The 55,277-nt window shown below is 68.8% G+C and carries 58 protein-coding genes and 1 tRNA gene (1 of these 59 running past the window's edge); 20 read left to right on the plus strand and 39 right to left on the minus strand.

Going from position 1 to position 55,277, the window contains the following annotated elements; genetic code table 11:
* Positions 1-851, plus strand: an 851-nt coding sequence (locus ABDK56_RS12465; RefSeq protein WP_349808611.1) for an N-formylglutamate amidohydrolase, incomplete at its 5' end; no start/stop codon positions are given.
* Positions 852-1,013: 162 nt separating this feature from the next.
* On the opposite strand, the gene ABDK56_RS12470 is transcribed toward ABDK56_RS12465, so the two are convergent.
* Positions 1,014-1,814: a SapC family protein gene (locus ABDK56_RS12470; protein ID WP_349808612.1), complete on the minus strand. Its 801-nt coding sequence runs from the start codon at positions 1,812-1,814 to the stop codon at positions 1,014-1,016.
* A 178-nt stretch (positions 1,815-1,992) separates the two neighbouring features.
* Between ABDK56_RS12470 and ABDK56_RS12475 the strand changes: the two genes are divergently transcribed.
* Both ABDK56_RS12475 and ABDK56_RS12480 read left to right on the plus strand, forming a co-directional pair.
* Positions 1,993-2,427: a hypothetical protein gene (locus ABDK56_RS12475; protein ID WP_349808613.1), complete on the plus strand. Its 435-nt coding sequence runs from the start codon at positions 1,993-1,995 to the stop codon at positions 2,425-2,427.
* A 90-nt stretch (positions 2,428-2,517) separates the two neighbouring features.
* Positions 2,518-3,921: a DEAD/DEAH box helicase gene (locus ABDK56_RS12480; protein WP_349808614.1), complete on the plus strand. Its 1,404-nt coding sequence runs from the start codon at positions 2,518-2,520 to the stop codon at positions 3,919-3,921.
* A 9-nt stretch (positions 3,922-3,930) separates the two neighbouring features.
* On the opposite strand, the gene ABDK56_RS12485 is transcribed toward ABDK56_RS12480, so the two are convergent.
* Positions 3,931-5,352: an ArnT family glycosyltransferase gene (locus ABDK56_RS12485; RefSeq protein ID WP_349808615.1), complete on the minus strand. Its 1,422-nt coding sequence runs from the start codon at positions 5,350-5,352 to the stop codon at positions 3,931-3,933.
* Positions 5,353-5,447: 95 nt separating this feature from the next.
* On the minus strand, positions 5,448-6,578 hold the full coding sequence (gene tgt / locus ABDK56_RS12490; RefSeq protein WP_349808616.1) for a tRNA guanosine(34) transglycosylase Tgt: 1,131 nt from the start codon (positions 6,576-6,578) through the stop codon (positions 5,448-5,450).
* A gap of 47 nt (positions 6,579-6,625) precedes the next feature.
* On the opposite strand from tgt, the gene ABDK56_RS12495 reads away from it, so the two are divergent.
* Positions 6,626-7,384, plus strand: coding sequence for a TSUP family transporter (locus ABDK56_RS12495; RefSeq protein WP_349808617.1), 759 nt, complete (start codon positions 6,626-6,628; stop codon positions 7,382-7,384).
* Positions 7,385-7,394: 10 nt separating this feature from the next.
* Here the strand turns inward: ABDK56_RS12495 and ABDK56_RS12500 are convergent, their stop codons facing one another.
* The 9 genes from ABDK56_RS12500 to ABDK56_RS12540 form a co-directional block, all read right to left on the minus strand.
* Positions 7,395-7,778, minus strand: coding sequence for a hypothetical protein (locus ABDK56_RS12500; RefSeq protein ID WP_349808618.1), 384 nt, complete (start codon positions 7,776-7,778; stop codon positions 7,395-7,397).
* Between the two features lies 1 nt (position 7,779).
* Positions 7,780-8,820, minus strand: coding sequence for a tRNA preQ1(34) S-adenosylmethionine ribosyltransferase-isomerase QueA (gene queA, locus ABDK56_RS12505; RefSeq protein WP_349808619.1), 1,041 nt, complete (start codon positions 8,818-8,820; stop codon positions 7,780-7,782).
* Between the two features lie 5 nt (positions 8,821-8,825).
* Positions 8,826-9,389, minus strand: coding sequence for a peptidylprolyl isomerase (locus ABDK56_RS12510; RefSeq protein WP_502959310.1), 564 nt, complete (start codon positions 9,387-9,389; stop codon positions 8,826-8,828).
* A 71-nt stretch (positions 9,390-9,460) separates the two neighbouring features.
* A complete protein-coding gene (gene coaD, locus ABDK56_RS12515) occupies positions 9,461-9,949 on the minus strand; it encodes a pantetheine-phosphate adenylyltransferase (RefSeq protein ID WP_349808620.1) in 489 nt (162 codons plus the stop codon).
* Positions 9,946-10,854 carry a polyprenyl synthetase family protein gene (locus tag ABDK56_RS12520; RefSeq protein ID WP_349808621.1) on the minus strand — a complete coding sequence of 303 codons (909 nt, stop codon included), beginning with the start codon at positions 10,852-10,854 and terminating at the stop codon, positions 9,946-9,948. Before ABDK56_RS12520 ends, coaD begins: the two co-directional genes overlap by 4 nt.
* A complete protein-coding gene (locus ABDK56_RS12525) occupies positions 10,844-11,086 on the minus strand; it encodes an exodeoxyribonuclease VII small subunit (RefSeq protein WP_349808622.1) in 243 nt (80 codons plus the stop codon). Before ABDK56_RS12525 ends, ABDK56_RS12520 begins: the two co-directional genes overlap by 11 nt.
* A gap of 31 nt (positions 11,087-11,117) precedes the next feature.
* Positions 11,118-11,810: a DUF1013 domain-containing protein gene (locus ABDK56_RS12530; protein WP_349808623.1), complete on the minus strand. Its 693-nt coding sequence runs from the start codon at positions 11,808-11,810 to the stop codon at positions 11,118-11,120.
* A 94-nt stretch (positions 11,811-11,904) separates the two neighbouring features.
* Positions 11,905-12,525 (minus strand): glutathione S-transferase family protein, encoded by a 621-nt coding sequence (locus ABDK56_RS12535; RefSeq protein ID WP_349808624.1) that lies wholly within the window; start codon positions 12,523-12,525, stop codon positions 11,905-11,907.
* Positions 12,522-13,526, minus strand: coding sequence for an NAD(P)H-quinone oxidoreductase (locus ABDK56_RS12540; protein WP_349808625.1), 1,005 nt, complete (start codon positions 13,524-13,526; stop codon positions 12,522-12,524). The genes ABDK56_RS12535 and ABDK56_RS12540 overlap by 4 nt, the downstream gene beginning before the upstream one ends.
* Before the next feature lie 73 nt (positions 13,527-13,599).
* Between ABDK56_RS12540 and ABDK56_RS12545 the strand changes: the two genes are divergently transcribed.
* The 5 genes from ABDK56_RS12545 to ABDK56_RS12565 all read left to right on the plus strand — a co-directional run bounded on the left by ABDK56_RS12545 (position 13,600) and on the right by ABDK56_RS12565 (position 19,248).
* On the plus strand, positions 13,600-14,142 hold the full coding sequence (locus tag ABDK56_RS12545; protein ID WP_349808626.1) for a hypothetical protein: 543 nt from the start codon (positions 13,600-13,602) through the stop codon (positions 14,140-14,142).
* A 31-nt stretch (positions 14,143-14,173) separates the two neighbouring features.
* Positions 14,174-14,371, plus strand: coding sequence for a DUF1192 domain-containing protein (locus ABDK56_RS12550; RefSeq protein WP_349808627.1), 198 nt, complete (start codon positions 14,174-14,176; stop codon positions 14,369-14,371).
* Positions 14,372-14,448: 77 nt separating this feature from the next.
* A complete protein-coding gene (clpA, locus tag ABDK56_RS12555; protein ID WP_349808628.1) occupies positions 14,449-16,785 on the plus strand; it encodes an ATP-dependent Clp protease ATP-binding subunit ClpA in 2,337 nt (778 codons plus the stop codon).
* A 56-nt stretch (positions 16,786-16,841) separates the two neighbouring features.
* Positions 16,842-18,584, plus strand: a complete 1,743-nt coding sequence (locus ABDK56_RS12560; protein ID WP_349808629.1) for a M1 family metallopeptidase — start codon at positions 16,842-16,844, stop codon at positions 18,582-18,584.
* A gap of 16 nt (positions 18,585-18,600) precedes the next feature.
* Positions 18,601-19,248 (plus strand): glutathione S-transferase family protein, encoded by a 648-nt coding sequence (locus ABDK56_RS12565; RefSeq protein ID WP_349808630.1) that lies wholly within the window; start codon positions 18,601-18,603, stop codon positions 19,246-19,248.
* Here ABDK56_RS12565 and ABDK56_RS12570 read toward each other — a convergent pair.
* Both ABDK56_RS12570 and ABDK56_RS12575 read right to left on the minus strand, forming a co-directional pair.
* Positions 19,245-20,105 (minus strand): dienelactone hydrolase family protein, encoded by an 861-nt coding sequence (locus ABDK56_RS12570; protein ID WP_349808631.1) that lies wholly within the window; start codon positions 20,103-20,105, stop codon positions 19,245-19,247. The two genes, ABDK56_RS12565 and ABDK56_RS12570, sit on opposite strands and share 4 nt — an antisense overlap.
* A 97-nt stretch (positions 20,106-20,202) precedes the next feature.
* Positions 20,203-20,955 (minus strand): Bax inhibitor-1/YccA family protein, encoded by a 753-nt coding sequence (locus ABDK56_RS12575; protein WP_349808632.1) that lies wholly within the window; start codon positions 20,953-20,955, stop codon positions 20,203-20,205.
* 124 nt (positions 20,956-21,079) lie between these two features.
* Here ABDK56_RS12575 and thpR point away from each other — a divergent pair, with 124 nt between their 5' ends.
* Positions 21,080-21,616, plus strand: a complete 537-nt coding sequence (gene thpR, locus ABDK56_RS12580; protein WP_349808633.1) for an RNA 2',3'-cyclic phosphodiesterase — start codon at positions 21,080-21,082, stop codon at positions 21,614-21,616.
* A 92-nt stretch (positions 21,617-21,708) separates the two neighbouring features.
* Entirely contained in the window at positions 21,709-24,642 is a 2,934-nt protein-coding gene (gene uvrA, locus ABDK56_RS12585; protein WP_349808634.1) for an excinuclease ABC subunit UvrA, read from the plus strand.
* On the opposite strand, the gene ABDK56_RS12590 is transcribed toward uvrA, so the two are convergent.
* The 3 genes from ABDK56_RS12590 to ABDK56_RS12600 all read right to left on the minus strand — a co-directional run bounded on the left by ABDK56_RS12590 (position 24,634) and on the right by ABDK56_RS12600 (position 25,896).
* Positions 24,634-25,059, minus strand: a complete 426-nt coding sequence (locus ABDK56_RS12590) for an OmpA family protein (RefSeq protein WP_349808635.1) — start codon at positions 25,057-25,059, stop codon at positions 24,634-24,636. The two genes, uvrA and ABDK56_RS12590, sit on opposite strands and share 9 nt — an antisense overlap.
* Before the next feature lie 38 nt (positions 25,060-25,097).
* Entirely contained in the window at positions 25,098-25,670 is a 573-nt protein-coding gene (locus ABDK56_RS12595; RefSeq protein ID WP_349808636.1) for a DUF2793 domain-containing protein, read from the minus strand.
* A gap of 82 nt (positions 25,671-25,752) precedes the next feature.
* The gene (locus ABDK56_RS12600; protein WP_349808637.1) at positions 25,753-25,896 is read right to left on the minus strand and encodes a hypothetical protein; all 144 of its coding nucleotides are present in this window, start codon (positions 25,894-25,896) and stop codon (positions 25,753-25,755) included.
* A 5-nt stretch (positions 25,897-25,901) separates the two neighbouring features.
* Between ABDK56_RS12600 and ABDK56_RS12605 the strand changes: the two genes are divergently transcribed.
* Entirely contained in the window at positions 25,902-26,666 is a 765-nt protein-coding gene (locus tag ABDK56_RS12605; protein ID WP_349808638.1) for a DUF3800 domain-containing protein, read from the plus strand.
* A 104-nt stretch (positions 26,667-26,770) separates the two neighbouring features.
* On the opposite strand, the gene ABDK56_RS12610 is transcribed toward ABDK56_RS12605, so the two are convergent.
* The 9 genes from ABDK56_RS12610 to ABDK56_RS12650 form a co-directional block, all read right to left on the minus strand.
* Complete coding sequence (locus ABDK56_RS12610; protein WP_349808639.1) at positions 26,771-27,727, minus strand: IS1595 family transposase; 957 nt, start codon at positions 27,725-27,727, stop codon at positions 26,771-26,773.
* 139 nt (positions 27,728-27,866) lie between these two features.
* Positions 27,867-29,357: a PAS domain-containing protein gene (locus ABDK56_RS12615; protein ID WP_349808640.1), complete on the minus strand. Its 1,491-nt coding sequence runs from the start codon at positions 29,355-29,357 to the stop codon at positions 27,867-27,869.
* A gap of 108 nt (positions 29,358-29,465) precedes the next feature.
* Positions 29,466-30,737, minus strand: a complete 1,272-nt coding sequence (locus ABDK56_RS12620) for an FAD/NAD(P)-binding protein (RefSeq protein ID WP_349808641.1) — start codon at positions 30,735-30,737, stop codon at positions 29,466-29,468.
* 84 nt (positions 30,738-30,821) lie between these two features.
* A complete protein-coding gene (gene folE, locus ABDK56_RS12625; RefSeq protein ID WP_349808642.1) occupies positions 30,822-31,433 on the minus strand; it encodes a GTP cyclohydrolase I FolE in 612 nt (203 codons plus the stop codon).
* A gap of 20 nt (positions 31,434-31,453) precedes the next feature.
* A tRNA-Arg gene (locus tag ABDK56_RS12630) sits at positions 31,454-31,530 on the minus strand.
* 35 nt (positions 31,531-31,565) lie between these two features.
* On the minus strand, positions 31,566-32,672 hold the full coding sequence (locus ABDK56_RS12635) for an acyltransferase family protein (RefSeq protein ID WP_349808643.1): 1,107 nt from the start codon (positions 32,670-32,672) through the stop codon (positions 31,566-31,568).
* 9 nt (positions 32,673-32,681) lie between these two features.
* Complete coding sequence (locus ABDK56_RS12640) at positions 32,682-33,536, minus strand: carbon-nitrogen hydrolase family protein (protein WP_349808716.1); 855 nt, start codon at positions 33,534-33,536, stop codon at positions 32,682-32,684.
* Between the two features lie 19 nt (positions 33,537-33,555).
* Positions 33,556-33,816 (minus strand): glutaredoxin 3, encoded by a 261-nt coding sequence (grxC, locus tag ABDK56_RS12645; protein ID WP_349808644.1) that lies wholly within the window; start codon positions 33,814-33,816, stop codon positions 33,556-33,558.
* Between the two features lie 56 nt (positions 33,817-33,872).
* On the minus strand, positions 33,873-34,643 hold the full coding sequence (locus tag ABDK56_RS12650; protein ID WP_349808645.1) for a ComF family protein: 771 nt from the start codon (positions 34,641-34,643) through the stop codon (positions 33,873-33,875).
* Between ABDK56_RS12650 and ABDK56_RS12655 the strand changes: the two genes are divergently transcribed.
* Complete coding sequence (locus ABDK56_RS12655) at positions 34,642-35,319, plus strand: hypothetical protein (RefSeq protein ID WP_349808646.1); 678 nt, start codon at positions 34,642-34,644, stop codon at positions 35,317-35,319. The genes ABDK56_RS12650 and ABDK56_RS12655 overlap by 2 nt on opposite strands.
* Before the next feature lie 99 nt (positions 35,320-35,418).
* On the plus strand, positions 35,419-35,601 hold the full coding sequence (locus ABDK56_RS12660; RefSeq protein ID WP_349808647.1) for a Flp family type IVb pilin: 183 nt from the start codon (positions 35,419-35,421) through the stop codon (positions 35,599-35,601).
* A gap of 21 nt (positions 35,602-35,622) precedes the next feature.
* On the opposite strand, the gene ABDK56_RS12665 is transcribed toward ABDK56_RS12660, so the two are convergent.
* The 5 genes from ABDK56_RS12665 to ABDK56_RS12685 all read right to left on the minus strand — a co-directional run bounded on the left by ABDK56_RS12665 (position 35,623) and on the right by ABDK56_RS12685 (position 40,961).
* Entirely contained in the window at positions 35,623-37,083 is a 1,461-nt protein-coding gene (locus tag ABDK56_RS12665) for a M48 family metalloprotease (RefSeq protein WP_349808648.1), read from the minus strand.
* 85 nt (positions 37,084-37,168) lie between these two features.
* A complete protein-coding gene (locus ABDK56_RS12670; RefSeq protein ID WP_349808717.1) occupies positions 37,169-38,110 on the minus strand; it encodes an acetyl-CoA carboxylase carboxyltransferase subunit alpha in 942 nt (313 codons plus the stop codon).
* Positions 38,111-38,145: 35 nt separating this feature from the next.
* Entirely contained in the window at positions 38,146-39,021 is an 876-nt protein-coding gene (locus ABDK56_RS12675; protein WP_349808718.1) for a tyrosine-type recombinase/integrase, read from the minus strand.
* A gap of 7 nt (positions 39,022-39,028) precedes the next feature.
* Entirely contained in the window at positions 39,029-40,837 is a 1,809-nt protein-coding gene (locus ABDK56_RS12680) for a hypothetical protein (RefSeq protein WP_349808649.1), read from the minus strand.
* Positions 40,827-40,961: a hypothetical protein gene (locus tag ABDK56_RS12685; RefSeq protein ID WP_349808650.1), complete on the minus strand. Its 135-nt coding sequence runs from the start codon at positions 40,959-40,961 to the stop codon at positions 40,827-40,829. Before ABDK56_RS12685 ends, ABDK56_RS12680 begins: the two co-directional genes overlap by 11 nt.
* 65 nt (positions 40,962-41,026) lie before the next feature.
* Here ABDK56_RS12685 and ABDK56_RS12690 point away from each other — a divergent pair, with 65 nt between their 5' ends.
* Together ABDK56_RS12690 and aroB are read left to right on the plus strand one after the other, a co-directional pair.
* Positions 41,027-41,569, plus strand: coding sequence for a shikimate kinase (locus ABDK56_RS12690; RefSeq protein ID WP_349808651.1), 543 nt, complete (start codon positions 41,027-41,029; stop codon positions 41,567-41,569).
* A complete protein-coding gene (aroB, locus tag ABDK56_RS12695) occupies positions 41,566-42,624 on the plus strand; it encodes a 3-dehydroquinate synthase (protein ID WP_349808652.1) in 1,059 nt (352 codons plus the stop codon). The genes ABDK56_RS12690 and aroB overlap by 4 nt, the downstream gene beginning before the upstream one ends.
* A gap of 19 nt (positions 42,625-42,643) precedes the next feature.
* Here aroB and ABDK56_RS12700 read toward each other — a convergent pair whose 3' ends face one another.
* The 7 genes from ABDK56_RS12700 to radA all read right to left on the minus strand — a co-directional run bounded on the left by ABDK56_RS12700 (position 42,644) and on the right by radA (position 49,828).
* Positions 42,644-44,434 (minus strand): cation:proton antiporter domain-containing protein, encoded by a 1,791-nt coding sequence (locus ABDK56_RS12700; RefSeq protein WP_349808653.1) that lies wholly within the window; start codon positions 44,432-44,434, stop codon positions 42,644-42,646.
* On the minus strand, positions 44,431-44,850 hold the full coding sequence (locus ABDK56_RS12705; RefSeq protein ID WP_349808654.1) for an iron-sulfur cluster assembly scaffold protein: 420 nt from the start codon (positions 44,848-44,850) through the stop codon (positions 44,431-44,433). The genes ABDK56_RS12700 and ABDK56_RS12705 overlap by 4 nt, the downstream gene beginning before the upstream one ends.
* Complete coding sequence (gene cysS / locus ABDK56_RS12710; RefSeq protein ID WP_349808655.1) at positions 44,847-46,151, minus strand: cysteine--tRNA ligase; 1,305 nt, start codon at positions 46,149-46,151, stop codon at positions 44,847-44,849. The genes ABDK56_RS12705 and cysS overlap by 4 nt, the downstream gene beginning before the upstream one ends.
* Positions 46,148-46,660 carry a CvpA family protein gene (locus ABDK56_RS12715; protein WP_349808656.1) on the minus strand — a complete coding sequence of 171 codons (513 nt, stop codon included), beginning with the start codon at positions 46,658-46,660 and terminating at the stop codon, positions 46,148-46,150. Before ABDK56_RS12715 ends, cysS begins: the two co-directional genes overlap by 4 nt.
* Positions 46,661-46,688: 28 nt before the next feature.
* Positions 46,689-48,089, minus strand: a complete 1,401-nt coding sequence (locus ABDK56_RS12720) for an MFS transporter (protein ID WP_349808657.1) — start codon at positions 48,087-48,089, stop codon at positions 46,689-46,691.
* Positions 48,090-48,144: 55 nt separating this feature from the next.
* Positions 48,145-48,327, minus strand: coding sequence for a hypothetical protein (locus ABDK56_RS12725; RefSeq protein ID WP_349808658.1), 183 nt, complete (start codon positions 48,325-48,327; stop codon positions 48,145-48,147).
* 136 nt (positions 48,328-48,463) lie between these two features.
* Complete coding sequence (radA, locus tag ABDK56_RS12730; protein ID WP_349808659.1) at positions 48,464-49,828, minus strand: DNA repair protein RadA; 1,365 nt, start codon at positions 49,826-49,828, stop codon at positions 48,464-48,466.
* A 91-nt stretch (positions 49,829-49,919) separates the two neighbouring features.
* On the opposite strand from radA, the gene ABDK56_RS12735 reads away from it, so the two are divergent.
* The 4 genes from ABDK56_RS12735 to ABDK56_RS12750 all read left to right on the plus strand — a co-directional run bounded on the left by ABDK56_RS12735 (position 49,920) and on the right by ABDK56_RS12750 (position 53,863).
* The gene (locus tag ABDK56_RS12735) at positions 49,920-51,278 is read left to right on the plus strand and encodes an HD-GYP domain-containing protein (protein WP_349808660.1); all 1,359 of its coding nucleotides are present in this window, start codon (positions 49,920-49,922) and stop codon (positions 51,276-51,278) included.
* A gap of 75 nt (positions 51,279-51,353) precedes the next feature.
* Positions 51,354-52,232: an alpha/beta fold hydrolase gene (locus ABDK56_RS12740; protein ID WP_349808661.1), complete on the plus strand. Its 879-nt coding sequence runs from the start codon at positions 51,354-51,356 to the stop codon at positions 52,230-52,232.
* Between the two features lie 63 nt (positions 52,233-52,295).
* Positions 52,296-52,997: a hypothetical protein gene (locus ABDK56_RS12745; RefSeq protein ID WP_349808662.1), complete on the plus strand. Its 702-nt coding sequence runs from the start codon at positions 52,296-52,298 to the stop codon at positions 52,995-52,997.
* Between the two features lie 59 nt (positions 52,998-53,056).
* Positions 53,057-53,863, plus strand: coding sequence for a methyltransferase domain-containing protein (locus tag ABDK56_RS12750; protein ID WP_349808663.1), 807 nt, complete (start codon positions 53,057-53,059; stop codon positions 53,861-53,863).
* Positions 53,864-53,867: 4 nt separating this feature from the next.
* Here ABDK56_RS12750 and ABDK56_RS12755 read toward each other — a convergent pair whose 3' ends face one another.
* Positions 53,868-55,277: the 3' portion of a DUF885 domain-containing protein gene (locus tag ABDK56_RS12755; RefSeq protein ID WP_349808664.1), read on the minus strand. The gene runs 369 nt beyond the window's last position; the window shows 1,410 of its 1,779 coding nt (coding positions 370-1,779); its start codon lies beyond the right edge, outside the window; it ends in the stop codon at positions 53,868-53,870.

The following is a 55,277-nucleotide window of genomic DNA, read 5'->3' on the forward strand; positions in this document are numbered from 1 at the left end:
TGTCGATCGATCGCCTCGCCCCGCCGCTGGAGCACGAGTCGCACGGCGATCTGCCGGTGCTCCTGTCGATCCCGCACGCCGGGACCGACTATCCCGACTGGCTGCTTGGCAAATCGACCGGGGGGCGCGTCGCGCTCGAGCCGCTTGAGGATCCGATCGTCGACCGGCTGGCGTGGCGCGCGATCGCCGCCGGGACCGGGGCGGTCGTCGCCCGCACCCCGCGCGCGGCGATCGACTGCAACCGATCGCTCGACGAGCTCGACCCGCTGACGGTCGATTTCGCGATTGAACCGGGCGAGCGGTCGCCGCGGCTCCGCGCCGGGCTGGGCCTCTTCCCATCGCGCACGCCGCGGCACGGCGCGCTGTGGCGGCGGCCGATGACCCGGGCGGAGACCGAGGCGCGGATCGCGCAGGCCTATCGGCCCTATCATCGGGCGATCGCCGAACGGCTAGAGCGGCTCGCGCTGGTGTGCGGCGAGGCGCTGCTGATCGACCTCCACTCGATGCCGCCGCGGCCGCGCGGGCAGCCGCAGGCACAGGTGGTGATCGGCGACCGCTTCGGGACGAGCGCGGCGCCGTGGCTGACCGATCTCGCCGCCGCCACCGTCCGCCGCGCGGGGTTCACCGCGGCGTGCAACGACCCCTTCGCCGGGGGCGAAATCGTGGCGCGGCACGGACGGCCCGCGACGGGGATCCACGCGTTCCAGGTCGAGATCGACCGGACGACCTATTGCCAGGCCGACTGCCGCTCGCCCGGGCCGGGGTTCGAACGGGTCGCGACGCTCGTTGCCCTGCTGGTCGAGCGGCTGGGCTCAGCGATCGAGCAACGCCGGGCGATCGCCGCCGAATGAAAAGAGGCCACCCCGGCTTTCGCCGGAGTGGCCCTTGAGGTCAGGGAGGAACGCACCGATGGGGTGCGAGAGGGCCGCGCAAGAGAGCGTGGCGCCTCATCCTCAAATGGTCGCGAACGGGCCGCCTTCAAGCCGTCGGCCGGGCAGTCCGTCGCTCGACAGTCACGCTTCGGCGGTCGCCGGCGCCGCGGCGCCGGCCCCGGCGGGGCCGGTTCCCTGCGCGACCTGGCGGCCGAAGATGTCGCGCACCAGCGACAGCGAGAAGAGGTGGCTCATGATCACGCCGAGCCCGCCGCTCTGGTTGAGCTTGCGCAGCTTGTCGCCGCTAAGCTCGCGGAATTTCTCCTCGTCGACCATCTGGAAGCCGCGGTAGATGAACGGCTGCTGCGCGCCGTCGGGCTGGATCGCGACCTCGCCCTCCATCAGCAGCTTGAGATCCTGCAGCTCGCGCATGAACGCGGTGGTCCGCTGGCCGGCCTGCTCGAACTGCTCGCAGAAGGCGAGGATCTCGTTGGTGGCGGCAGAGGGCTGCTCGCCGTCGAACAGCTGGGTGTCGCCGCCGGTGTCGACGATCGCGCCCGCGGTCGGGTCGACGCACAGCGACAGCTGGTCGCTGTCCTGCTGGAGCCGGGAGAGCATGAACGGGTAGCGGCGGACATAGGCCGGGATGTAGAAGGTCTCGTCCGGGTTGCGCGGCTGCCCTTCGGCGTCGAAAAAGGTGTTCACCCCTTCGTTGAGGCCCATCAGCGCGAGCGGCACCGGGGCCTCGCCCGACGAGAAGATGATCGGGAAGTGGCGCTGGACGAGGACGAACTCGTCGACCGTGACCGGGACCGCGTGCGTGCGGCCGAGCGTGCGAATGCCGTCGATCCGCTTGAACATCTTGTCGCCATGGACCGGCCGCTGGATCGGCTGGAGGTCGGCGTACAGCGGGGGAAGGTCGTTGGGCGCTTGGCTCGCCATCAGGTCGTCTCTCCGAATAAAGCCGTCCGCGCCAAGCTCTTAGCCAACACCGACGACGAAAAAATGGGATGCGCGCGCTCTAGGGGCAGGGCGGGTCGAAGGCAAGCCGATTGCCAATTCATCCTCTATTCAATCCTTGCGCGCCAGCACCCGCCACGCGAAGGATGTTTTCCCGGTCATGAAGCTGTTTTCCTTTCTTGCGTCGATCGCGGCTTGGCTCGGCGCGGTAACCGGGCTCGGCTCCGGGGGCGGGCAGGACGTGCGCCGCGTCGTCGTGTCCGACGAGATGATCATTCGCGTCCCCGTCGTCCCGCTCCGTTCGACTCCCGCGATCGACTGGAGCGAGCACAAGGGACCGAAGTGCCTCGACAGCAAGCTTGTTACCGGCGCCCGGCTGGCCGGGCCAAACGCGATCGACTTCATGCTGGTCGATCACAGCCGGATCCGGGCGAAGCTGGAAAACCGCTGCCCCGGGCTCGACTTTTACGGGGGCTTCTACCTGTCGACCGGGGACGAGCGGATCTGCGCGAAGCGCGACCAGATTCGCTCGCGAATGGGCGACAGCTGCCGAATCGAGGCGTTCAGGACGCTCGTCCCGGTGCTTAAACACTAGGCTTTCCTTGACTTTTCGCGGTTTGGAAGCATAGCGAATTCATCGCGCGTCGCGCTGGCCGCGATGCCCAAATTCCGGATATGTAAATTCATGCCTTTCGCCGACCTCGGCCTTTCCGATTCCCTGCTGCGCGCCGTCACCGACAGCGGCTATGACGAGCCCACCCCGATCCAGAAGGGGGCGATCCCAAGCGTGCTGATGGGTAAGGACCTGATCGGCATCGCCCAGACCGGGACCGGCAAGACCGCCGCCTTCGTGCTGCCGATGATCGACGTCTTGGGCGAAGGCCGCAGCCGCGCGCGGATGCCACGCAGCCTGATCCTCGAGCCGACGCGCGAGCTCGCCGCGCAGGTCGCCGAGAATTTCGAGAAATACGGCAAGAATCACAAGCTCTCGATGGCGCTGCTGATCGGCGGGGTGCAGATGGGCGACCAGGTCAAGGCGCTCGAAAAGGGCGTCGACGTGCTGATCGCGACCCCGGGCCGGCTGATGGACCTGTTCGAGCGCGGCAAGATCCTGCTCACCGGCTGCGACCTCTTGGTGATCGACGAGGCCGACCGGATGCTCGACATGGGGTTCATCCCCGACATAGAGACGATCTGTAGCCGGCTCCCGAAGAATCGCCAGACGCTGCTGTTCTCGGCGACGATGCCGCCGCCGATCAAGAAGCTCGCCGACCGGTTCCTGACCGATCCCAAGACGATCGAGGTCGCGCGCCCGGCGACGGCGAACACAAACATCGACCAGCGGCTGGTGGTGGTGAAGTCGGACAAGAAGCGCGACGCGCTGCGCGACATATTACGCGAGCCGGGGCTCAAGAACGCGATCGTCTTTTCCAATCGCAAGACGACGGTGCGCGAGCTGGCGCAAAGCCTCAAGCGATCGGGCTTTCGCGTCGGCCAGATCCACGGCGACATGGAGCAACCGGCGCGGATCGCCGAGCTCGACATGTTCAAGCGCGACGACATCAATGTGCTGATCGCCAGCGACGTCGCGGCGCGCGGGCTCGACATCAAGGGGGTTAGCCACGTCGTCAACTTCGACGTGCCGTGGCAGCCCGACGACTATGTCCACCGCATCGGCCGCACCGGCCGCGCGGGCGCGAAGGGGATCGCCTACACCATCGCGACCAGCGCCGATGCCGAGGCGATCGCCAATATCGAGAAGCTGACCGGGATGAAGCTGCCCCGGGTCGGCGACGCGAAGGCGTCGACGCCGGCCGAGCCTGACGGCGAGACTTCGGCGGAAGCCCCTGCCCCCAAGGCGAAGGCGGCGAAGGCCAAGCCGGTTCGCGAGCCGCGCCCGGACTCGCCCAGGGCTCCGCGCACCGACGCGCGAGCGGAAGCGCCCAAGGCGCCACGCACGGAGACGCCAAAGGCGCCGCGCGCGGCCGCGAAAGCCGCTGCTCCCGCTGCGCCCCCGAAGCCGGTCGACGATGCCGAGCCCGAATGGAACGGCCCGGTTCCCAGTTTCCTGGGGCTCAGCGCGCTCTAAGGACAGCCGTCACCCGCGCGGCGGGAGATATTCGAGCAGGCAGATATATCCCTGGTGCGGGTTGTTGCCGCTGACCTCGTCGATCACCCGTCCCTTGGCGGCATGGCCCGGGAGCGGCCGCACCTGCGCCTCGCACTTGGCGGCGCTGGTGACGATCAGGTAGCGCCGGCCCGACCCGCGGAGCGCGAGGTGCCGGGTTTGGGGGAGCAGGGTGAGATAGCTCGCCGCACCAGGATCGATTTCGATCGTCGACGTGCCATAGCGTGAATACCAGAGGCGCGCGCGCGCTTCCGCCGCCGCGCTCGACGGGTAGAGCCGCATCACATAGATCCCGTTGGTCACGACGAGGGCGACCAGCACCAGCGCCAGCTCACGCGATCCGAACCGCATCGCGCTCGATGCCAGCGCCCCGGTGGCCGCCGCGAGCGCGGCCCACAGCAGCATGAACATCCGCGGCTTGGGGTCGATCGCCAGCCCGTAGACCAGCAGCAGGGCGACGCACCCGGCGCCGAGGACGAGTGCGATCAGCGGACGGCGCCACGACGGCTGCAGCCGCGTGCCCAGCAGGGCCGCGGCCCCCAGCGCTCCCCACATCAGCGCCCGGTCGCGAACCGAGGCGAGCAGGTTGAGCCAGGGATCGATCGGCCACCAGACGAGCACCCCCGCCTCGCGCTTCCAGCTGCTGATATAGTCGGGATTGAGCAGCGGGCCGCGGGGCGAATGAAAGCCGTCGGGCAGTTCGGCGCTTGGAATGTTCACATGGCCGAGCGCGAGCCGGTAGCGGGCGAGCGGGTCGCCGCTGCCGATCGCGTAGACCAGCATTTCGCTGCCGACCGCCAGTGCGATCCCGGGCAGCGCCCAGAGCAGCAGCTTCGATCGGTCGAAGCGGCCGCGCAGCAGGACGACGAGGCCCGCGGTCGCGAGAAACAGCAGGCTCGTGTCGCGCGCCTGGAGGGCGAGGCCCGCGAGCACGCCGCTCGCGAAGCCGAGACCGCGCAATTGTCGCCGCACCGCGAGGATCGCGACTGCCAGCGCGCCCAGTTGCAGGGCCAGTTCGGGAATGTCGACGTTCGGATCGAAGGCGGAGGCCGCGAAAACCGGGGTCGCGCCGAGTAACGCCACGGCGAATCCCGCCGCGCGCCGGTCGAACAGCAGGTTGGTGACCCCGGCCAGCGCGGCCAGCGCGGCGAGCCACCAGAGCGCCGGACCGAGCCCGACGCTCATCCTGGACTCGCCGAAAAGGTCGCTGATCAGGGCGATCGGCGCGAACGCCGGCCAGCGCGTCCACCAATGGCTGTGCGGGATGCACGGCGCCCCCGCGGCAATCCAGCAGCGCGCCGCCGCCAAATACTGCTCGTCGTCCGCGCCCGAGCCGACATAGCCGACCGGCGTGACGATCGCCGCCAGCAACGCGATTGCAAACCCGGCCACGAGCCAGGTTCGATGGCCACGCCTGTTCAGGATCGCATCGCTGCCAGCGTCGATATGCATGGCCGATGCCCTATCGGGCGATCGACAAGATATGGTTAACGAGCCCGCGCGCGATAGCGATCGAGAAAGTCGTCCGCGTGCGCCGCGAAGCGCGCACCGGCGATCGCGTCGCGCATCCCCTGCATCAGCCGCTGGTAGAACCAGAGGTTGTGCTCGGTCATCAGCATCGCGCCGAGGATTTCGCCCGACCGGACGAGATGGTGGACATAGGCGCGGGTATAGGTCGTGCACGCCGGGCACGGGCAGTCGGGCTCGAGCGGCGCCTGGTCCTCCGCGAACCTCGCGTTGCGGATGTTGATCGGCCCGTCGGCGGTGAACGCCTGCCCGGTTCGGCCCGACCGGGTCGGCAGGACGCAGTCGAACATATCGATCCCGCGCCGCACCGCCTCAACGATGTCGTCGGGCTTGCCCACCCCCATCAGGTAGCGCGGCTTTTCGACCGGGAGCTGTCCGGGCGCGAAGTCGAGACAGCCGAGCATCGCCGCATGTCCCTCCCCCACCGCCAGCCCGCCGACCGCAAAGCCGTCGAAGCCGATGTCGATCAGCGCCTCGGCCGAGCGCTTGCGAAGCGCCTCGTCGAGCACCCCCTGCTGGATGCCGAAAATGGCGGCGCTTGCGGCATGCTCGCCGCCGCGGTCGAACTCGGCGCGGCTGCGCTTCGCCCAGGCGATCGAGCGATCCATCGCCTCGCGTTGCTTCTTTTCGCTAACGTCGGGGCGGACCAGCTCGTCGAACTGCATGACGATGTCGCTGCCCAGCAGCCGCTGGACCTCGACCGAACGTTCGGGAGTCAGCAGGTGGCGCGAGCCGTCGATGTGGCTGCGGAAGGCGACCCCTTCGTCGGTGACCTTGGTCAGTTCGCTGAGGCTCATCACCTGGTAACCGCCGCTGTCGGTCAGGATCGGACGGTCCCAGTTCATGAAGCGGTGAAGTCCGCCGAGCTTCGCCACCCGCTCCGCCCCGGGGCGGAGCATGAGGTGGTAGGTATTGCCGAGGATGATGTCGGCGCCCGCGGCGCGCACGCCCTCGGGCTTCATCGCCTTGACCGTCGCCGCCGTCCCCACCGGCATGAAGGCGGGGGTGCGGATCGTGCCGCGACGCATGACGATGGTGCCGGTGCGCGCGGCGCCGTCGGTGGCGGCGAGCGAAAAGGTGAAACGGGTCATCGCCCGGCTCCCTAGCCGCCCGCCCGCCGCGCCGCTAGGCAGCGGCGATGATCGAGCCGCTGACCTATGCCGCGCTGACCGCGACCGCCGTCGTCGCCGGCTTCGTCGATTCGATCGCCGGCGGGGGCGGGCTGATCATGATGCCCGCGCTGCTGACGGCGGGCTTGCCGCCGGTCAATGCGCTGGCGACCAACAAGCTGCAGTCGAGCTTCGGTACCTCGATCGCCACCGCCAACTATGCGCGCAAGGGCCTGGTCGACGCGCGCGGCTACGCGCCGACGCTGGCGCTGATCTTCGCCGGGGCGGCGCTCGGGGTGTGGCTGGTGCAGCGGGTCGATCCGGGCGCGCTGAAGCTGGTCATCTCGGCGCTGCTGATGGCGGTCGCGCTCTACGTGCTGCTGAGCCCGCGGATGAGCGACGAGGACGCGCACGAGCGGCTGTCGAAGCGCAGCTATGCGCCGATCGGCGGGCTATTCGGCCTTTACGACGGCTTCTTCGGGCCCGGCGTGGGGAGCTTCTACACCACCACGCTGGTCGGGCTTCGCGGGATGGGGCTGACCCGCGCGACCGCGACGACCAAGCTGTTCAACCTCACCAGCAACATCGCCAGCGTGCTGCTGTTCGCGCTCGCGGGCAAGATGCTTTGGCTGCTCGGCCTGTGCATGGCCGCCGGGGCGATGACCGGCGGCTACATCGGCAGCCACACCGCGATGCGGTTCGGGGCGAAGGTGATCCGGCCGCTGCTGGTGACGCTCTCGCTCGCGCTCACCGCCAAGCTGGTCTGGTCGACGCTCTCGGGTCAGTGAGCGGGGCCGCTCAATAGCATTTGTACAGCGTCGGGCGGGTACCGCGGTCGAGCTTGAGCGGGCCGACATGGGTGCCGTCGGCAAGGTCGATCCGCACGCGGATGGTATTGGGGTCGGCCAGCCCGCTGAAGGTCGCCGGCACCGCCCGCCGCCCGCCGACCGCGCCCATCCCGCGCGAATAGGTGCCGCGCGTGGTGAAGCTTCCATCGCCGCGCGGGGCGACCGCGCCGAGCGTGGCGTTGGCGCAGTCGAGCTCCATCGTCCCGCCATTGGGCCCGAGGTTGAGGATGACATGCTCGCCGCCATATTGCCCGCTCAACCCGTTCCCGCCGAAGGTGGCGCAGCCGGCGATCGGCAGGGCGATGAGGGCGGCGGCGATCAGTCGGCGGTTCATGTCATTCTCCCCGTTTACGCGGCAACAACAGCGACGAATCGCCGTAGGAATAGAAACGGTACCCATTTTCGATGGCGTGGCGATAGGCCGCCGTCATGACGTCGAGCCCCATCAGCGCCGAGACCAGCATGAACAGCGTCGACCTGGGCAGGTGGAAATTGGTCATCAGTCCGTCGACCACGCGAAAGCGGTAGCCGGGGGTGATGAAGATCGAGGTGTCGCCATCGAACGCTTGGACGAGGCCGTCGTCGCCAGCCGCGCTTTCGAGCAGGCGGAGCGAGGTGGTGCCGACCGCGATCAGCCGGCCGCCCGTCCGCCGCGCGGCGTTGAGCCGGTCCGCGGTCGGCTGGTCGATCCGCCCCCACTCGGCGTGCATCCGGTGCGCGTCGGTGTCGTCGGCCTTGACCGGCAGAAAGGTGCCCGCGCCGACGTGGAGGGTCAGCGTTTCGCGCGCCACGCCGCGAGCGTCGAGCGCGGCGATCAGCCGGTCGGTGAAGTGGAGGGCGGCGGTCGGCGCGGCGACGGCACCGGCCTCGCGCGCGAACATCGTCTGGTAATCGGCGGCGTCGGCCTCGTCGATCGCGCGCTTGCTGGCGATGTAGGGGGGCAGCGGCATGGTGCCCGCGCGCCCGAGCAGGAGCTCGACCGGCTCGTCGCCGTGGAAGGCGAGCAGGATCGCGCCGTCGTCGCCCTTCTCGGCGGCGGTGGCGCGAACGCCGTTGCCGAAGTCGATCACGTCGCCAAGCCGGATTCTCCTGGCGTTGCGGACGAACGCCCACCAGCTGCGCAGCCCCTCCCGCTTGTGAAGGGTCGCGCCGATGCTCGCTTCGCCGCGCTTGCCCTCGAGCTGGGCAGGAATGACGCGGGTATCGTTGAACACCAGCACGTCGCCGGGCTGGAGCAAGTCGGGCAGGTCGAGCACCGCGCGGTCCGCGATCCGGTCACCGTCGACCAGCAGCATCCGCGCCGAATCGCGCGGGCGCGCCGGGCGAAGCGCGATCCGCTCGGAGGGCAGGTCGAAGTCGAACAGGTCGACGCGCATCGACGTTAGTTGGCCGGCGCCGCCTCGCCGACCGTGGCGCGGACGATCCGGGTCGGGTTGGCGGGCGGCTCGCCCGGGGCGATCGCGTCGACCGCCGCCATGCCCGAGATCACCCGGCCGAACCCGCTATACTTATGGTCGAGCGCCATGGTCGGCGACAGGACGATGAAGAACTGGCTGTTGGCGCTGTCGTCGGCCTGCGCGCGCGCCATCGAGGTCACGCCGCGCAAATGCGGCAGCCCGTTGAACTCGGCCTTGAGGTCGGGAAGCGTCGAGCCGCCCTGCCCCGTCCCTTTCGGATCGCCACCCTGCGCCATGAAGCCGGGGATGACGCGGTGGAAGGTCAGCCCGTCGTAGAAATGCTGGCGGGTCAGCGTCTGGATGCGCTGGACGGTGAGCGGGGCAATGTCGGGGCGAAGTTGGATCACCACCGTGCCCCCGTTCGACAGCTCGAGCGTCCAGCGGTTCGCCGGGTCGGCGGCGACGGCGGGCGGCGCGACCATCGACGGAAGCGCCGGCGGCGGCGCCGCGCCGGCGAGCGCAAGGGCGATAAAGGGCAATGCGAACAGCGACTTGATCACGAAATGGCCTCCCCGAAAACTGCGATGCGCTTAGTGTCGCCGCGGCGCTGACGCCAGCCTTAACCGCGCAGCTTGGCCGCCACGTCGGCGGCGACCGCGGCGGGAACGAACTTGCCGATGTTACCGCCATAGCGGGCGATTTCCTTGACAAGGTTCGACGCGATCGGCTGGAGCGAGACGTCGGCCATCAGGAAGACGGTCTCGATGTCGTCGTTCAGCTGCTGGTTCATCCCCGCCATCTGATATTCATATTCGAAATCGGCGACCGCGCGCAGCCCGCGCAGGATGACGCTGGCGCCCTGGCTCTCGGCGAAATCCATCAGCAGCGCGTCGAAACTCACTACCTCGACGCTCGGCAGGTCGGCGATTTCGCGGCGGACCATGGAGAGCCGTTCCTCGACCTCGAACATCGGCGACTTCGACGGGTTGGTGGTGACCCCGACAACCAGCCGGTCGACGAGGTGGGTGCCGCGGCGGATGATGTCGAGGTGGCCGAGCGTGATCGGGTCGAACGTCCCCGGATAGACCGCGACGCGCGGGCCGCTCACCGGTCGCGCTCCAGCACATAGTCGGCGATCGCGCGGAGCAGGTCGGCTTCCTCGCCATGACCGTGGAGATGCGCCTTGGCCTGGTCGACCAGCATCGCGCACTGCTGGCGCGCGCGGTCGACCCCGAGCAGCGAGACGAAGGTCGCCTTGCCCGCGTCGGCGTCCTTGTGCAGCCGCTTGCCCGCCGCCGCCTCGTCGCCGCCCTCGTCGAGCAGGTCGTCGGCGATCTGGAAGGCGAGTCCGAGGTCGCGGGCATAGCCGCGATAGGGGGTCCGTCCCTCGTCGGCGATGCGCCCCATGATGCACGCCGCCTCGAGTGCATATTCGATCAGCGCCCCGGTCTTGAGCTGCTGGAGCCGGGTGACGCCGGCCATGTCGAGCGTCTGCCCTTCGGCGGCGAGGTCGAGCATCTGGCCGCCGCCCATGCCGTGAAGCCCCGACGAGCGCGCGAGCTCGAGGATCAGCTCGGAGCGCACGAACGGGTCCTCGTGAGTCGCCGGGTCGGACAAGATTTCGAACGCGAGGTCGTGGAAGCAGTCGCCGGCGAGCACCGCGGTCGCCTCGTCATAGGCCTTGTGGACCGTCGGACGACCGCGCCGGAGGTCGTCGTCGTCCATGCACGGCAGGTCGTCGTGGATCAGCGAATAGACATGGACCGCCTCGATCGCCGCGCCGGCGCGGACCGCGGGCGCCTCGTCGAGCGCGAACAGCCGGGCGGTGGCGACGGTCAGCAGTGGGCGGAGCTTCTTGCCCGCGCCGATCGCGGCGTGGCGCATCGCGGCGAACAGCTGGTCGCGACCGTCGCCGGGATCCTTGAGATAGGTGAGGAACAGCGCGTCGACCGCCTCGGCGACCCGCGCCGCCTCGGCCTTGAGCGACACTTTCTCGCGGACCTCAGTCGGCATCGAACGGCCTGATCCCGGTGGGCTGGCCGTCGGGGCCGAGCGCGATCTGCTCGATCCGCGCCTGCGCGGCCGCCAGCCGCGCCTCGCAGTGGCGCTTTAGCCGGTCGCCGCGCTGGTAGAGCTCGATCGACCGGTCGAGCGGCTCCGCCCCCTGTTCGAGCGCGCGCACGATCTGTTCGAGCTCGGCGAGCGCCGCCTCGAAGCTCAGCGTGACGATATCCTCTTGTCCCATCGGCCCACCTTTCCGCGAAGCGGGCGACAAATCAATTCTTGAACGGGTTCTTGATGCCCGGGACGATCTCGTCCGAGGTGTCGATCCCCGCTTCGGCGGCGAGCGCCGCCTCGGCATCGCGGGCGTGCTGTTCGCGCTCGGCGCGAAGCTGCGCGATCAGTTCGTCGCGGTCGTGGTCGAAGGTCGCATCGACCTGCCCCGCGGTGCCGGCCGCCTTCTGCGCCTTCGCCACCGCCGCGTCGAGCTCGCGCTGGCTGGTGAGGCCGAGCGTTACCGGGTCCTTCGGCTGGATGTTCGCCATGTTCCAGTGCGAACGGTCGCGGATCGCGCCGATCGTGGTGCGGGTCGTCCCGATCAGCTTCGAGATCTGCCCGTCGCTGACCTCGGGATGGTTGCGGATGATCCACGCGATCCCGTCGGGCTTGTCCTGCCGCTTGCTGACCGGGGTGTAACGCGGGCCCTTGGTGCGGGTGACCGGGTCGGGCTCCTTGTGCATCTTGAGCACATAGTCGGGGTCGGCCTGCCCCTTTTCGATTTCCTCGTGGGTCAGCTCGCCGGCGCGGATCGGGTCGCGCCCGGTCAGCTTGGTCGCGGCGGTATCGTCGGCGATCGCCTGCACCTCGAGGATGTGGAGGCCACAGAAGGCGGCGATCTGGTCGAAGGTAAGCGACGAATTGTCGACCAGCCAGGCGGCGGTCGCGTGGGGCATGAGCGGCTGGGCCATCGAGAACATCCCTTGGGCGTTAGAAACAGATGAGGCCGCCCCTTTCCGGAGCGGCCCGCTTGGGATTGCCTGTATCGGGCCGACGCGCCCGAGTCTAGGCGTCGAGCGGGATGTGCCCCGGTTGCGCCACGACCCGCGCCAGCCATCGCTCGACCGCCGGATAATCGGCGAGCCGGTAACCGCCCTCGCCCGCCGTGTGGGTGTAGGCGTAAAGGCAGATATCGGCGAGGCTGAACGCGCCTCCGGCCAGCCAGTCGTGCGAGGCGAGATGGTCCTCCATCAGCTTGAGCGCAGCGATCCCGGCGGCGCGCTTGCCGGGCAGCTGCGCCGCCTGCAGCGGGGAAAGGTTGTCGAGCCCGATCCAGCCGGTCCAGAAGCGCAGCGTCGCGACATTGGGTTCGTGATTATATTGCTCCCAGAACATCCAGCGCAGCATGTCCGCATGATCGAAGCGATCGGTCGGCAAAAGCGCCGACCCGGTCGCCAGCCAGTGACAGGCGGCGTTGCTCTCGGGCAGGAAGCGATCGCCGACCTGGAGCACCGGAATGCGGCCGTTGGCATTGACCGACGCCAGGAATTGCGGCGTCCGCGTTTCGTCGTTCATAATGTCATATTCGCGGCGCTCGAGGCGCGCGCCGATGTGCGCCGCGGTCAGCCTGATCTTGTAGCAATTGCCCGAGCGGGCATATTCGTGGAGGACCAGCCGCTCGCTCATTGCCCGGTCTCGAGCACGATCTTGCCGACGAAATCGCCGCTTTCCATCAGCCGGTGGGCGTCCGCCGCCTGCGCGAGGGGGAAGCTCCGGTCGAGAACGGGCTTGAGCCGGTTGCCCTCGACATAGGGCCAAACGGTGCGCGCGATCTCGTCGGCGACCATCGCCTTGAAATTGGTGTCGCGGCCGCGCAGCGTCGAGCCGGTCATCGTCAGCCGCCGCCGCATCAGCTCGGGGATCGGCACTTCGGCGGTGGCTCCGCGCTGGAAGGCGATCGACACGTGCCGCCCGTCGTCGGCGAGGCACTTGAGGTTCTTCGCGACATAGTCGCCGCCGACCATGTCGAGCACCACCGCGACGCCCCGGCCCTCGGTCAGCCGCTCGACCGCCTCGACAAAATCGCCGGTCCGGTAATTGATCGCCTGCGCCGCGCCGAGGTCGAGCGCGGCGGCGCACTTGTCGTCGGTGCCGCAGGTGACGATCACCTCGAGCCCGAACAGGGCGCCGAGCCGGATCGCCATCGTCCCGATCCCGCTGGTCCCGCCGTGGACCAGCACCGTGTCGCCATCGGCGGCGAAGCCGCGTTCAAACAGGTTGACCCAGACGGTGAACAGCGTCTCGGGCATCGCCGCCGCCTCGGGGAGGCGAAGCACCTCGGGGACCGGCAGGCAGGTTCCCGCCGAGGCGACGCAATAGTCGGCATAGCCCCCTCCCCCGACGAGCGCGCAGACGCGGCTGCCGACCATGTGGCCGAGCCCCTGCGGCGCCGACACCACCGTCCCGGCGATCTCGAGCCCCGGGATGTCGCTGGCGCCCGGCGGCGGCGGGTAGAGCCCCATCCGCTGGAGGACGTCGGGTCGATTGACCCCGGCGGCGGCGACCTTGACCAGCACCTCGCCCGCGCCCGGCCGCGGGGTTGGTCGCGACACCGGCTTCAACTGTTCAGGCCCGCCCGGCGCGGCGATCTCGATCGCGCGCATCACGTCTGGAATCGGCTCGCTCATCGGTGCGAAGGCATATCGGCGGGGACCAAGCCGTCAACCGTTTCGAAAGCGTGAGCCATTATGGACGCGCCCGATGGCTCGTCTGCTACTCATCTTCCTGTCCGCGCTGTCTCTAGCGGCGTGCAAGGCGCCCCCGCCCGGCGAGACCTATGCGCTCGACGAGGCGACGGTGAAGGCGCGTCTGGCCGAGGCCGAGGTGCCGCTGATGGTGTTCGGCGAAGCCGGGGCGAAAATCGACGTCGAGCGAAGCGAGGAAGACGACGGGCGGAAGATCAGCTGGGCGCTGGTCTACGACGGCGACGAAATGTTCCGCTATCTCGCCACCATCGCCCCCGAGACCCCCACCGCGACTCATGTCTCAGTCCAGATCATGCCCGGCGAAGGCGATAAGGCGCAGAAAACCTACGCGCGGATGAAGGCCAATGCCGATATCGCCGCCATGTACGGCCAGGCGATGCTCGAGGAAGTCGACTCTAAGATCGAGCAGCGGCGGTTCAGCATGGCGCCGGTCTACCAGAAGATGATGGTCGCCGCGTTCAATCACCGCGACCATATCTTCCCCCGCACCGACAGCACCTCCAACAGCAGCGCGAAATCGTCCGAGTCGGCCGATTGACAAGATCGGCGCGGGACGGGACGCTGGAGAAATGGACGAAGATGATTTCTTCACCAGCCGCCCGCAGGACCCGCTGACCCTGCTGGTGCGCCAGGATTTGGGGCCGATGTCGCAGGACGAGCTGGCCCATCGGATCGCCACGCTTCGCGACGAGATCGCCCGGGTCGAGGCCCATCGTGATGCCGCCGACGCCCACCGCAACGCCGCCGATGCGCTGTTCAAGCGTTAGCCTGCGACGAGATCGCCGCCCGACGGCCTTGATCGGCCGGTCCGGCCCCACGACATTGGCATTCTAAGGAGACCCGAATGCCCAGTTTTGCCCGCGACCTCGAGCAGACCCTCCACAATGCGCTGGGGGAAGCGTCGAAGCGGCGGCACGAATATGCCACGCTCGAGCACCTGCTGATGGCGCTGATCGACGACAATCACGCGGCGCAGGTGATGACCGCCTGCGGCGTCAACCGCGACGAGCTGAAGTCGACGGTCAAACATTATCTCGACAACGAGCTGTCGGCGCTGGTCGCCGATTCGGCCACCGACCCGACCCCGACCAGCGGTTTCCAGCGCGTCGTCCAGCGCGCGATCCTGCACGTCCAGTCGTCGGGCCGCGACGAGGTGACCGGCGCCAACGTGCTGGTCGCGCTGTTCTCCGAGCGCGAGAGCTATGCCGTCTATTTCCTCCAGCAGCAGGACATGAGCCGGCTCGACGCGGTGACCTACATCAGCCACGGCGTCGGCAAGGGCGAAGTGGCGAGCGAGCCGATCCCGCCGCAGGGCGCAGAGGAGAAGCCTGAGGTGAAGAGCGCCGACAAGAAGGAAAGCGCGCTCCAGCAGTTCACCGTCGACCTCAACGAAAAGGCAAAGGCCGGCAAGGTCGATCCGCTGATCGGGCGCGGCAGCGAAGTCGACCGCACGGTGCAGATCCTGTGCCGCCGATCGAAGAACAACCCGCTCTATGTCGGCGATCCCGGCGTCGGCAAGACCGCGATCGCCGAGGGGCTGGCGCGAAAGATCATCGAGGGCGACGTCCCTGACGTGCTCAAGGAGGCGGTGATCTACGCGCTCGACATGGGCGCGCTGCTGGCCGGTACGCGCTATCGCGGCGATTTCGAGGAGCGGCTTAAGTCGGTCGTTACCGAGCTCGAGAAGATGCCGCACGCGGTGCTATTCATCGACGAGATTCACACGGTGATCGGCGCCGGAGCGACCAGCGGAGGGGCGATGGACGCCTCGAACCTCCTGAAGCCCGCGCTGTCGTCGGGGGCGATCCGCTGTATCGGGTCGACCACCTACAAGGAATTCCGCAACCACTTCGAAAAGGACCGCGCGCTGCTTCGCCGGTTCCAGAAGATCGACGTCAACGAGCCGACGATCGAGGACACGATCAAGATCATCGCCGGGCTACGCTCGTCGTTCGAGGCGCACCACGGGGTGCGCTACACCCCCGACGCGATCAAGTCGGCGGTCGAACTGTCGAGCCGCTACATCCACGACCGCAAGCTGCCCGACAAGGCGATCGACGTGATCGACGAAGTCGGGGCGATGCAAATGCTGGTCCCGCCGAGCCGTCGCAAGAAGACCATCACCACGAAGGAGATCGAGGCGGTGGTGGCGACGATGGCGCGGATCCCGCCGAAGTCGGTCTCGACCGACGACAAGCGCGTGCTCGAAACGCTCGAGCAGGACCTGAAGCGCGTGGTGTTCGGGCAGGACCTGGCGATCGAAAAGCTGGCGTCGGCGATCAAGCTCAGCCGCGCGGGGCTTCGCGACCCCGACAAGCCGATCGGCAATTACCTGTTCTCGGGCCCGACCGGGGTCGGCAAGACCGAGGTCGCGCGCCAGCTGGCGGCAACGCTGGGCATCCCGCTGCAGCGCTTCGACATGTCCGAATATATGGAACGCCACTCGGTGAGCCGGCTGATCGGCGCGCCGCCGGGCTATGTCGGCTACGACCAGGGCGGGCTGCTCACCGACGCGGTCGACCAGCAGCCGCATTCGGTCCTGCTGCTCGACGAAATCGAAAAGGCGCACCCCGACCTGTTCAACATCCTGCTGCAGGTGATGGACAATGGGAAGCTCACCGACCACCACGGCAAGACGGTCGATTTCCGCAACACCATCCTCATCATGACGACCAATGCCGGCGCCGCCGACATGGCACGCGAGGGGATCGGGTTCGGGGCGCTGTCGCGCGACGACGTCCAGGAAGACGCCATCAAGAAGATGTTCACGCCCGAATTCCGCAACCGGCTCGATGCGGTGGTGCCGTTCGGCTACCTCCCCCCGGCGGTGGTCGCGCGGGTCGTCGACAAGTTCATCCTGCAGATGGAAATGCAGCTGGCCGACCGCGGTGTGCACATACAGCTCGACGACGAGGCGCGCGAGTGGATGACCGCCAAGGGCTATGACAAGATGAACGGCGCACGGCCGATGGCGCGACTGATCCAGGAAAAGATCAAGCAGCCGCTGGCCGAGGAACTGCTGTTCGGCAAGCTGGTCGACGGCGGCGAGGTCAAGGTGCACCTGAAAGACAACCAGCCGGTGTTCGAAATCACCCCCGCCCCGCCCAAGGTCGCGAAGGCCAAGCCGAAGGGCGCGGGCCGCTCGTCGAAAAAGCCGGCGGCGGCGAAGTCCGAGGACTAGCCTAGGCGGCGGCTTTCTGCTCCCTGTCGGATTGAAATCGACAGGGAGCAAAAGCGATGGCGGGCGAAGCGAGGGAACGCGACTGGACGCCGTGGATCCTGATCGGCGTGATCGTGGCGGTGTTCGCCGCGCTCGCCTGGATCGCGGCCAAGCACGACCGACCGCTCGCCACCCGTACCGGGCAGACCGGGTTTCCGCTGACCCGCGAGCAGGCGTCGGTGCACTTCGACACCGCCGACCTCACCTTCGAGATCAAACCCGGCGACAAGGCCATCGCGGGCCACGCGGTACTCGGCTTCACCGTCAACCAGCCGATCGACAAGCTCCAGTTCGACCTCGACCCCGAACTGCCAATCTCGGCCATCGCCGCCGACGGCACCCTGCTGTCGTCCGACAAGTATCGCAACGACGGCGGCTTGGTGACGGTCGACCTGCCCGCGCCGAGAAAAGCGGGCGACAGGCTCAGCCTGACAATCGACTATGCCGGCCATCCCCACGTCGCCAAGCGCGCGCCGTGGGATGGCGGCTTCGTCTGGTCGCACACCAAGGATGGCAGCCCGTGGGTGGCGACCGCGGTCGAGGGCGAGGGCTGCGACCTGTTCTGGCCCTGTTTCGACAACAGCCAGGTCGAGGTCGGGCGCGTGACCCAGCACATCATCGTCCCCAAGGGACTGTCGGCGCCGTCGAACGGGCGCCTGCTGGGGGTCGACTTCCTGCCCGACGGGCGGACCCGGTGGAACTGGACCGCGCGTTCGCCAAACAATTATGCGATCGCGATCGACGTCGCGCCCTACCGGCTGGCGCACGCGCTTCACAAGAGCCGCTTCGGCAACACAATCCCGCTGCAATATTGGTACCTGCCCGGCGAGGACGTGCAGGCCGCCGGGTTGCTCAAAGAGATGGGCGAGACGCTCGATTTCTTCGAGGCGACTGTCGGGCCCTATCCGTGGGGCGACGAGAAAATGGGCGTGGTCGAGACACCGCACCTCGGGATGGAGCACCAGACGATCAACGCCTACGGCAATAATTACAAGCTGGCACCCGAGGGCTTCGACTGGCTGATGAATCACGAATTCAGCCACGAATGGTTCGGCAATCAGCTGACCAACGGCGACTGGGACGACATGTGGCTGCACGAAGGGTTCGGGAGCTACATGCAGCCGCTGACCCTCGAATGGCTGCGCGGGCGGATGGAATATGACGCGGCGATGTTCAAGCAGCGCCAGACGATCGCCAACAGGTTCCCGATCGTCAGCGGGCGCCACCAGACCGAGGAGAGCGTCTACCAAGGCACGACCGGGCCCGGCGGCGACATCTACGTCAAGGGATCGTGGGTGCTCCACACGCTGCGCAACCTGATCGGCGACGAGCCTTTCTGGCGGTCGGTGCGGCGCGAGGTCTACGGCCGGCCCGATCCGCGGCCCGGCAATTTCCAGCCGCGCTTCGGATCGACCAGGGAGTTCGAGACGATCGCCAGCCAGGAGGCGGGGCGCAACCTGAAATGGTTCTTCGACGTCTACCTGCGCCGCGCGCACCTGCCCCGGCTGATGAGCCGCCGCGACGGCAATATGCTGACCCTGTGGTGGGTGACCCCGCGCGGGCTGCCCTTCCCGATGCCGGTCGACGTGAAGATCGACGGCAAGGTAACGACCGTGCCGATGAGCGAAGGGCATGGCAGCGTCGCGGTGCCGAGCCCGACCAGCCTCGTGACGCTCGACCCCGACAACAAGATCCTCCGCCAGCAGGACGAGATCGACCGCTATCGCGACGATCCGACCAAGGCGAAGGCGAGCCGCTGAACGGAAGGCACGCGCGATGAGCATCGATTTCTACACCAACCCGATGAGCCGGGGGCAGATCGTCCGCTGGATGCTCGAGGAAGTCGGCGCGCCCTACGTCGCGCACATCGTCAGCTACGATGTGTCGGAAGGCGGCGTGGCCTCGATGCAGGACGAGGCCTATGCCCGGATCAACCCGATGAAAAAGGTGCCGGCGATCGTCCACGACGGCGCGGTGGTCACTGAATGCGCGGCGATCTGCGCCTATCTCGCCGATGTCTTTCCCGAAACCGACCTTGGTCCGCGCGCCGAGGAGAAAGCCGACTATTATCGCTGGCTGTTCTTCGCCGCCGGGCCGGTCGAGGCGGCGATCAGCAACCATGCCAACGGCTGGGATCCCACGCCCGAACGGCAGCGAATGTTCGGCTATGGCAGCTACGAGCGAATGGTCGACACCCTCGCCGACCATTTTCGTAACCGAGACTTCGTCTGCGGGTCGCGATTCAACGCCGCCGACGTCTATGTCGGCAGCGCGGTGCTGTGGGGCGTGCAATTCCTCACGCTGCCCAAACGCGCCGAGTTCCTGGCCTATGCCGAAAGGCTGACCGCTCGTCCCGCCTACCAGCGCGCCAAGGCGATCGACACGGCGCTTATCGCCGAGATGCAGGCGAAGCAGTCCGGCTAGGCGAGCGTTCGGCCGAACAGGCCGAGCAACTGGCTCCACGCGCGCTCGGCAAGCGGCTCGTCGTAGGCGGGGCTGCCGGCGACAGTCCAGCCATGGTCGGCGGCAAAGACTTCGACCGAGGCCGGGCGCTTCGCCGCGGCGAAGGCGTCCTTGAGAACGGTCTTGGCCTCAGGCTGCTGCTTGTCGTCGTTCTGCGCGATGTCGACCAGGAAGGTTGCGCGAGTGCGCGGGATCAGCAGGTGCGGGCTGTCGCCGTCCTTCGTGACGAGGCCGCCGCCGTGGAAGGTCGCCACCGCCCTGAAGCGGCCCGGCGCCAGCGCGGCGGCACGAAAGGCATAGGGACCGCTGAAGCAGTGCCCGACGACCCCCGCGCCGCGATGGCGGTCGGTGCGCGGCTGGCGATCGAGATAGCCGAGGTAGGCGGCGGTATCGGCGTCGATCCGCGCGTCGGTAAGCGTGTCCTTGAGCTTCATCAGTCCCGCCATCGCCGCCTTGTCGCCGAAATCGAACGGCCCGGTGACGATCGGCGCGCGCTTGGTGCGATAGAAGGGATTGGGGACGAGGACCACATAGCCCCGCGCCGCAAGTCGCCGAGCCTTTTCGCGAAATACCGGCCGAAGGCCCAGGATGTCCGGCCACAGCAGTACGGCGGGATATTTTCCCTTGCCGGCGGGCGTGATCAGCGCGGCATCGGCGGACCCGTCGGCAGTCCTGACCCTCACGTCCTTTTCGCTCACGCTCGCGGCCAGCGCCTCGCCGGGCAAGCCCGCGAGCGCCGCCGCGGCCGACAGGCTGACGACCAGCCCGCGCCGCGTCATCGACGTATCGACGATAAATCCTTTTTCAAGTTCACACATGCCGCCTCTCCTGCTGACGGCATCAACCACGCAAAAGGCCGGCGGTTTCCCGCCGGCCTTCGCTTTTCCATCCCGTGGAAGCTTGGTTCGAGACCGCCTAGCGGCGATCCCCCATGAAACGCAGCAGGAACAGGAACATATTGATGAAGTCCATGTACAGGTTGAGCGCGCCCATCACGACCGCCTTGCCGGCGAAGTCGCTGCCGCGAACCTGGAAATAGACGCTTTTGATCTTCTGCGTGTCGTAGACGGTGAGACCCGCGAACAGGAGCACACCGACGCAGCTGATCAGCAGCTCCATCGTCGACGAATGCAGGAACATGTTGACCAGCATCGCGACCAGCAGCCCGACCACGCCCATGACGAAGAAGGTGCCCATGCCGCTGAGGTCGCGTTTGGTCGTGTAGCCGTAGAGGCTGAGACCCGCGAACCCGGCGGCGGTCGCGAAGAAGGCCTGCGCGATCGACGTCCCGGTGAAGGCCAGGAACAGGGTCGAGAACTGCACCCCGATCAGGCCCGCATAGGCCCAGAAGATCGCCTGTGCGGTCGAGGTCTTCATCCGGTTGATGCCCATGCCGAGCCACATCACCAGCCCGAGCGGAGCGAACAGCGCGACCCAGAACAGGATCGAGCGCTGGCCGGTCGCCGGATTGACGAGCAGGCTCATCAGCGACGAATTGGCAAACAGCATCGCGACGACGCCCGTCAGAAGCACCCCCGACGCCATGTAATTGTAGACCTTGAGCATATAGGAACGAAGGCCCGCATCGCGCGCCACCGTGGGCACGCCGACCGCGATCGCCGGATCGGCGCCGCGGAAGCTGGTGCGGGGATCGAACTGGTTAGCCATTCTCACTCCTCTTCTGGGGGGCCTCGACGACACATCCCCAAGTGGGCGCAATATCGGGGCATCCGAAGGGGGATTCAAGCGAAACCCGTCGCGTGACCGTCCCAAATTCGACTAATGGAAGCGCATGCATCGCCTGTTCGTCGCCTTGAGACCGCCGCTCGCCCTTCGCCAAGGCTGCCTCGACGCGATGGCACGAGGCCCCGCCGGCTGGGCGTGGCAGGACGACGATCAGTTCCACCTGACCCTGCGCTACATTGGAGAAGTCGAGCGGCCGCTGGCCGAGGATATCGCCGCGGCGCTCGAAGGCTTTCGAGGAACGGCGCCGACCGTCGCGCTCGAGGGGGTCGGCTGGTTCGATCACGGTTCGCGCGGGGCGCTGTTCGCGCGGGTCGGGCCGAGGCCGCCGCTGCAGGCGTTGCATGACCGGGTCGACCGCCTGCTGGTCCGCCTTGGGCTGGAGCCGGAACGCCGCGCCTACTTGCCGCACATCACCCTCGCCAGGGCGCGTCGCGGCGGCGAAGACCCGCAATATTGGATCGAGGCGCGCGCGGGCCTGTCGAGCGAGCCGGCGCGGATCGACCATCTGACGCTCTACGAGAGCCATCTCGGGCGCGAGGGCGCGCGCTATGAACCGGTCCTTCGCGTTCCGCTAAGCGCTTGAAATAGGCGGCGTCGCGCCCATCTCGCCTCACGCCGCGTTGACCCGCCGCACCCGCTCCGATACTTAAGAACAAAGCTGGAACGACAGGCCCTATGCTGACTCATATTTCCGTCCGCGGCGCGCGCGAACACAATCTCAAGGGGGTCGATGTCGACATCCCGCGCGAAAGCCTGACGGTGATCACGGGGCTGAGCGGATCGGGCAAGTCGAGCCTCGCCTTCGACACCATCTATGCCGAGGGTCAGCGGCGCTATGTCGAGAGCCTGAGCGCCTATGCGCGCCAGTTCCTCGAGATGATGCAGAAGCCCGATGTCGAGCATATCGACGGCCTGTCGCCGGCGATCTCGATCGAGCAGAAGACGACCAGCCGCAATCCGCGCTCGACCGTGGCGACGGTCACCGAAATTTACGATTATATGCGCCTGCTGTGGGCGCGGGTGGGCGTTCCCTACTCGCCGGCGACGGGCCTGCCGATCGAGGCGCAGCAGGTCAGCCAGATGGTCGACCGGACGATGGCGCTGCCGGAAGGTTCGCGCCATTATCTTCTCGCGCCGGTCGTGCGCGGACGCAAGGGCGAGTATCGCAAGGAGCTGGCGGAGTGGCAGAAGGCCGGCTTCACCCGCGTCCGCATCGACGGCGTCTTCCACGACATTGAAGAGGCGCCGGCGCTCGACAAGAAATATAAGCACGACATCGAGGTCGTGGTCGACCGAATCGTCGTCCGCGAGGGGATCGAGGCGCGGCTTGCGGATTCGTTCGAAACCGCGCTCAAGCTGGCCGAAGGGCTGGCCTATCTCGACCCCGCCGACCCGCAGCCCGAAGCCGAGCAGCAGTCGGGTATGAAGCTCGATTTCGGCGTTCCCGGCCGGATTGTTTTCTCGGAAAAGTTTGCCTGCCCGGTGAGCGGCTTCACCATCGCCGAGATCGAGCCGCGCCTGTTCAGCTTCAACGCGCCGCAGGGGGCCTGTCCCGCCTGCGACGGACTCGGCGAGAAGCTGGTGTTCGACGACGACCTCGTCGTGCCCAATCACGACATCTCGATCGCCAAGGGCGCGGTGGTGCCGTGGGCCAAGTCGAACCCGCCATCGCCTTATTATATGCAGGTCCTCGGTAGCCTCGCCCGTGCCTACGGCTTCTCACTGGACAGCAAGTGGAAGGACTTGCCGGCCGAAGCCCATGCCGTGATCCTGCACGGGACCAAGGGAAAGCCGGTAACCCTCCGCTTCGTCGACGGACGCAAGAGCTACGAGGTCAAGAAGCCGTTCGAAGGGGTGATCGGCAATCTCGAGCGGCGAATGCTCGCGACCGAGAGCGCATGGATGCGCGAGGAGCTGTCGAAATACCAGGCAAGCCACCCGTGCGAGGTCTGCCATGGCGCGCGTTTGAAGCCCGAGGCGCTGTCGGTGAAGATCGCCGGCGAAGACATCAGCCAGTCGGCGCGCCGCTCGGTCGCCGATGCGTTCGCCTGGTTCGGCGCGCTCGAGGAAAAGCTCGGTCCGCAGCAGCGCGAAATCGCCCACGCGATCCTAAAGGAGATCAACGAGCGGCTCGGCTTTCTCCACAACGTCGGCCTCGACTATCTCAATCTCGACCGGACGTCGGGGACATTGTCGGGCGGCGAAAGCCAGCGCATTCGGCTAGCCTCGCAAATCGGCTCGGGGCTCTCGGGGGTGCTTTACGTCCTCGACGAACCGTCGATCGGGCTTCACCAGAAGGATAACGACCGCCTGCTTGAGACGCTCAAACGCCTCCGCGGGCTGGGCAACACCGTGCTGGTCGTCGAACATGACGAGGACGCCATCCGAACCGCCGACCATGTCATCGACATGGGACCGGGCGCGGGCGTTCGCGGCGGCGAGGTGGTGTGCGCTGGGACATTGTCCGAACTGCTGAAATGCGAGGACAGCCTGACCGCCGATTATTTGAGCGGTCGCCGGTCGATTCCCGTGCCGGCGAAGCGTCGCAAGGGGAATGGCAAGAAGCTGACGGTCCACAATGCGCGCGAAAACAACCTGCGCAACGTGACCGCCTCGATCCCGCTCGGGACCTTCACCTGCATCACCGGCGTCAGCGGGTCGGGCAAGTCGAGCTTCACCATCGACACGCTCTTCGCCGCCGCCGCGCGGCAGCTGAACGGCGCGCGGATTCTCGCGGGCAAGCACGACAAGATCACCGGCCTCGAGCATCTCGACAAGGTGATCGACATCGATCAGTCGCCGATCGGTCGGACTCCTCGGTCGAACCCCGCCACCTACACTGGCGCATTCACCCAGATCCGCGACTGGTTCGCCGGCCTGCCCGAAAGCCAGGCGCGGGGTTACAAGCCCGGCCGCTTCTCGTTCAACGTCAAGGGCGGTCGCTGCGAGGCCTGCACCGGCGATGGGCTATTGAAGATCGAAATGCACTTCCTGCCCGATGTGTACGTTGTGTGCGATGTCTGCCACGGCCAACGCTACAACCGCGAAACGCTCGAGGTGAAATTCAAGGGCAAGAGCATCGCCGATGTGCTCGATATGACCGTTGAAGACGCCGTTGAATTCTTCAAAGCCGTCCCCGGCATCCGCGACAAGATGGCGATGCTTCAGGAAGTCGGGCTCGGTTACATCAAGGTCGGCCAGCAGGCAACGACCCTATCGGGCGGCGAGGCGCAGCGGGTGAAGCTCTCCAAGGAACTCTCCCGCCGCGCCACGGGCAATACCCTCTACATTCTCGACGAGCCGACAACGGGCCTCCACTTCGAGGATGTCCGAAAGCTCCTCGAAGTGCTCCATGCGCTTGTCGAGCAGGGCAATACGGTGGTCGTGATCGAGCATAATCTCGATGTCATCAAGACCGCCGACCGGATCATTGACCTCGGCCCCGACGGCGGGGTCAATGGCGGAGAAATCGTCGCCGAGGGAACGCCCGAGCAGGTCGCCGCCAACCCGCGGAGTTTCACGGGCCAATATCTCGGACCGCTTCTTGGCAGGAAGGTCGGACCTAAGGTTTCGAGCGACATGCTCGAATTGGCAGATGCGTCAGCGTAGCAAGCGCATGGCGACGAACCTGTTCTGCGCTTCCCTGACACCCGCCTCGGTCGGCACGAGCAGGTCAGTTGGCTTACTCTCGCTGATCGAGATTGCGGACGGGCGCACGCCGTGAGCGACCAAATAAGTTTTGACCGCACTGGAGCGGCGTCGCGAAATCAGCCGTCTGCTCGCATCCGACCCCGATCGATCGCTCTGTCCAACGAGTTCGATGCGTATTGAAGGGACCGCATCGGCCTCCGCGGCAATTCTGTCCAATACCGCCGATGCATCGCCACTGATGTTGCTTTTATTCCAATCGAAGAAAATCAGTGAACGCCCCTGCGGGTCCTTTGGGATTTCCGGATTGACTTGAGTGGACTGGGCCGTCGCGGCGGGAGCGACGAGAAAGGCTAAGACAGGTATCGATCGCTTCATCGGCTCTCGATAGTCCCCGCTAACCTCCCTGAAAAGCGTCAAGCGATAAGACCATGGCCGCGCATCGCCGCAAGGATGGCATCGACCGTCGCCCGCGCCTCGTTGTCGACGACTGATCCGCCGGCAGGGCCAGCAATCGATGCCGACCTTGCACCCACGACCTTGATCCCGGCGACCCGCAATTCGCTCGCTCGCTCGATGCCCGATTCCCACTGCCCGCCGAAATAGCGGACGGCGAGGCCCGACCCCTGCTCTGTCAGCTGCAATCCCTCGAACGGGGTGACGAACCGCCACCCTCCCGCGGTCGAGATGGCGAGCTTCCCATCCATCCCCGCCCATCCCCCAGTTGCGCTCGTCCCGACGCGATAGCAAAGTCCCGCGGTCGGCGATGACGGCGGCACGGCCCCGACTCCCGCCGCCAACGAGCCGTCGGTCAGGGCATCGAGCAAAATCAGCGCTTCGTTGTGCGTAATCTCCTTGTCGATCTGTCCGGCAATACTTGACTGTTCCCGATAGGTGGCGATTATGTAGTTTACAAACCTACGCGCGACCGCGACTGGCTCAAGAACCCCACACCCATAACAATCAACATGACGTTCAATGCGGGCCAACCGACCCTCGTCAGGCTAGCGACGGCGATACAGATCAATCCTAAGGCTAGACTGATCCAGCGAGGATAAGCGCTGAGGCCTTTCACTCCGGCGTCTCGACCGGCTTATGCTTCACAAGCTTCTTCAGCCGATCCTTGAACCGTTCGGGATCGTCGTCCGTCTCTAGATCGCGGGCGGCTTCCTTGAACTTGTCGAGTTGACTCTGGTCACGTTCAGCATTGTTCATAGCGAATGTACCTCTGCTTCATCGACGAGTCTGGGTCGCCACCGAAACCTACGCAAATTGAGCGACGACCGCCGTACTTCGTCATAGCTGGAGTCATCATACACGAAGCGCAATGGCACGGCATATCAGAAGAGTTAAACGCCCTGAAAAACCGGCCTGAATTTAGGGTGCGGGGCGAGATCAAGTGGCGCTACTTCGGCCCCCAGAACACCGATCACTGCAATTCAGTGGCCCACCTAGACCAAGCAGCACGAGATGCTTTCAGGGCTGCCTTCTACGCGATCATTACGAAAAGGAAGGCGGTGAAAATCATTGCGTGCGTCGCCAGCGTGGCGGCTGCATATGAGCAGCCGTATGTCCGGACACAGGAAGACCTCTACCAGATGACTTACAAGCCGGTTTCGGAGCGCTTTCAATATTTCCTCCAGGACATGGAGCGAACGGTAGGGAGCAGCCAACTCGGCATTATGATCGCCGATCACAGAGGCAAGAGCCAAGACGAGGGGTTGAGGCACCGTCACCATCGCTTCGTTGAGGGCGACGCGCCCGTGTTCAGTACCTACAAAAATTATATTGAAACCATTTTCTTGACGCCGTCCCACAATAGCGTGGGCATCCAGCTCGCGGACATGGTGGCCGGGGCGATCGGCCGAAAATTCAATTCAGACGAACGCCAATTTTACGATGCAATTGAGCCGGCTTTCAGACGAAACGGCACTCGCATTGATGGCTACGGCTTGGTAAAATTTCCGACCAAAGGCTGGCGGTAAGGGAGCCACCGGGCGGCTCCGCTAGGGAGCCATGACACGGTATCGACATGTCCCCGGTGTGCCCGCCCGGTAGCATAAAATCAGCCCGCAGTCAAGCCTTCCGTCTAACTAGCTGGGTTATAAGTTAAGCGCTTGCCAGTGATGCCGCACAGTGCGTTGCGGGCACGCTGGCGGTCATCGAAGCCATTAGCGGTGCGCGTGTTGTAGCGGAACTCGAACTCGGCGAGGTAGCGGTGAAGGTGCTGCTCGCCGCAGTGCTGATAGACGCCCTTCATGCCGCGCTTGAAGATGGAGAACGCGCCTTCGACCGTGTTCGTGTGAATGGTGCGGTCCTCATAGTCGACATACTGGCGCGCACCGTGGAGCGTGGTGCCATGCTCCGCGAACTCTTGGCCAAGCTTCGAATACATGCGGGCCTCGTCCGTCATCAGGCGGGCCTCACGGCTGATGTTGGCGCGCACGATCGGGTGCACCTCGTCGGCGCGGAACTTGTCGAAGGTGAACGAACGCATGGTGCCAGTCGTGCGGTCGACCAGCGCGAGGACGCCCAGCTTGTGAGCGTGACCGCCGCGAGCCTTCTTCGCGCCGACCTTCTGGCCGAAATAGGTCTCGTCGACCTCGACCGCGCCGCCGCCCGAACCAAACGGGGCGAGGTCGCCCGAACGCATGGCTTCGCGGATACGGTGAGCGAGGAACCACGCGCTCTTGTATTGGACCTCTAGGACGCGGCTAAGCTGATGGGCGCTGATGCCCTTCTTGCTCGACACGATCAGATGGACGGCCTGGAGCATCTTGTGGAGCGGCATGCGGGCATGCTCGAACACCGTGCCGACCTTGACGGTGAACTGATTGCGGCACTCGCCACATTTCTTGAGGCCGTGGCGAACCAAGCCCTCGGGGCTCTTCTTGCTCGGCTTGCTGCGGACACCCGCCAGATCATAGACGCGGCCACCGACCACGCCACAGTGCGGGCAAGCAATTCCATCGGCCCAGACAATGCTCTCAAGGAAGGCGAAAGCCTTGGCCTCGTCGTGGAAGTGGGGAGATGAAAGAACCGACATGGTGAATTGCTCCGTTGATGGGAGCCTTATGCCATGATCGGATGGGTTTGTAAACTACATAATCGCGCGATAGGTGCCAGATCAGCGTGACAATGTCAAGCTAAATATCGCCCATCTGGTTAAATAAACCACGCGGCCCTTAAGTTTTCGCCCGCGTCAGCAACCGCGTCGGCACGTCGATCGTCGCGATCAGCCCGTGGTTGCTCCACCGCCGCTCGATCGTCCCGTCGAGCTGCCGCTCGACCGCCATCCGCAGCAGCGTGTCGCCGAACCCCGGCTTGGCCGAGGCCGCCGCGCCGACCCCCGGCCCGTCCACCTCGCACCAAGTCAGCCGGCTCGTCTCGCCGCCGATCTCCAGCGACAGCTTCACCCGCCCCTCGGGCACCGACAGCGCGCCATATTTGGCGGCATTGGTCGCCAGCTCGTGGAACAGCAGCGCGAGCGGGGTCACCGCCTCGGTGAAGATCGTCGCGTCATCGCCCTCGACCCGCACCCGCGGCCCGTCCTCGGCGTCATAGGGCGCGAACAGCTCGGCCATCAGCGCCTTCAGCCGGATCGTCCCGTCGCGCCCGGCGCGGTCGGGACGCACATGGTCGTGCGCGCGTGCCAGCGCCTGCATCCGCTGCGACACCACCTCGACCGCCGGGCGAAGCGCGGGGTCGGCGCGAGTCTCGAGCCGCAGCAGCCCCTCGATCAGCGAAAAGATGTTCTTGATCCGGTGGCTCAGCTCGCGCGCCAGCAGGTCGCGGCTCTCGGCGGTCATCTTCTGCTCGTGGATGTCGGTATTGGTCCCGTACCACCGCTCGATCTCGCCGCCGTCGTCCTTGACCGGCAGGCCCCGCGCCAGTGTCCAGCGCCACTGGCCGTCATGCCGCTTCAGCCGATATTCGACCTCGTAGGGCTCGCCGCTCGCGACCGCGCGCCGCCACGCCTGCCCTGCCACCTCGATGTCGTCGGGATGGAGCGCCTGGAACCAGCCGTCACCGTGATGCTGCTCGGCCGGCACCCCGGTGAATTCCTCCCAGCGCCGGTTGAAATAATCGGTCATCCCGTCGGGCGTGGTCGACCAGGCCATCTGCGGCATCGCCTCGACCAGCGCGCTCAACCGCCGCTCGCTCTCCTCATAGGCGCGCGACGCGCGCCGTTCCTTCATCCGCCGGATCGCCGCCTGCGCCAGGATCTGCAGCCCGTCCCGCTGGAAGTCGGTCAGCCCCTCGGGGCGCGGCTCGGACGAGATCACGCACAGCGCGCCGAACGGCATCCCGTCGTCCCCGACCAGCGGCGCGCCCGCGTAGAAACCGATGTTGGGATCGCCCAGCACCAGCGGATTGTCGGCGAAGCGCGGGTCGGCGGCGGCGTCGCGCACCTCCATCACCCCGTCGTGGACCATCGCATATTGGCAGAAGCTCTGCGACCGCGGAGTCTCGCGCGCCTCCAGCCCTTGCCGCGCCAGGAATCGCTGGCGGCTCGCCTCGACCAGCGTCACCAGCGCGATCGGCGTCCCCGCCAGCTGCGCGGCATAGTCGGCGATCGCCTTGAGCTCGAAATCGTCCTCCAGCGTGTCGGGCAACAGGCTAGCGACGCGCGCAAGCCGCTCGTCCTCGCTGATCGTGGCATCCGGTATCGGCAAGATGATTTTTACCCCGTAACGACAACCGCTTATTCCCGTTGTCGTGTGAATCCTACCTTTCCAACACGAAATCCGCAGTTTTCCTGCCTAATGTCGGCTTTCCGACGCTCAGCGACCAAGCCGCGCCGCGATTCCGTCGGCCACCCGCGCCGCCTGCACCCTGATGTCGGGCACCGCGCCGATCTCCCACCATCGCCCGCGCGTCGGCGGGCCGACCGCCCACGCATCGTCGCGCCCCGCCAGCCGGTCGTCGGCCTCGACCGCCAGCCCGAGCCCGAGCGGATCGCGCCGCGCGATCCCCGCCGCCAGCAGCGCGCGCGACAGCGGATCGTCGGCGACTCGCGGACCGGTGGCGTTGATCACCACGTCGGCCCGCCGCTCGACGTTCCGCCCGTCGCGCCGCGCGATCTTCGCCACCCCGCCCGCGATCGCGACCAGCCGCCCGGCCATGACCTCGAACTGCCGCTCGCCGGTCGCCGCCTTCACCTCGGCCGCGACCGCGGGCGCGAGCCGATGGCGATGCACGTCCCACCACGGCCGCGCATGACGCAGGAAGCGACGCTGCTCGGCCTCGCTCCACGATTGCCAGATCGCCTGGGTGTGCGGGCGAAGCCCCTCGACCACCGCGCGCCAGTTTCCGCTCGCCGCCGCCCGCGCGCGCACCCAGCGCATCGTGGCCAGCAACCCGCGCGGCACTTCGCCCGCGGCGATCGGCACCGGCGGAAAGGGCGCGCCATGCGCTCGCGGCAGCAATCCGCGCCGCGAGACCGCGGCGATCGGCCCGCGATGCCCCATCCGCCTGAGGCTCAGCACCACGTCGACCATCGTCAGCCCGCTCCCGACCACCAGCACCGCCGCGTCGCTGTCGGCCGCCTCGGCGATGCCAGCGCGGCCGTCCGCGTTCCACGGGTCCTCGATCGCCCCGTCGATCCCAAGCGGCGCGGGCGCCCCGTTGCCGCTCGCCAGCAGCAGCATCCGGCCGCGAAGCGCGCGTCCGTCCGCCAGCGTCACCGCCCAGTCCTCGCCCGGCTCGGCGCCGACCGCGACTCCCTCGACCAGTCCGACCCGCCCGCTCGCGATCGCCTCGCCAAGGATCGCCGCCAGATAGTCGCCATAGTCGATCCGCCGCGCGAACCCGTCCGGCTCTTCATGCGAGAAGGCGGCGAAGTCTCCCGGCGCCTCGGGCCACGCGCTCATTCGTCCCGCGCGCACGTTGAGCAGATGCGCCGGATCGTCGGTGCCATAGGCCACCCCGCGCCCCGCCCGGCCCGCCTCGACGATGACCGATTCGACCCCCCGCGCCGCCAGCCGCGCCGCGACCATCGTCCCCGAAAACCCGCCGCCGATGACGATCACGTCGACCAGAAGTGCTACCCACAAAAACGCGTGGCACAGCCGCGGCGTCCCGCCGCGACAAGCCACCCTTCAGCCTTGGCTCAAAGGACCACTTTGAGCCAGACCCTCTTAGTATCCCATCAACGCGAGCACTTCCTTGCGGCTCCGTTCGTCGTCGCGGAAACAGCCCATCATCCGGCTGGTGGTCATCATCACGCCAGGTGTATTGACCCCGCGCGCGGTCATGCAGGCGTGGCTCGCCTCGATCACCACCGCCAGCCCGCGCGGGTCGAGGTGCGTGGCGATGCAGTCGGCGACCTCGGCGGTCAACCGCTCCTGCACCTGCAGCCGCCGGGCGAAGCCGTGGAGCACCCGCGCCAGCTTCGAAATCCCGACCACCTTGTCGCGCGGCAGGTAGGCGATCGCCGCCTTGCCGATGATCGGGGCCATGTGATGCTCGCAATGCGACTGGAACGGGATGTCCTTGAGCAGCACGATCTCGTCATAGCCGCCAACCTCCTCGAAGGTGCGCGACAGGTGGATCCCCGGGTCCTCGGCATAGCCCCTGGCATATTCCTTCCACGCCCGCGCCACCCGCCGCGGCGTATCGACCAGCCCCTCGCGGGCCGGGTCGTCGCCCGCCCAGCGGATCAGCGTGCGCACCGCCTCGGCGACCTCGTCGGGCACCGCGATCTTCGCCGGCGGCTGGACCGTGTCGCCGTCATCGGGGCTGGCACTCATCGCTTGGTCCTTCGGAAGGTTGGTGGCCACGGGAGGACTCGAACCTCCGACCTGCGGTTTAGGAAACCGTCGCTCTATCCTGCTGAGCTACGCAGCCGTCGCCGACGCATCTAGGGGCGCGCGACCGTTTGATCAATTCGCCGCGGGCGGGGCAATGCCGTGGATGTCGTAGTCCGCCGGCCGCCGCCGCAGCGCGGCGACCCCGCGATTGGCGATCCGCTCGGTCACCGCGTAGAGCGCGAGGCACCCCGCCAGCGCAAGCCCCGCGGGCACCAGCCAGGCGAGCGGGTTGCGGATCTCGCCCGCGACCACCCCGGCCCGCCCCAGCAGCCAGGCGATGAGGACCAGCAGCGCATAGTGGTAGAGGTAGATCGAGTAGCTGAAGAAGCCGAGATTCGACCCTTTCCGCTCGGCGACCCGGCGCGGCAGGTTGGCGATCGCCAGCACCGCGGCGGCGACGACCGCCAGCTCGGACAGGATGTTGACCTCGCCCAGCCAGCGCTTGGTCAGCCACGCCGTCGCCATCGCCGCGATCGCCACCAGCGCCAGCGCGCGGCCCGACAGTCGGGGGATCCGGTCGAGCCAGTGATAGGCGAGCGCCCCGCACATCAGGAAGAACAGCTCGCCGGTCAGGAAATTGACGATCACCGACGGCCACGGGTTGATCAGCGGCCCCGCCACCAGCGGCGAGACGGCGAAGGCGACCGCCGCGACGATCCACACGGCGACCACCCGTCGCCGGCTCGTCAGCAGCAGCGGGCACAGCGAATAGAATAGCACCTCGTAGGGAAGCGACCAGAATTGCGGCGCGACCGGATTGTGCACGGGCACCACGTAGAACAGCATCGGCACGATCAGCGGGCGAAGATCGGCAACCCCGGTCAGCAGCCCGACGCCGAGCGCGAGCAGGCAGGCGACGATATAGGGCGGCCAGATGCGGATCGCCCGCCGGGCGTAGAATCGCCCGACGCTCGTCGACCGCGACACGCTGTGCGCCATCGCGAACCCGCTCAGCACGAAGAACAGGACGACCGATTCGACCCCGAACGAGGTCAGCTGGAGCGCGGCGACCCCGACCGTGTCGAGCGGACCGTGCGGCCCCGAAAGAATCCGCCCGCCGCCGGCGAAAAACGCCCCGCGCGCATGGTTGAACAGCACGAACAGCGCCGCAACCCCGCGCAGGAAGTCGAGCTCGGTCTGGCGAACCGATCGTTCGCGCGCGACTGGATTTTCGGGCATTGCCCCCCGTTAGGGGGCGGTTGCGGGACCGGCAACCGCCATTGGTCGAACCGGGTCGAATTCCCGGCGATGCTTGAGCGCGGGCAGCCGCGAGCGCACCTCGGCGATCCGCTCGAGGTCGAGGTCGACGAACCCGACCGTCCCGTGCGCGTCGCCAAGGTCGAGCAGCAGCTCGCCCCACGGCCCCGCGACCAGCGAATGGCCATAGGTCGCGCGCCCGTCCTCGTGACGCCCGCCCTGCGCCGCGGCGACCACGAACAGTTCGGCCTCGACCGCCCGCGCGCGAAGCAGCAGGTGCCAGTGCGCCTCGCCGGTCGAAACGGTGAAGGCGGCGGGCACTGCGATCACCTCGGCCCCCGCCTCGGCCAGCGCGGCGAACAGCGCGGGGAAGCGAAGGTCGTAGCAGATGGTCAGCCCCAGCCGCCCGACCGGCGTTTCCTCGACCACCACCGCGCGGCTGCCCGGCGCATAGCTCGCGCTCTCGCGCCAGCTCTCGCCGGTCGGAAGGTCGACGTCGAACAGGTGGATCTTGTCGTAGGTCGCTCGGATCTCGCCCGCGTCGTCGATCACGAATGCCCGGTTCGCCAGCCGCCCGTCGTCGGCGCGCACGGCGAGCGAGCCTACGTGCACCCACAGGCCCGCCGCCTTCGCCGCCGCGCGCACCCGCGCCAGCACCGGGTCTTCGCCCTGCCCGTGGTAATGCGGCGCGGCGCGCTCGCGGTCCTTGTCGATCAGCCCCGACATCTCGGGGGTGAACAGCATCGCCGCCCCGCCCGCCTTGGCCTCCCCGATCGCGCGTTCAATCGCGGCGGCGTTGGCGGCGGGGTCGATCCCGCTGGTCATCTGGAACAGCGCGATCCGCACACGCCCCCCGCTCATCGCGTCAGGCCGCCCGGAGCAGCGGGTCGAGCGTGCCCAGCGCTTCCATCGCCATCAAGTCGTCGCACCCGCCGACATGTTTGCCGGCGATGAAGATTTGCGGGACCGTCGATCGTCCGCCCGCGCGACCGACCATTTCGTCGCGGCGCGCAAGGTCGCGGTCGATCAAGATCTCGTCGTAGGATACCCGCTTCATGTCGAGCAGACGCTTGGCCCGGATGCAGAACGGACAGGTCGTCTTCGTGTAAATCTCGATGCGCGGCATCGCCAGTCACCTCTTTTCTCAAATGTCGTGTTGTCGACGCATAACGCACAACGTCCCTATCGGATCACCCGCGCCCAGCAAATCAGTTCGACCCGCGCCGCACCCGCCTTGAGCACCGCCCTGGCGCAGGCATCGGCAGTCGCCCCGCTGGTCAGCACGTCGTCGACCAGCACGACGGTCCTTTCCGCGATTCGCGCCGGGTCGGTCACCGCGAACGCCCCCGCCACCGCCGCGCGCCGCGCCGCCGGGTCCATCCCTTTCAGTGCGCGGGTTCGCCGGGACCGGCGAAGCACGAACGGGTCGACCGGCAACCCCCAGCCCCGCCCGAGCTCCTTCGCCAGCAGCTGCGCCTGGTTGAATCCGCGCCCCCACAGCCGGGTCCAGTGCAGCGGGACCGGCACGAGCAGCGCCCCGTCCGCCGGCCAGTCGCCGCGGTGGGTCGCCATGCTCCGCGCCATCGTCCGCGCGAGCCCGACCTTGCGGCCATATTTGAGCTTGAGCGCGAGCTGCCGCGCGACCCCGTCATAGGCGATCGCGGCGCGGGTCCGCGCGATCCGCGGCGGCTTGGCGAGGCACGCCGCGCAATGCGTCGCCTCGGTCGCCTCGAGCGGGATCCCGCACGCCTCGCACCCGCCGTGGAGGAAGCGCGCCCCCGCCCAACAGTCGGGGCAGAAGGCATGCGGAGTCTCGACCAGCATCGAACAGCCCGGGCAGGTCGGCGGAAGCGCAAAATCGACCGCCGCCGCCACCCCCCTGCGGGCCAGTTGCATCACCTGCTCCACCCCGCCCTTGTCGCGCGGGCCGGGGCATCGCACAAGCGCCGCCATGCCCCCGCCGATTCTGTTCGACCCCGTCCAGCGCCCGCTGCGGCAGGCGCGCGCGGCGGCGATCGGCGACAGCTTCCTGGTCGACCACGCGCTCGCCGACGCGCGCCAACGGCTGGCGGCAATCGACCGGCCGAAGGAGGCGCTGCTGGTGCTTCGCGGCGACCGGCCCGATCCGCCCGCGCCCGCCCCCGCCTCGCTCGACGCGATCGTAATCGCCGGGGCGCTCGAGACAGTCGAGGAACTGCCCGCGCTGATGACCGCGCTGCGCCACGCGCTTCGCCCCGACCGTCCGCTGCTCGGCAGCCTGATCGGCGGCGACAGCTTCCCCACGCTCCGCCGCGCGCTGGTCGAGGCCGATCGCGCGATGGGCCGGGCCGCCGCCCCACGCGCCCACCCGCGGATTGACGCGCCGAGCCTCGCCGCGCTGCTTCAGCATGCCGGCTTCGCCATGCCGGTGGTCGAGGTCGAGCGGACCACCCTCGCCTATCGCTCGCTCGGCCGGCTGGTCGCCGACCTGCGCGCGGCGGGGCTCACCAACCAGCTCGCCGCCCGCCCGCGCGGCTGGCCGGGCCGCGGCTGGCCTCAAGTGCTCGACGCCGCCTTCGCCGCCGGGCGCGACCGGATCGAGGAGCCGGTCGAGTGGCTGCACTTCCTCGCCTGGTCGCCGCCCCGCTGAAAATCGCGCTTTTCCGGGCATTAACCCTTCCTTTTGGTTGTTCCTTTACGCTGCCCGTTAGAAGAGGGTTGGGTGGACCAAGACCAGAAGGAGGGTGGCGTGGACGCTATCCGGACGAGCAGCCATGGGCTGCGCGAATGCGACAAGGGCGCGACGGCGATCGAGTATGGCTTGATCGCCTCCTTGATCGTGATCGCGATGATGGGCGGCCTGTCTGCGCTCGGCGGCGGGTCGAGCGGGATGTGGGGCAAGATCCTCAGCAACGTCCAGGCCTATATGTAATCGCCCATCGGCGCGCGCGTGTCAGGCGCGCCGCCGGGTCCCGAATACCACCAGCTTGACCTTGCGTCCGGGGGGCAGCGGCTGCCCGGCGCTCAGCCCGTTGAGCGACAGGAAGCGCTCGACCCGGTAATCGCGATAGGCCATCCGCTCGGCGAGCGAGGCGACCGTGTCGCCGCGCCCCACCGTAACCACCTCGATCACCCGCGGCCGGATCGCCGCCGCCTCCTGCGCGCTCAGGCGGCGAAGCGAGCCGAGCATCGACACGAACGGGCCGAACCCCTGCCCGGCGCGGGTGATGGTGGTGAAATGATAGGCGTGGGTGGCGTCGAACGGGAAGACGAACACGCCGATGTCCATCGTCCCCTCGCTGGTCGCGGCGCGGCCGAGCGCGAAGGCGGCAGCAATGCCGTTGACCGTGGTCCGCTGGATCGGGCCGAGCCGGACCCCACCCTCGCCGCTGGTGAGGTCGGCGACCACCCGGCCGATATAGGTCGCGACATTGCCGTCGAACCGCTCGCTTGAGAATTCCGCCTGACCCGCCGACCCGCTAACCTCGACCTTGTCGGTCGAATTCTGCATCAGGAAGCCGGTCGGCACGGTGAACTGCAGCCGCAGGTCGGGGTGGGTGAAGGTCCGCCCGTCGATCACCCCTTGCGCCGGGTCGTCGTCGACCATCACCCCGTCGAGCTCGGACAGGAAGGCGTCGCGGTTACGCGCCCCCTGCCCCGCGCGCCCGGTCTCGACCGCGAACCGCCGCGCCTCGACCAGCCGGTTCTGCGACAGCGGGTGGGTCGAGGCCCATTCGGGGGTCTGCCGGTTGTGATTTCCCTGAACCCGCGCCTCGAGCGCGCTGGCGCGGGTCAGCGCGGCGAGCATGTCGGCCCCGCCAAGCGGGTCGTAGCCGGCGCGGGTGATGTAGCGGATGCCGAGCTGGTCGGCCTGATATTCCTGGCTGCGGTCGAAACTCAGCGTGCGCAGCGTGCCCGACACCGCCGCGTCCTGTGCGATCATGTTGCCGAACCCGCCGCCGATCAGCGAGCCGAGCAGCTGCCCGAGCATGCCATATTGGGCGTTGCGCTGCTGCACCTCGCGCCGCGCCTCGGCATGGTTGGCGGCGATGTGCCCCGCCTCGTGGCCGAGCACGAAGGCAAGCTCGCTCTCGTCGTCCATCAGCCCCATTAGCTGGCGGGTGAGGTAGATATAGCCGCCGGGGACCGAAAAGGCGTTCTGGACCGCGGCATTGAGCGTCACGAAATGAAGCCCCGACCCGGCGAGCCCGGTCTGCGCGGCGACCCGCCGCCCGACCGCGTCGACATAGGAGGCGCGGCGCCCGGTCTCGGCGCCGCCGAACTCGGCGATCACCGCGGGATTCTGGCGAGCGGCTTTGGCGACCTCGCGCGGGTCGAGCGAGACCCGCTGCGCGTCGGCCGCCGCCGCCAGCAGCAGCCCGCCCGAAGTCAGCAACAGCAACGCCTTGCGCATCACGCCCTCCGTTCCCGGTCGAACGGCAAGCGTGGGCGGCGGTTCCTTACGCGCGCGTGAACCGGCGCCGCGCGGCGCGGGGCGTCTACCCGATGGCCAGGAACTTCTTGCGCCGCTGGGCGAGCAGCGCCTCGCCGCTCATTTTCGCGCAACCGTCGAGCTCGTCGACGATCGCGTCCTTCAGCGCGGCGATCGCTGCCGCCGGGTCGCGATGCGCGCCGCCGAGCGGTTCGTCGACCACCCGGTCGGCCACGCCGAGCGACTTCAGGTCCGACGCGGTGATCTTCATCGCCTCGGCGGCGTCGGCGGCCTTATCGGCGGTCCGCCACAGGATCGACGCGCATCCCTCGGGCGAAATCACCGAATAGACCGCGTTGGCGAACATCAGCACGCGGTTCGCCGCGGCCAGCGCGACCGCGCCGCCCGACCCGCCCTCGCCGACGATCGCGGCGACCAGCGGCACCTTGAGCGCGAGGCACGCCTCGGTCGAGCGAGCGATCGCCTCGGCCTGCCCGCGTTCCTCGGCCTGCACCCCGGGAAAGGCGCCCGGCGTGTCGACCAGCGTCACCACCGGCAGCCCGAAGCGGTCGGCGAGCTGCATCAGCCGGATCGCCTTGCGATAACCCTCGGGCTTGGCCATGCCGAAGTTGTGCTTGAGCCGGCTGGCGGTGTCGTCGCCCTTTTCGTGCCCAATCAACATCACCCTGTGCCTGCCGATCCGCGCGAGCCCGCCGACGATGGCGGGGTCGTCGGCGAAGGCGCGGTCGCCCGCCAGCGGCAGGAAATCCTCGGCCAGCCCCGCGACATAATGCTTGAAATGCGGCCGCTCGGGATGCCGCGCGACCTGGGTCTTCTGCCACGGGGTCAGCCGCGCGTAGGTGTCCTTCAGCAGCTTGACCGACTTGGCCTCGAGCTTTTCGACCTCGGACGCGATGTCGATCTCGCCGTCGCTCGCGGTTTCGCGCAGCGCGTCGATCCTTTTGTCGAGTTCGGCGATCGGTTTTTCGAAGTCGAGGTAGCTCTGCATGGCGGCGGGCGGGGTAGGATGCGCGCGCGGCGAGGTCAACGCTGCGCCAGCGGATGGCGCGCATTGACCAGCTCGACCAGCCGCCCGGCATCGACGTGGGTGTAGATCTGCGTGGTGGCGATGTCGGCGTGGCCGAGCAGCGACTGGAGCACGCGAAGGTCCGCCCCGCCCGCGAGCAGGTGGGTGGCGAAGGCGTGGCGAAGGACGTGCGGGCTGATCCGTTCGGGGGGGATGCCCGCGTCGGCCCCCATCGCGCGGACCAGCTGGTAGAGCCGCACCCGCGACAGGTGCTTCTTTCCGCTCGGAAACAGCCACGGCCCGTCCGCCGGGGCCAGCTTCAGCCACGCCTCGACCGCGCTGGCCGCGCGGCCCGAGACGGGGGCGAGCCGTTCCTTGTCGCCCTTGCCGCGGAGCATCAGGAACGGCTGGCCGGGGCGCACCGCGCGGCGCGGCAGGCTGACCAGCTCGGTCGCGCGAAGCCCCGAGCCGTAGAGCAGCTCGAGCAGCGCGAGGTTGCGCACCGCGACCGGCTGGCCGCTCGCCGCGCGTTCCTCGGCGGCGGCGAACATCGCCTCGACCTCGTGGGTGTCGAGGATCTTGGGCAGCGGGCGGCGAAGGCTCGGGCGCGGCAGCGCGGCGCTGGGGTCGTCGGGGCGAAACCCCTCGTCGAACAGGAAGCCGAAAAAGCGCCGCAGCGCCGCCGCGCGCCGCGCCACCGTCGCCGGGGCGAGCCCCGCCCATGCCTCGCCGAGCGTGCCGAGCGCGTCGGTGTCGGCGGTTTCGAGCCGGCCGAGGTCGCCCGCCGCGGCGGTAAGGTCGCTGCGATAGGCGGCGAGCGTGTTTGGCGACGAGCCCGCCTCGGCGGCCATCATCTCGAGGAACCGGTCGACCAGCAGCCGGTCGTCGGCAATCACCGGGTCAGGCCCGCGCCAGCGCCTCGGCGGCGACCATCCGCGCGTCGAAGCCCTGCCCGACCACCCGCAGCGCATGGACCGCGTGGTAGAAATAGAGCGCGGGCAGCGCCTTGATCGTCGGCGCCTGGAGCGAGGTCGCGGCGAGTACCACCGCGGTCCCCGCCTGCCGCCGCGCCGCCGCGCCGTCGACCAGGCTGGTCAGCTTGGTCCGCTGCGCGAGGCCGAGGCCATATTTGCTGTCGAACCGACCCGCGGTCGCGGCGTCGATCCGCCCCAGCCCGGCCAGCCCGGCGACCAGCAGCGCGGTGCGCTGGTGGTCCTTGCTGTCGTCGCGCCCGGCGAAATCGTCGATCCGGCCCGAATCGACCTCGATCGACCCGTCGGGAGCGCCGAGCGCGAGCATCGCCCACACCCGGTCGCTGTCCTTGTCGTCGAGCTGCTCGACCACCTTGAACCAGCGCGCCGCCTGCCGGTCGAAGCCCGCGCCGAGCATCGCCGCGACGAGGTCGGGGGCGTCCGACGACCATTTCTTGTCGGGGGTGATCAGCGTCGCCGCGCGCGCGGTCAGCAGTTGCGCGGCCAATCGCTCGTCGCCCTTATTGTCGCCCTGCTTGCCGCGCCACAGGTCGCGCATCGCGTCGAGCCGCGCGCCGTCGTCCTTGCCGACATAAGCCTGGCGAAGCTTCCACGCGTCGGTGTTGGCCAGCTCGTCCGGGTCGGTCGCGTCGTACACCGCCGACAAGAGGTCGACATAGGCGTCGGACGAAAAGACGCCGAGCGCCGCCGCCACCCGCGCCGAGTTGAGCCGCGCCGCGGCGGGAAAGATCGGCGATCGCGCCAGCCACGCCTTCAGCTGCGGCGAGGCGGCGTCGACCAGCCGGTCGGGGGGCATCATCCCGGTCGCGGTGGCAAGCCCGTAGCGCCACGCGTTGAGCGAGGTCACCGGGTCCCATTCGATCGTCACCGCGCGCGAGGTATCGGCGCTGGCGCCGACCACCTTGTCGGCGAGCGACAGGTCGATCGGGTCGAGCCGCCCGCGGCGGCGCGCCTGGTCGATGTCGGCCGACGCCTGCTCGGACGATCCCGACAGCGCGGCGCACATCGCCCCGATCATCGGCGCGACCGGCTTGTCGAGCTGGGCGAGATCGTCCTTGATCGCGCACAGCGCGCTCGGGTCGCTGGTCGCCAGCGCGACCTGTTCGGCGACCTGCGCCGCCTTGGGGGTGAACTGGTCGGTGTCGATCGAGGCCATCACCAGCCGCGCCGCGTCGGCCTCGCCCATCCTGAGCAGCAGCCACGCGCGCTCGGCGACCCAGTCGGCGGGGCTGACCCCGCCCGGCGGCGGGCCCTTGACCATCAGCGCGTCGCGAAGCGCGATATGCCCCCAGCGCGAGGCGAGCGGCGTATCCATCCGCCGCAGCAGTATCTCGAGGAAGCCCCCGCTCGCGCGGCCCCACGGCTGCGCGCCGAGCCCGAGCGTCTCGGGGTCGAGCACCCCGGCCTCGTCGGGGTCGCGGCGCGCGCCGGCCGGGTATTCGGCCTGCGGGACATAGGCGGGCTGGTCGGTGGTCGTGTCGGCGACGTCGCTGGTGGTCACCACCTGGTCGTCGACCGGCGAGGCGTCGGGCGACGGCTGGTCGGCGGCGGGAGTCGCGGGATTGGCGGGCGCCGCCTGCGCCGGGGCGGCGGGCTTGGCCGGCTCGCCAAAGCCCGGCGGCAGGATCGACTGGGGCGACTGCTGTTGCTGCGCCAGCGCCGCTCCGGCCGCCAGCGCGACCGCGGCGATCCCGAGCGCGATCGTCTTACGCGGCATTGGCGGTGACGTTGGTCTCGATGGTGTGGACGGGTTGCGGCCTCGCGCGCCCCGACAGGAACCAGGCGCCGCCGACGAGCAGGATCAACAGGACCACCAACACCACCAGACCGCGCATCGTCACCTCTTCACCTTGGCTTGCCGCGCGCTTTTGCCCGACCCGACGCCCTTATGTATAGCCCCGTTGCGATGGAAAGTCTGACGGCCCGCCTCGACCGCCCGATCGTCCTCGTCGGCCTGATGGGGGCGGGCAAGTCGACCGTCGGCCGCCGGCTGGCGCGGCGGTTGGGGCTGCCGTTCATCGACAGCGACGTGGCGATCGAGGAAGCCAATGGCGGGCAGACCACCGCCGAGATCTTCGAACGCTATGGCGAACCCGCGTTCCGCGACGGCGAGCGGCGGGTGGTGGCGCGGCTGATCGACGGGACGGTGCGGGTGATCGCCACCGGCGGCGGGGCGTTCGTCGACCCCGACACCCGCGCGCTGCTCAACCAGAAGGCGGTGACGGTCTGGCTCGACGCCCCGGTGCGGGTGCTCGCCGAGCGGACCGCGCGGCGCAACAACCGGCCGATGCTCAAGGTCGGCGATCCCGAGGAAATCCTCGCGCGGCTGGCCGAGGCGCGCCGACATGCCTATGCCGAGGCGCATATCCGCATCGTCAGCGGCACCGGGGCGCACGGCACGGTGGTCGAGGACGTGATGAAGGCGGTCGGGGAATGGCTGAAGCGATGACGAGGATCAGGGTCGGCGAGGGGCCGGCGGGCTATGACGTGCGGGTCGGGCCGCTCGCCGCGGGGCTTGAAGATCTGCGCGTGCCCGGGCGGCTGGCGGTGGTCAGCGACGAGCGGGTGTGGGGGCTACACGGCCCCGCGATCCGCGACCGGTTCGACACCGTTCCGCTGCTCGTCCCCGACGGCGAGGAGGCCAAGGACTGGCCGGTGCTCCACGAGCTGCTCCGCCGGCTGGCCGAGCTCGACCCCGACCGCGCGACCCCGCTGCTCGCGCTGGGCGGGGGGTCGGTCGGCGACCTCGCCGGGCTGGCGGCGGCGCTGTTCAAGCGCGGCATCCCGGTGGTCCACGTCCCCACTACCCTGCTCGCGCAGGCCGACAGCGCGGTCGGCGGCAAGACCGCGATCGACTTCGCCGGGCAGAAGAACCTCGTCGGCACCTTCCACGCCCCCGCGCTGGTGCTCGCCGACCCGGCGCTGCTCGCGACGCTCGATTCGCGCCAGATGCGGAGCGGCTTCGCCGAGGTGGTCAAATATGGCGTGATCGACGACGCCGGCTTCTTCGCCTGGCTCGAGGACCATGGCGGCGACGTGCTCGGCGGCCACGCCGACCATCTCGCCCACGCGGTCGCGACCTCGATCCGAGCGAAGGCGCGGATGGTGACCGGCGACGAGCGCGACCTCAAGGGACAGCGCGCGCTGCTCAACCTCGGCCACAGCTTCGGCCACGCGATCGAGGCCGAGGCGGGGATCGGGCGGCTGCTCCACGGTGAGGCGGTCGGCATCGGAATGGTCCTCGCGCTGCGCTTTTCCGCCGCGCTCGGCCATGGCGGCGCGGGCGAGGCGTCGCGGCTCGAGGCGTTGCTGGCGAAGGCCGGGCTGCCGACCAGCCTCGCGCAGGCCGGGGTGCCGGGCGAGGCGCTGGTCCGCCACATGGCAAGCGACAAGAAGAACGAGGGCGCCGGGCTGACGCTGATCCTGGCGCACGGCATCGGCCAGGCGTTCGTCGCGCGCGGGGTGCCGGCCGAGCGGGTGCGGGCGTTCCTGGCGACCGCCTAGAGAAGCTTTTGGCGACCGCCTAGCCGGTCGTCTCGTCCTCTTCGTCGAGCGCGCGGTCGGGGCCGAACGATCGTTCGAGTCCCGCGCGAAGGTTGCCGGTGTGCGCCTGCGCCTCGAGCCGCTCGCAGTCGCGCGCGCGATATTCCTCCTCGACCCGGTCGATCTCCGACGGCTCGATCCCGGCGAGCGCGAGCGCCTTGCGCCCCATCTTGACCGCGCTTTCGAACAGCTCGCGCTGCGCCGCGACCAGCCCGAGCCCGCGCAGGTCGATCAGCTGCCGCCGGTCGAACACCCGCGCCATCACCCTGGCGTCGGGAAAGGCCTTCAGGATGCGGGTCATCGTCTCGCGGTTTAGCGCGTCGCCGTCGTTGCAGAACAGGATCGCGCGCGCCCGGTCGGCCCCCGCGGTGGTGAGCAGGTCGACCCGCGTGCCGTCGCCATAATAGACCGGCTGGCCGAAGCTGGCGGCGACATCGATCATCTCGGCATCGGTGTCGATCACCGTGACCTTGATGCTCTTGGCCATCATCATCTGGGTCACCGTCTGGCCGAAGCGGCCGTAGCCGACGACGATCACCGGGGTGTCGGGCGATTCCTCGGGCCCCGCGAGGTCGTCGCGACGCTCCTCGCGCCGGTCGAGATAGTCGGTCAGCCGCATAAGGAGCGGGGTGGTGACCATCGACAGCACCACCACCGCGCTGAACATCGACGCGGCCTCGGGGGTGATCAGCTGTCCCGCCGCCGCCTGCGCGAACAGCACGAAGCCGAATTCGCCCGCCTGGCTCAACAGCAGGCCGAGGCGGAGCGCGCGGTGCCACGGCGCGCCGAATCCGCGCGCCAGCACCATCATCACCAGCGCCTTGATTACCACCACCCCGAGCGCGACCCCGACCACGACCAGCGGACGCGCGGCGATCACCGACAGGTCGAGCCCCATCCCGACCGACAGGAAGAACAGCCCGAGCAGCAGCGAGCGGAACGGCTCGACGTCGCTTTCGAGCTCGTGCCGGTAAGGGCTTTCGGCGAGCATCACCCCGGCGACGAACGCGCCGAGCGGGACCGACAGACCGAGCGAGTGCATCGCCGCCGACACCGCCATCACCACGAACAGCCCGGCGAAGACGAACAGTTCCTGGTCGGCGATCCGCCCGACCAGCCGGAACAGCGGGCCGAGCAGCAGCCGCCCGACGACGACCAGCGCGACCACCGCGCCGACGGTCATCGCCGCCAGCTTGAGCCCGGTCGGCGCGCCGGGGTCGGGCTGGACCCGGCTCATCGCCGCGACCAGCGTGATCAGCGGCACGATGCTGAGGTCCTGGAACAGCAGGATGGCGAACGCCCGCTCGCCGCGCGGGGTGTTCATCATCCCCGCCGAACGGAGCATCGGCAGCACCTGCGCGGTCGAGGACAGCGCGAGCGGCAGGCCGATCGCCAGCGCCGCTTCCCAGCTGGGGTGGAAGGCGAGCCGGACGAACAGGCTGAGCGCGAGCCCGGCGAGCACGACCTGCGCGAGGCCGAGCCCGAAGATCAAATTGCGCAGCCGCCACAGCCGGCTCGGCTGGAGCTCGAGCCCGACGATGAACAGCAGCAGCGCGATGCCGAGCTCGGTCAGCCCCGACAGCGAATTGGGATCGCGCACGAGGTGGAGCAGCTGCGGGCCGATCACGGCGCCGCCGACGATATAGCCGAGCGTCGCGCCGAGCCGGAGCTTGCGGAACAGCAGCACGAACAGCAGCCCGGCGCCGAGCAGCACCGCCCCGGCTTCGAGCAGCTGGCTGGTCGCGGCGGCGGCGGCGTGCGGGTCGTTCATCGCGCGACCTCGATCGCGCGAGCGAATGACCGGAAGGGCAAAAGGATCGCGCCGTGGCGCGCGGCGCGCGCGCGCGCCGCATCGAGCGCGGAAAGGCCGGGCCATGGCTCGGCGTCACTCTCGCCCGCGAGCCAGGCGGCGACCGCGGCCTCGGCGGCGCGGGCGTCGGCGAGGCTGTGGCCGGGGGCGTGGGCGGCGACCAGCGCGGCGGCGGCCTGCCCGAAGGCGCACGCCTCGACCGCCTGTTCGATCCGCGCGACCCGGCCCGCCTCGTCGAGGCTGACGCGGGTCGCGAGGCGGCTGCCGCAGGTCGGCGAGCGGAGGATCTGCGCGTCGGACAAGTCGGCGAAAGCGACGCGCCCGTGGGTGTCGGCGGCGAGGCGAAGCAGGTCGCGGGTGTACAAGGGGGCGTTCACGCGCGCCGCCACGTCGTGCCGGTCGGCGAATCCTCGAGCAATATGCCCTCGGCCTTCAATTCGTCGCGGATCCGGTCGGCGGTGGCGAAGTCACGCGCCTTTTTCGCGGCATCGCGCTCGACGATGCGGGCGTCGACGTCGTCCCCGCCCTCCCCGCGGAACCAGCCGTCGGCGCTGTCGCCGAGCAGGCCGAGCAGCATCGCGCTGCCCCGGACGGCCGCCGGGTCATCGAGCTGGCCGAGCCGCGACAGTGCGAGCGGGGTATTGAGGTCGTCGCCGAGCGCCTCGACCACGCCCGCGTCGGGCTCGCCCGGCGTGACATCGCCGGCGCGGCGGTAGAGCCCGTCGAGCGTCGCCTTGGCCTGCGCGACGAGGCTCTCGGTCCACGGCAGCGGCTGGCGATAATGCGCCGACAGCAGCGCGAGGCGGAGCGTCTCGCCCTTGTGTTTCTTCAGCAGCACCTCGGGCGTCACGACGTTGCCGAGGCTCTTGCTCATCTTTTCCGCGCCCATGTCGACGAAGCCGTTGTGGACCCAGTAGTTGGCCAGCGGCGCGCCGCCGTGGGCGCAGCGGCTCTGCGCGATCTCGTTCTCGTGGTGGGGAAAGATGAGGTCGAGCCCGCCGCCATGGATGTCGATCGTCTCACCGAGGTGCGCGCGGATCATCGCGCTGCACTCGATGTGCCAGCCGGGACGGCCCCTGCCCCACGGGCTGTCCCACGCGATCTCGCCCTCCCTGGCGGGCTTCCACAGCACGAAGTCGGCCGGGTCGCGCTTGTAGGGGGCGACCTCGACCCGCGCGCCGGCGATCATCGCGTCGCGGTCGCGGCGGGATAGTGCGCCATAGTCGGGGTCGCTCGGGACCGAGAAGAGGACGTGGCCTTCCGCGGCATAGGCGTGGCCCCTGGCGACCAGCTCGCCGATCATCGCCACCATCGGGCCGATCTCGGCGGTGGCGTGGGGGGCGAGGTCGGGCGGCCGGACGCCGAGCGCGCCCATGTCGGCGAGGTAATGCGCCTCGTAGCGTTCGGTGATCACCGACGGGTCGACGCCTTCTTCCGCCGCCGCGGCGATGATCTTGTCGTCGACGTCGGTGACGTTGCGGGCATAGGTCAGGCTGTCGGCGCCGTAGGTGTGCCGGATCAGCCGGGCGAGCGTGTCGAACACCACCGCCGGGCGGGCGTTGCCGATGTGCGCGCGGCCGTAGACGGTCGGGCCGCAGACATACATGGTGATCCGCTTCGGGTCCTGCGGGGTGAAGTCGCGCTTCTCGCGGCGCATCGTGTCGTAAAGGCGAATCATTCGATCGGGACTTTCGGGTGCTGGCGGGTCGAGACCCAGTCGACGATCGCCTTGCCGCTGGCGTTGAGCAGCGGATAGGTTCGGCTCTTTCGCATCCAGTCGGGGCGCGGCGCGGCGCCGCCGTAGATCATGTCGACGCCGAGGTTGGCGATGAGGAAGACGAGCGTCGCGCCGATCAGCCCCTTGAGCATCCCGAAGCCGCCGCCGAGCACCCGGTCGACCGGGCCGAGGATCGAGCGGCGGGTGCGCATCCCCACCGCGCGGGCGAAGATCCGGGTGCCGAGGTAGAAGGGCAGGAACAGCAGCGCGAAGGCGAGCACCGCCGCCCCGGCGCTCGACCCGACCATCGGCGTGAGCTTGGTGGTCAGCGGCGTGTGAAGCAGCTTCAAGGCGACCACCGCGACGATCCACGCCATCAGCGCGAGCACTTCGTGCGCGAAGCCGCGGACGAAGCCGACCAGCGCCGCGCCGCCGAGCGTCAAGAGGACGAAGATGTCGAGCGCGGTCATGAAGGGCGCGCTAGCAAGCGGGCGCGCGCTAGTCGAGCAGCGCGGCGTGGTGCTGGTCGGCGGCGCGCTTCGCCCCCGCCTGCTCGCCGAGCCGGAGCAGGCTGACCGCGGCGGCGGCGAGCGAGGCGATGCTGGCGGCGAGGAACAGCGTCGGGGTCGCCTTGACGCCCGCGAGGTGGAAGGCGGCGGCGACGGTCACCGCGCCGATCGTCTGCCCGGTCAGCCGAGCGGTCGCCAGCATCCCCCCGGCGGCGCCCGAGCGGCGGCGCGGGGCGGTGGCGACGATGGTGCGGTTGTTGGGCGACTGGAACAGCCCGAAGCCGAGCCCGGCGAGCGCCATCCGCCAGCCGATCGCGAAATTGCTGGGCGCACTGCCGAGATGGGCGAGCGCGAACAGCGCGACCGCCATCAGCGCCAGCCCGATCCCGCCGAGCAGTCCCGAGGGCACCTTGTCCGCCAGCCGCCCCGAGAAGGAAGCGGCGATGCCGAGCGCGATCGGCCACGGGGTCATCAGCAGCCCGGTCGCGACCACGCTTCGCCCAAGCACCGACTGGAGCAGGAACGGCAAGGCGACAAAGGTCAGCATCTGCGCGGCGAAGCTGATCACCGAGGTCATGATCGACAGGCGGAACAGGCGGATGCCGAGCAGGTCGAGCGGGAACAGCGGGGCGTCCTTGCCCTTTTTGCGCCGGACCAGCAGCACCGCGCATGCGATCCCGGCGGCGACCAGCGCGGCCCCCACCTTCCCGTCGGCGCGCGCGGCGAGTTCGCCGCCGAACACGGTCAGCCCCATCATCCCCGCCGCGAGCAGCCCGGCGGGCGCGTCGAGCGCGACGTCGTGGCGGCGCGGGTCGGGCAGCGCCTTGCGCCCGATCGCCAGCGCGGCGACCCCGATCGGCAGGTTGATCAGGAACAGCCACGGCCACTTGCCAAGCGTCAGGATCAGCGAGGCGATCGACGGCCCCGCCGCCGCGCACGCCGACAGCACCATCGCGTTGTAGCCGATCGCCCGGCCGAGCATCCTGGCCGGGTAGGTGTCGCGGACCAGCGCGGCGTTCATGCTCATGATGCACGCCGCGCCGACGCCCTGGAACACCCGCGCCGCGATCAGCATGCCGAGGCTGTGCGAAAGCGCGCACCCCGCCGAGCCGATCGTGAACAGCACGAGTCCCGGAAGATAGACCCGGCGATAGCCGAGCTTGTCACCGAGCGCGGCGAGCGGGAGCAGGAGGACGGTGATCGTCAGCTGGTAGGCGTTGATCACCCACACCGAGGTCGCCGGGCTGGCGCCCAGGTCGGCGGCGATGGTCGGCAGCGCGACGTTGGCGATCGCCCCGTCGAGCACCGCCATCGCCAGCGCGAGCCAGATCGCGGCCATCGACCGGTAGCGGCGGGGTATCGGGAGGCCGTCGGGCGCGTCGCTGGTCACGCGCGGCGCGCTAGCCGAGCCGGGGGCGTCGCGAAAGGTCAGGCGGCGCGAAAGGTCAGGCTTTGCGGGGCGAAACGAGCTTCAGCGTCGGCGCGGCCTTGTCGAGCTCGGCCCGAAGCGCTTCATAGCGCGCGGCCAGCTCGTCATGGATCTCGGCGATATGCTCGCTCGCGGCGTCGGCCGACGACTGGCGATGCTCATCGGCGCGGTCGCTGTAATATTTCTGGTCTTCGGACACGAGACCGGCTCCTCGGATACGCAAGCGGGAGATCGTCAATTCTCTCATCGGGCAAGGCTCGCATACAGTCGGCTGCCCGATGGAACATATGTAGCACGGGCGGGCTGCGCGACCTAATTTCGCCAATTTGCGTAATTTATCGGCCGAGGATTCGGTCGACCAGCTGGCGCAGGTGGGCGAAGCGCTCGAGCTTCAGCGTGGCGGGGCCGTCGATTCCGGCCGGGACCCACGCCGAGTCGAAGCCGAGCTTGGCGGCTTCCTTGAGGCGCAGCGGGGCGTGCGCGACGGGGCGGATCTCGCCCGACAGCGCGATTTCGCCGAGCGCCACGGCGCCGGCCGGGACCGGGCGCTCGCTAAGCGCGCTGACCAGCGCGGCGGCGACCGCGAGATCCGCCCCCGGGTCCTGCAGCCGGTAACCGCCGGCGACGTTGAGATAGACCTCGCACGACGCGAAGCTCAGCCCGCAGCGCGCCTCGAGCACCGCGAGCACCATCGCGAGGCGCCCGCTGTCCCAGCCGACCGCGCTTCGCCGCGGGGTCGCGCCGCTGGCGAGGCGGACGGTCAGCGCCTGGAGTTCGAGAAGCACCGGGCGGGTGCCCTCCATCGCCGGGAAGACGCTGGTGCCGCTGACCGGCTCGCCGCGGTCGGTGAGGAACAGGGCGCTGGGGTTGGGGACCTCGGCGAGCCCCGCCCCTTCCATCGCGAACACGCCGATCTCGTCGGTGCCGCCGAAGCGGTTCTTGTTGGCGCGAAGGATCCGATACTGGTGGCTGCGGTCGCCCTCGAACCCCAGCACCGCGTCGACCATATGTTCGAGCACGCGCGGGCCGGCGATGCTGCCGTCCTTGGTGACGTGGCCGACGAGGATCAGCGCGGTGCCGCGCTCCTTGGCGAAGCGGATCAGCTCGTGCGCCGAGGCGCGGACCTGGCTGACCGTGCCCGGCGCGCCCTCGATCAGGTCGCTATGCATCGTCTGGATCGAATCGATGACGAGCAGCGCGGGGGGCGCGTCGCCGACCGTGGTGAGGATGTCGCGGACGCTGGTCGCCGCCGCCAGCCGCACCGGCGAGCGGCCGAGCCCGAGGCGGAGCGCGCGCAGCCGGACCTGGTCGGCGGCTTCCTCGCCCGAGACGTAGATCACCGGCAGGCCGCGCTCGGCGACCTTGGCCGCGACTTGGAGCAACAGGGTCGACTTTCCGACGCCCGGATCGCCGCCGACCAGCATCGCCGACCCTGGGACGATTCCGCCGCCGACCGCGCGGTCGAACTCGGCGAGTCCGCTGGCGATCCGTTCGGGCAGCGCGACGTTGGCGTCGAGCCCCAATAGCTCGACCGTCCGCCCGCCGCCCTGAAGGTCGTGCTTGGCCGCGAACACGGTCGAGACCTGCGCCGCTTCCTCGACCAGCGTGTTCCATTCGGCGCAGTCGACGCACTGGCCCTGCCAGCGGGTCGTCACCGATCCGCACGCCTGACAGACATACCGCTTCTTCGCCTTCGCCATCGCGCGGGTTTAACGGAACGAAGCGCGAACGGGAAGGCCCGGGTCGATCGCGTTATATTTTTGTTTACTTGGGCGAGCGCATGGAGCGGGAATGGAATATTTCCGCCCGCCGTCTGTGTCGCTCGCCGTCCCCGTCGTTTCCTTGACCGAGGTGGTCGCCGCCTTCAGCCACGCGCTCGACGTCACTGAGGGGCAGCCCGAGGGCCATTGCCTGCGCGCGGCGTGGATCGGCCGCGCCCTCGGGGCGGCGGTGGGGCTCGACGCGGCGGCGCTCGGCGACCTCGTCCACTGCATCCTGCTCAAGGACCTCGGGTGCAGCAGCAACGCGGCGCGGATCGCGCAAGTCTACCTCGCCGACGACCTCGGCTTCAAACGCGACTATAAGCGGGTCGGCGATGCGCTGCCCGAGGTGCTCGGCTTCGTCTTCCGCCGCACCGGCGCGGGGGCGGGCGCGCTTCGGCGCGGGAAGGCGATTGCCAACATCCTGCGCAACGGACCGCAAATCGCCCACGAGATGATCGCCACCCGCTGCGAGCGCGGCGCCGACATCGCGCGGCGGCTGCGGATGCCGCGCGTGGTGGTCGAGGGGGTCTACAGCCTCGACGAGCATTGGGACGGGGCGGGCAAGCCGGCACGGCTGGCGGGCGAGGCGATCCCGCTGTTCGCGCGGATCGCGTTGATGGGGCAGGTCGCCGAGGTGTTCGCGCGCGAGGACGGGGTCGCGGCGGCGCGCGCCGAGATCGCGCGGCGGCGGGGAAGCTGGTTCGACCCGGCGCTGGTCGACGCGCTGCTCGCGCTGCCCGAGGGGGGCGAGCCGTGGGCCTCGCTCGGCTCGCCGCTGCTCGAGGCGAAGCTGATGGCGAGCGTCGCGAGCGAGCGGATCGAGACGGTCGACGAGGATTATCTCGACGAGATCGCCGCCGCGTTCGGCGCGGTGATCGACGCCAAGAGCCCCTATACCAGCGGCCATTCGGGGCGGGTCGCCGACTTTGCCGACCATGTCGCCGAAGCGATCGGGATCGCGCCCGAGCGGCGGCGCTGGCTTCGGCGCGGGGCGCTGCTCCACGACATCGGCAAGCTCGGCGTGTCGAACCGCATCCTCGACAAGCCCGGCGCGCTCGACGAGGAGGAATGGCGGGTGATGCGGGACCATGCCGCGCACACCCGGCGGATCCTGGGGCGGCTGAGCCTGTTCGAGGAGCTCGCGCCGATCGCCGCCGCGCACCACGAGCGGATCGACGGGACCGGCTACCCGCTCGGGCTCAAGGGCGGTCAGATCGGGATCGAGACGCGGATCATCACCGCCTGCGATTTCTACGACGCGCTGACGGCCGACCGGCCCTATCGCGGGGCGATGAGCGCCGAGCGCGCGCTGGCGATCATGGCCGAGAGCGAAGGGAGCGGTGTCGATCCCGACTGCCTCGCCGCGTTGCGGTCGCTGCCCCGCTGACCGCGACGGGCCGCGCAACGCCGCCCATCCCCCGTTCGTTAATCGCGCATCTTTCCCCCACACAGGAGACGCGTGATGGCCTATGCCAAGGCAAAAGACGGAACCAGGCTTTACTACAAGGACTGGGGCAAGGGCCGCCCGGTGGTGCTGATGCACGGCTGGCCGCTGACCGGCGACAGCTTCGACGACGTCGCGGTCGCGCTGGCCGACAAGGGTTATCGCGCGATCGTTCCCGACCGGCGCGGGTTCGGGCGGTCGGACCAGCCGTGGGACGGCTATGATTACGACACCTTCGCCGACGACGTCGCGGCGGTGCTCGAGGATGCGGGAATCGCCGAGCCGGTCGCGCTGGTCGGCTTCTCGATGGGCGGCGGCGAGGTCGCGCGCTTCCTGAAGAAGCAGGGCGCGAACCGGGTCTGGGCGGCGGCGCTGGTCAGCTCGGTCGTGCCCTACATGCTCAAGACCGACGACAATCCCAATGGTGTGCCGCAGTCGACCTTCGACGAGATGACCGCAGGGATGAAGAAGGACCGCGCGGGCTTCATGCAGGACTTCGCCAAGGACTTCTTCGGGGTCGGCTGGATGGCGAGCCCGGTGAGCGACGGGGTGCTCGGCGATTTCCAGCGGCAGGCCCTGATGGCCGGGCTTCGCCCCACGCTGGCGGCGGCACAGGCGTTCGCGACGACCGACTTCCGCGGCGACCTCGCCGCCTTCACCGTGCCGACGCTGGTGATCCACGGCACCGCCGACAAGACCGTGCCGATCGACGCCACCGGACGCGCGGTCGCCAAGGCGGTGCCGGGCGCCAAGCTGGTCGAATATGACGGCAGCGCGCACGGCGTGTTCGGCAGCGACAAGGAGCGGCTGATCGACGACCTCACCTCCTTCCTCGACGAGACAGGCGGACAGGGCGCAACGTCGAAGAGCGCGATTCCGCTCACCGCCGAGGCATAAGCCAGTCCCCCTTGCGCGGCGGGGCGGCGCGTGTAGCGTCGCCCCGTCTGCGGTGGGGGGTGTATGTTGCGTGTCCCGAGGACGGGCGAGCGATCCCGTCATTTCCTGTTCGAAGTCGCGATCGTGGTGATCGGCGTTCTGATCGCGCTGGTCGCCAACGAGGTCGTGCAGGCGCGCGACTGGGCGAGCCAGGTGGGCGATGCGCGGCAGACGATGGACGAGCAGCTCTACGACATGCGGATCTACATGCTCGAGCGGATCAAGGTGTCGGCGTGCATTGCGCGGCGGCTCGACCAGCTCGACGCCGAGATCGACAAGGAGCGGGTCGGCCCGGTCAATCTCTATCTGGGCGCGCCCTATCGCCCGTTCCAGTCGTCGTCGTGGGAAGCAGCCTCCGCCTCGGGCGCGATCGCGCATTTCGACCCCGGGTCGCGCAGCGTTTACGCCAACCTGTTCGGGTTCGGGCAGCGTATCCAGAAGCTCAACGAGGACGAGTTCGACAGCTGGAACAGCGTCCGCACGATCCAGAACCACCCGCAAATGGATTCGATCAGCCGCGACCGGCTCGCCGCCGCCATCTCGGCCGCGCGGTCGGAGAACCGGATGCTGACGGTTGCCGCGCGGCAGTGGCTGGACCAGTCGCTGACGATCGACCTGCGGCTGAAGCCCGACGATCGGCGGATCAACGCCGCCCCGGTCAAATGCCTGCGGATCGACCAGGTGCGACCCGATCGGCATATGGTGGGCGACATCTTTTACGCCTGACATATCGGCGCGGTGCATTTGGGTGTAGGAAGGCTCCCCGACCAAGGGAGGCCATGATCGTGAGCGATGCCGCCTTCACCGGAAACGTCCCCGAGATGTATGCGCGCGACCTCGTGCCGCTGCTGTTCGCGCCATGGGCCGAGCTGGTCGCGCGGCGGGTGGCGGCGGCGCGCCCGGCCCGCATCCTCGAGACCGCGGCGGGCACCGGGGTGGTCACCCGCGCGCTGGCCGAGGCCTGTCCCGACGCGCAGATCGTCGCGACCGACCTCAACGAGGCGATGCTCGACGTGGCGGCGCGCGACACCGGGGAGAATCGGCGCATCACCTTCGCGGCGGCCGACGCGACCGCGCTGCCGTTCGACGACGAGAGCTTCGACGCCGCCGCCTGCCAGTTCGGGATCATGTTCTTCCCCGACCGGGTGAAGGGTTATGCCGAGGCGGCGCGGGTGCTGAAACCGGGCGCGCCGCTGGTCGCGACGCTTTGGGGCAGCCTCGACGAGAACCCGGTCAGCGCCTGCGTTCACCGCGCGGTCGGGGCGGTGTTCCCCGGCGACCCGCCGCAATTCCTCGCGCGCACCCCGTTCGGCCACCACGACGCCGACCGGGTGATCGCCGAGTGCGAGGCGGGCGGGTTCGAGCTGGTGTCGGTCGAGCGGATCACCCTGTCCCACGGCGCGCTCGACGCGCGCAGCGCCGCCGACGGGCTGGTGCTCGGCAGCCCGCTGCGCGCCGAGATCGAGGCGCACGGCGCGGGCGCGCTCGACCGCGCGCTGGCCGCGGCGCGCGGCGCGCTCGCCGAGGTCAGCGACGGCGAGGGCCGGATCGCGGCGAGCATGACCGCGCTGGTGGTGACCGCCCAGCGCTAGGCGGTCAGAACACCGCCTTCGCGCCCGGCTCGGCCATCATCTGCTGGCGGACCAGCGGGATCGGCGGGCCGCCGTAGCTCAAAAACTGGTCGTGGAACGCCTTCCACGCCGTCCGCCCGCCGCGGGTCGCGATCCAGTCGTCGCGAAGCTTCCGGATCATCAGCTTGCCCAGCGTGTAGTTGAGGTAGGCCGGGTCGTAAGTGCCGCGCAGCGCCTGCTGCTTGGCGGTGCCCTCGTCCTGGTAGCATTGCGTCTTGAACAGGTCGTGGCTCTGCTGGAGCGTCATCGTTCCCGAATGAAGCCCGATCGCGCTCAGGAAGCGGCAGTCGCGGAGCAACGCGTTCGACAGCTGGCCGATCATGATCTCGTCGGTCCCGCCGCCGACCCCGGCGACGCGCATCATCTCCTCGGTGTAATGCGCCCAGCCTTCGGCGAAAGCGTAGCCGACGAACACGCGACCGAACAGGAACTGGCTGCGGTTCGAATGGAGGAAATTGAGGAAGTGGCCGGGCCATACCTCGTGGACGGAGGTGAACAGCAGGTCGGCCTGTCCGGGGACGAAGGCGTCGCGCTCGGCCTTGGGCCATTTCGGGTCGGGCGGGGCGATGTAATAGGTCGAGGGCAGCCCCTTTTCGTAGGGGCCGGGGATGTTGATGTAGGCGAAGTTCTGCCGGTTGTAGGGCGGTGCCTCGTCGACCTTCGCCTCCTCGGTCCCGGGGATGGTGACGATGTCGTGGGCGATGATGAACTGCTTGAGCCCGGCGAGCTGCGCGCGCGCCCCGGCGACCGCGCCGCCGACCGGCTTGTCGGCGTTCATCTTCGCCATGCACGCCTCGACCGACCGGCCCGGCGCGTAGCGCGAACAGGCGGTCCTGAGCAGCGCCTGGTTCGAGGCGAGGTCGGCCTCGCCGATTCGCTGGAGCTCGGGCAGCGGCGTGGTCACCATCTCGGTATCGGCGAGCATCCGCTGGAAGGTCGGGGCGCCGAGCGCGAAGTTGGTCCCGGCGGTGGCGCGCTGGCCCTCGATCCAAGCGACGGTCTGCTTCGCCGCGGCGAGCGCGCCGGCGGTGGCGGCCTTGAGCGCGGCCTGGTCGGCGGCGGTGCCGACCCCCTTCCACGCGGCGAGCCCGTCTCCCGGATAATAGTCGACGTAGCCACTGAACGCGTTCTTGGCATAGTCGACATAGGCGAGCGGGAGCGGCGTCGTCAGGTTGGCGCGCATCTGCGCCAGCGTCGCGGGCACCCGCTGGAGCATGCCGATATAGCCCTTCAGCCGAACCTCGGGCGCGGCATAGGGGACGGTGACGTAGACCGACGGGTCGACCAGCCCGGTGTAGAAGGCGGGATTGCGGTGCGGCTGGTCGCCCTCGGTCGGGTCGATCCAGAACAGCTGGCCCTTCGCCTTGGCGATGAG

The organism is Sphingomonas sp. ASV193 (assembly GCF_040203355.1).
Lineage (GTDB): Bacteria > Pseudomonadota > Alphaproteobacteria > Sphingomonadales > Sphingomonadaceae > Sphingomicrobium.

Coding starts and splice junctions, on each gene's coding strand:
- ABDK56_RS12470 (WP_349808612.1), bottom strand. CDS start 1,814: ATGGCGAGCCAAGCGCCCAACGACCTTCCCCCGCTGTACGCCGACCTC.
- ABDK56_RS12475 (WP_349808613.1), top strand. CDS start 1,993: ATGAAGCTGTTTTCCTTTCTTGCGTCGATCGCGGCTTGGCTCGGCGCG.
- ABDK56_RS12480 (WP_349808614.1), top strand. CDS start 2,518: ATGCCTTTCGCCGACCTCGGCCTTTCCGATTCCCTGCTGCGCGCCGTC.
- tgt (WP_349808616.1), bottom strand. CDS start 6,578: ATGACCCGTTTCACCTTTTCGCTCGCCGCCACCGACGGCGCCGCGCGC.
- ABDK56_RS12495 (WP_349808617.1), top strand. CDS start 6,626: ATGATCGAGCCGCTGACCTATGCCGCGCTGACCGCGACCGCCGTCGTC.
- ABDK56_RS12500 (WP_349808618.1), bottom strand. CDS start 7,778: ATGAACCGCCGACTGATCGCCGCCGCCCTCATCGCCCTGCCGATCGCC.
- queA (WP_349808619.1), bottom strand. CDS start 8,820: ATGCGCGTCGACCTGTTCGACTTCGACCTGCCCTCCGAGCGGATCGCG.
- ABDK56_RS12520 (WP_349808621.1), bottom strand. CDS start 10,854: ATGCCGACTGAGGTCCGCGAGAAAGTGTCGCTCAAGGCCGAGGCGGCG.
- ABDK56_RS12525 (WP_349808622.1), bottom strand. CDS start 11,086: ATGGGACAAGAGGATATCGTCACGCTGAGCTTCGAGGCGGCGCTCGCC.
- ABDK56_RS12530 (WP_349808623.1), bottom strand. CDS start 11,810: ATGGCCCAGCCGCTCATGCCCCACGCGACCGCCGCCTGGCTGGTCGAC.
- ABDK56_RS12535 (WP_349808624.1), bottom strand. CDS start 12,525: ATGAGCGAGCGGCTGGTCCTCCACGAATATGCCCGCTCGGGCAATTGC.
- ABDK56_RS12540 (WP_349808625.1), bottom strand. CDS start 13,526: ATGAGCGAGCCGATTCCAGACGTGATGCGCGCGATCGAGATCGCCGCG.
- ABDK56_RS12545 (WP_349808626.1), top strand. CDS start 13,600: ATGGCTCGTCTGCTACTCATCTTCCTGTCCGCGCTGTCTCTAGCGGCG.
- ABDK56_RS12550 (WP_349808627.1), top strand. CDS start 14,174: ATGGACGAAGATGATTTCTTCACCAGCCGCCCGCAGGACCCGCTGACC.
- clpA (WP_349808628.1), top strand. CDS start 14,449: ATGCCCAGTTTTGCCCGCGACCTCGAGCAGACCCTCCACAATGCGCTG.
- ABDK56_RS12560 (WP_349808629.1), top strand. CDS start 16,842: ATGGCGGGCGAAGCGAGGGAACGCGACTGGACGCCGTGGATCCTGATC.
- ABDK56_RS12565 (WP_349808630.1), top strand. CDS start 18,601: ATGAGCATCGATTTCTACACCAACCCGATGAGCCGGGGGCAGATCGTC.
- ABDK56_RS12570 (WP_349808631.1), bottom strand. CDS start 20,105: ATGTGTGAACTTGAAAAAGGATTTATCGTCGATACGTCGATGACGCGG.
- ABDK56_RS12575 (WP_349808632.1), bottom strand. CDS start 20,955: ATGGCTAACCAGTTCGATCCCCGCACCAGCTTCCGCGGCGCCGATCCG.
- thpR (WP_349808633.1), top strand. CDS start 21,080: ATGCATCGCCTGTTCGTCGCCTTGAGACCGCCGCTCGCCCTTCGCCAA.
- uvrA (WP_349808634.1), top strand. CDS start 21,709: ATGCTGACTCATATTTCCGTCCGCGGCGCGCGCGAACACAATCTCAAG.
- ABDK56_RS12590 (WP_349808635.1), bottom strand. CDS start 25,059: ATGAAGCGATCGATACCTGTCTTAGCCTTTCTCGTCGCTCCCGCCGCG.
- ABDK56_RS12600 (WP_349808637.1), bottom strand. CDS start 25,896: ATGAACAATGCTGAACGTGACCAGAGTCAACTCGACAAGTTCAAGGAA.
- ABDK56_RS12605 (WP_349808638.1), top strand. CDS start 25,902: ATGTACCTCTGCTTCATCGACGAGTCTGGGTCGCCACCGAAACCTACG.
- ABDK56_RS12610 (WP_349808639.1), bottom strand. CDS start 27,727: ATGTCGGTTCTTTCATCTCCCCACTTCCACGACGAGGCCAAGGCTTTC.
- folE (WP_349808642.1), bottom strand. CDS start 31,433: ATGAGTGCCAGCCCCGATGACGGCGACACGGTCCAGCCGCCGGCGAAG.
- ABDK56_RS12635 (WP_349808643.1), bottom strand. CDS start 32,672: ATGCCCGAAAATCCAGTCGCGCGCGAACGATCGGTTCGCCAGACCGAG.
- grxC (WP_349808644.1), bottom strand. CDS start 33,816: ATGCCGCGCATCGAGATTTACACGAAGACGACCTGTCCGTTCTGCATC.
- ABDK56_RS12655 (WP_349808646.1), top strand. CDS start 34,642: ATGCCCCCGCCGATTCTGTTCGACCCCGTCCAGCGCCCGCTGCGGCAG.
- ABDK56_RS12650 (WP_349808645.1), bottom strand. CDS start 34,643: ATGGCGGCGCTTGTGCGATGCCCCGGCCCGCGCGACAAGGGCGGGGTG.
- ABDK56_RS12665 (WP_349808648.1), bottom strand. CDS start 37,083: ATGCGCAAGGCGTTGCTGTTGCTGACTTCGGGCGGGCTGCTGCTGGCG.
- ABDK56_RS12670 (WP_349808717.1), bottom strand. CDS start 38,110: ATGCAGAGCTACCTCGACTTCGAAAAACCGATCGCCGAACTCGACAAA.
- ABDK56_RS12680 (WP_349808649.1), bottom strand. CDS start 40,837: ATGCCGCGTAAGACGATCGCGCTCGGGATCGCCGCGGTCGCGCTGGCG.
- ABDK56_RS12690 (WP_349808651.1), top strand. CDS start 41,027: ATGGAAAGTCTGACGGCCCGCCTCGACCGCCCGATCGTCCTCGTCGGC.
- aroB (WP_349808652.1), top strand. CDS start 41,566: ATGACGAGGATCAGGGTCGGCGAGGGGCCGGCGGGCTATGACGTGCGG.
- ABDK56_RS12700 (WP_349808653.1), bottom strand. CDS start 44,434: ATGAACGACCCGCACGCCGCCGCCGCCGCGACCAGCCAGCTGCTCGAA.
- cysS (WP_349808655.1), bottom strand. CDS start 46,151: ATGATTCGCCTTTACGACACGATGCGCCGCGAGAAGCGCGACTTCACC.
- ABDK56_RS12715 (WP_349808656.1), bottom strand. CDS start 46,660: ATGACCGCGCTCGACATCTTCGTCCTCTTGACGCTCGGCGGCGCGGCG.
- radA (WP_349808659.1), bottom strand. CDS start 49,828: ATGGCGAAGGCGAAGAAGCGGTATGTCTGTCAGGCGTGCGGATCGGTG.
- ABDK56_RS12735 (WP_349808660.1), top strand. CDS start 49,920: ATGGAATATTTCCGCCCGCCGTCTGTGTCGCTCGCCGTCCCCGTCGTT.
- ABDK56_RS12740 (WP_349808661.1), top strand. CDS start 51,354: ATGGCCTATGCCAAGGCAAAAGACGGAACCAGGCTTTACTACAAGGAC.
- ABDK56_RS12745 (WP_349808662.1), top strand. CDS start 52,296: ATGTTGCGTGTCCCGAGGACGGGCGAGCGATCCCGTCATTTCCTGTTC.